The organism is Pseudoalteromonas sp. NZS100_1, from assembly GCF_015864285.1.
GTDB lineage: Bacteria > Pseudomonadota > Gammaproteobacteria > Enterobacterales > Alteromonadaceae > Pseudoalteromonas > Pseudoalteromonas arctica.
The window spans coordinates 1-57,671 of sequence record NZ_JADYXN010000025.1; the positions used below are offsets into that span (position 1 = coordinate 1).

Sequence of the window (57,671 nt, forward strand, 5' to 3'; positions counted from 1 at the left end):
GCTTAAGTTACAAGCCATCCTGGAAGGCTACGATTTAGCAAAATCTCTTGAGCCAGACTTGTGATCAAGAGACAGCTATTAGCGCCTTTTTTAGTTAGTTAAAAACTTACTTATAGTTTTCGTAAATTTTATCGAGCGGTTCTGATAAACCACTTTCTTGCACTATACGTACATGTTCACGTTTTAATTCGCGTGCACTAGTCACACCACAAGAATGAGCTATTAGCCCAGCTCCGTAATGAATGTATTTATTATAGTTAGCTACTCGTTGCGCTTTATCAGCTACATTTAAGCCGCGTTGCAAACGCTCGTTATGCGTAGTGATCCCGGTCGGACAGGTATCTTTATTACATTGCATTGCCTGAATACAGCCCAGTGCAAACATATGCCCTCGAGCCGATACAACAAAATCAGCACCGAGCGCTAACGCCCAAGCCACCTTTGAAGGAACAATTAATTTACCAGACGCGATTATTTTAATACGATCTCGCAGTCCATGTTTTTCAAGCATATTAACTACAAGCGGTAAACTTTCGCGCAGTGGTAAACCCACTGAATCCATAAGCGGTTGTGGTGCTGCGCCCGTACCACCATCAGCACTATCTATGGTAATAAAGTCAGGCGCGGACTCTATACCACGGTGGTTTATTTCAGCGAACAACGTTTCTAACCATCCGTAAGCACCAATAACGGCTTTAAACCCTGTAGGTTTACCTGTCGCGTTACGCACAGTGGCAATCATATCGAGAATATCGGCTGGGTTTTTAATTTCAGGATGACCATTGGGGCTAATAGAATCTTGCCCTTCTGGTATGCCCCTAATTTTAGCTATTTCGGCGTTAACTTTGCGCCCTGGTAACATACCGCCTTTACCTGGTTTTGCACCTTGGCTCATTTTAAGTTCAAACATTTTTACTTGTTCATGAGCCGCTATTTCTTTTAGCTTTTCGGTACTTAAATTTCCATGCTCGTCTCGTGCACCATATTTAGCTGTACCAATCTGAAACACTAAATCGGCACCACCTTCTAAGTGATAAGGACTTAACCCCCCTTCACCGGTGTTCATCCAACAACCCGCTAGTTTTGCCCCTTTTGATAAGGCTCGTACAGCTGGCTTTGAAAGCGCACCAAAACTCATACCAGACACATTGAATAACGAGTTGGTCGTGTAAGGTGTTTTACAGTATGGACCCAAAGTAACATTACTCGGGTCGAGCGCTTCTTCGTCTAAAGTAGGAAATGCACAGTTCATAAACATAACCGTACCAGTTACTTCTAAGCTTTGCGTGGAGCCAAATGCAGCCGTACGGTCAACATCTTTTGCTGCACGATAAACCCAACTTCGCTCTGCGCGGTTAAACGGCATTTCTTCTCTATCTTGAGCAAAAAAGTACTGTCTAAAAAACTCACCTTGGCGTTCAAAAAAATATCGAAAGCGACCAATAACAGGGTAATTACGTCTAATAGCATGCTTGGTTTGTGTTACATCTCGAATATAAAAAACGACAACGATTAAAACCAACAACCCTAAAACAACAATAAACATACTTGCAAATACATCAATACTAAACATTATAAAATTACTCACCCAAGGCCCCTTGATGACTGTTTTTAAAATAAAAAAGTGCTATACCACCAAAATGACATAACACTTTTATTTGTTCAAGGCTTTAACTGCCTTATATCTAATTCTGTTGTTTAGCTAACTCTGCTTTTATATATAAACGCACTTGCGTTTCAAGTACCGATAAAGGCACTGAACCATGGCGTAATATTTGATGATGAAATTCACGAATATCAAAGCTTTTTCCTAGCGCTTGCTCTGCTTCAATGCGTAAACGCTTAATAGTAAGCTCACCTATTTTGTACGAAAGCGCCTGTGCAGGCCATGTTATATAACGATCGGTTTCGGTTTTAACGTTATGCAACGAAAGCGCTGTATTTTCGCTCATAAAGTTCATGGCACGCTCGCGACTCCAGCCATACATATGCATACCTGTATCAACAACTAAACGCGCTGCTCGCCACATTTCATACGTTAAACGACCAAAACGGCTATATGGGTCTTGATAAAAGCCTGCCTCTAAACCTAAATACTCAGAGTAAAGCCCCCAACCTTCGCCAAATGCCGAGAGGTAAGCATCACGGCGATAGCTCGGCAGATTTTCAAGCTCTGCATTAAGTGATATCTGTAAATGATGACCTGGCACGGCTTCGTGCAGCGTTAATGCTTCTAAAACATACAAAGGGCGCTTATCTAAAGCGTAAGTATTTACCCAATAATACCCTGCTTCATCATCTCGATTAGAGCCTGAATATCGACCGGTTGTGTATTTAGGTGCAATACTTGCCGGTACAGGTGCTACACCATAAGGTTTGCGCGGCAAGGTATGAAATAATTTAGGCAGTTGTGCATCCATTTTTTTAGCAATATAAGATGCTTCTTTTAAAAGTTGCTCTGGTGTTGTGGCGTAAAATTGTGGATCAGTGCGTAAAAAGTGGATAAATTCGGCAAACGTGCCTTTAAAACCTACCTCTGCTATTACGTTTTCCATTTCACTACGAATTCGCTCAACTTCTTTTAAGCCAAGTTCGTGAATCTCTTTAGGTGTCATATCGGTAGTGGTGTAGTACTTAGCTCTATTTTTATAAAACGCTTCGCCATTAGGTGTATTTGATATACCAATACTTGTACGTGCACCAGGTCGATATTGCTGCGTAAAAAACGCTAAATAATCTTTATAAGATTTTATAACCTCTTCTTTTATAATATTTTTAGCTTTTTGTTGTAGTGCTTTAAATTCACTTTCACTTAAACCAGCTGTGTTAGTTAAAAATGGTTTATAAAATTCAGACGTAGTTACATCGTCAACAATGTAAGCATTAATTGAATCTTCATAACCTTCTAATACAGCTCTAGGTTGAGTAAGCCCAGTTTCAAGTCCTTTTGTCATCCAATACATGTTTTGCTCAAAAAAGCGTGGAACTTGCGCCAATCGTGCAAGATACACTTGGTAATCTTCCGGGTTTTTATATTGAGAGCTATTTATTATGTACGACAAACCAGAATGAAACCCATATTCAGAGGTGAGCGGCATATAGTGCGCATTAAATACATATTCATCGACACTGTTTTGTACTTGAGCTCGAATAATATCGAAGTTAATTTGATTTTCATCGCTTAGCTTTTCAATATTAATAGTGTCTAATTCAGCAAGTAATCGCGTTTTATTTTTATATTCTTGCGCTAAAAATTCAGGGGATAAATTTGGTAATAAATAACCTTCAACACCACCTACACTATCGTAAGGGTTAATACTTTCTCTATAATCAACAATACTTTGCGCTACTTGAGTAAATTGTTGATCTGAATTTTGCATGGTCATTTGGCATGCACTTAATGAGCACAAAACCGTGATACCAAATAAAGATTGGCGAAGGGGCTTAATTAAAAAATGATTCATTATAATGTAACTTAGCAGTGTTATTAATTTCATAAAGCTATCGTAGGGTAAATAAATAGCAAGTAAATGAGACCAACCTCATAGTAATAATCCCTACTTATACCAAGTGTATTAATACGTTACATACATTAAATGAAGTAAAAACCAGCCTAATTGATGAGAAAAACAGCGATTAAGCTGCTAAAGCAAAATTTAAGTTCCCTAACTATCGTTTTTGCTTTTAAATAGCTCGGATAATGATTACTGTATAAAAAAATAATAAAAAGCTCGGACGCATAACCGCCTCATGGAATGAGATATTTTAAAATTTGCACTTATGCGTACTTAGTTGGTATTTAAAATGATGTTCCATGATTCCATGGCTATTGCACAAGAAAAAATGACCAAAGTGTGTGTTTTTTTAGAGCGCTATACGCTCCCACCTACGCCGCTGAATTATCAAGTTATTTATGCTTATACCAGTCAAACTAATCTCAAGCTAAATAAAGCTTTAGACCGTGCTATCGCTGTTGAAGACAATATAGATAGCGTTTTAATTGAACAACTACATTCTGAGTTTTTAAATACTGGCCACAAAGCGCAAGTCAACATGATTCAAAATGTTGATGGTGTTATAAACTCACTTTCTCAAAATTCTCAAGCTACTGAAAAGCAAATAATTCGCTTTGCGGGTCAAGTGAGCGAATGCGTACATTCGCTAGATGAGAACAACATAGAACAAAGCCGTCAAGCGCTTGAAGTTCTTCATAATCAAACCGCCGAATTACTCAACCAACATAAGCAATTTAAGCAAGAACTAAGCAAAGCCAAACAACTACACGAAAAAACACAAAAGCAGCTAACTCAACTTCGTAAACAGCATATTATTGATAGCCAAACAGGGCTTTATAAGCGCCATTATTTAACGCAACAAACCCAAGTGTGGACTAATCAACAAAAATCTATTTGCGCAATAGCGATTCAAATAGACAACCTTGATCACTTTACTAAAAATTATGGTGATATTATTGGTGAAGTCATTTTGAGTAAAGTCGCTAAGCAAGTGCAAAAATATGTTTTTCAAAGTGGCTTACCTGGTCGCACAGCAAAAGATCAATTTACTGTTCTCCTCGCCGACATAGACCCAGATACAGCTAATGTTATTGCCGAAAAAGTACGAAATGGGGTCGAAAAGCTACGCTTTGTTAGTTCAAAAACAGGTATCAAGCTACCAAGTATTGGCTTATCACTAGGAATTGCTCAGCATCAACAAGAAGATGATTTTAATCAGTTAGCAAAAAAAGCATCTCATGCGGCTTTTAAAGCACGTTCATTAGGTCAAAGTAGTTACACTGCAGGGCAATAAATTACCTGATAAATCATATTCAAATTGCACCTACTGTGTACAATAAAGTACACTAACCTCTATTGTCACGATAGAGATTAATCATGAACGAAACCGAACAAAAGACCACGCATTTTGGTTATAAAACAGTAGCCGAGAACGATAAAGCTTCTATGGTTGCTGATGTATTTCACTCAGTAGCTGCAAAATACGATGTAATGAATGATTTAATGTCTTTTGGTGTGCATCGTTTATGGAAACGTCAAACTATTGCAAGCTCAGGTGTTCGTAAAGGCCATCATGTACTCGATTTAGCCGGCGGCACTGGCGACTTAACGGCAAAGTTTAGCCAATTAGTGGGCGAAACGGGTCAAGTTGTTTTGGGTGATATAAACTCATCTATGCTTAAAGTTGGTCGTGAAAAACTGCATAATCTTGGATTAGTGGGCAATATCGACTACGTACAAATGAATGCAGAAATGCTACCGTTCCCAGATAATAGCTTTGATGTGATCACTATTGCCTTTGGCTTACGTAACGTTACCGATAAAGACAAAGCATTACGCTCTATGTACCGCATTTTAAAGCCAGGTGGTCGTTTACTTGTTTTAGAGTTTTCAAAACCAGAGCATGACGTACTTAGTAAAGCTTACGATTTTTACTCATTTAACTTATTGCCAACAATGGGTAAGCTAGTTGCTAACGACAGTGAATCGTATAAGTATTTAGCTGAATCTATTCGTATGCATCCAGATCAAGACACGCTAAAAGCGATGATGGAAGATGCAGGCTTTGAGCAAACAACATATCAAAACCTCACTGGCGGTATTGTTGCGCTACACCGTGGTTTTAAATATTAAGGCTAGTAGTTATGGCGCTTGAGAAAACAACAAAAAATAATAATGATGCAATGCCATCTGAATTTTTTATGTTACCTAATTTTGTACTTTCGCTTATTGAGCGTGTACTAAATCAAGCACTTAGCCTTGACCCACAATTACCTCAAAAGCTAAGCGCAGTTAAACATCAGCGCTTAGTGGTTGAAATAAGAGACTGGCAACAAAGCATTCAACTTGTTTATAGCGCTGAGCAATTACACTTATACAGTGCTCAAAGCAATGAAAACGCAGATTGTATGATCAGCGCCGACATAGATACGCTTTTAGCGCTCAAAAACCCAGCAATGCTTACCCAATTAATTCGCCAAGATAAGCTCGACTTGCAAGGCGACTTAAATATTGCGCAAACTTATAGTAATGCGTTTTCAGACATTGATATTGATTGGCCTGAGCAGTTTTCTAAATATATTGGCGATACCCCCGCTCAGCAGTTATACCTGCACTTAAAAAAACTAAAACAAAACGGCAGTAAAACCAATACTAAAATAAGTACAATGCTTACAAGTTTATGCCAAGATGAGCTCGCAATTACTATTCATCCATTAGAGCTTGAGCAGTTTAAACAAACAAATAGAGAGCTCAAAGGGCAAGTGGCTGCCGTTGAGCAGCGCATAAATGCTTTATTAAACTCTTTTTCATCTCCGAAGCCTCTCTAAGGATTTTTTGTGTCGACTGCACGTTTATATAACATCACCAAAACGTTACTTAGCTATGGGCTAGACGAACTAATTCCAAAACATAAGATCCCTTGGTTTGGTAAAGTAGCTCGCGGCAGTTTATTTTGGCTACGTAATCAACACAAAGAAAAATCACATGGTTTACGCTTACGTTTAGCACTGCAAGAGCTTGGCCCTGTTTGGATTAAATTTGGTCAAATGCTCTCAACCCGTCGTGATTTACTTCCGCATGATATCGCTTTAGAGCTGGCGTTTTTACAAGACCAAGTGGAACCTTTTGAAGGTGAGCTAGCTCAAAAAATAATTGAAAAAGCACTCGAAATTAACGACATTAGCGAATTGTTTAGTGAGTTTTCACAAACACCATTAGCGTCAGCATCAATAGCACAAGTGCATACAGCAAAGCTGATTGATGAACACAGCATTGAGCAAGATGTCGTAATTAAAGTCATTCGACCAAATATTCACGAGCAAATTAATGCAGACTTGGCGTTAATGGAAAAACTTGCCAAAGTCCTCGCTAAGGTACACAACGAATCAAAACGTCTTCGTCCTGTCGAAGTTGTTAAGGAGTATAAAAAAACGCTTCTTGATGAGCTCGATTTAATGCGAGAAGGCGCAAATGGCATACAGCTAAAGCGTAACTTTGAAGGTTCTGAATCATTGTATATACCTGCAGTGTATAGTGATTACAGCCGCAGTAATGTACTTGTAATGGAGCGTATTTACGGTATACCCGTATCTGATAAAGATGCGCTTATGGCGCAAAACACCAATATGAAGTTATTGGCTGAGCGTGGCGTAGAGGTATTTTTTACGCAGGTGTTTAGAGACAGCTTTTTTCATGCTGATATGCACCCAGGCAATATATTTGTTTCTCGCGAGCATCCTGAAAACCCAATGTATATCGGTATTGATTGCGGTATTGTTGGTACTTTAAGTAAAGAAGACAAACGCTACTTAGCCGAAAACTTCATTGCCTTTTTTAATCGCGATTACCGCCAAGTAGCACAGTTGCATGTTGATTCTGGCTGGGTACCACACGATACCAGTATTGAAGAGTTTGAATTTGCGATTCGCACTGTATGCGAGCCTATATTTAATAAGCCCCTTGCTGAAATTTCATTTGGTCACGTGCTCGTAAATTTATTTAATACCGCACGTCGTTTTAACATGCAGGTACAACCACAGTTAGTCCTACTACAAAAAACCTTATTATACGTTGAGGGATTAGGGCGTCAGCTGTATCCGCAACTCGACTTATGGAAAACCGCAAAGCCCTTTCTAGAAGATTGGGTAAAGCAACAAGTCGGTCCATTATCTATATTGAAACAAATGTATGCTAACTTACCATTTTGGGCTGAAAAAATGCCTGAGTTACCCGATCTAATTTACCAAAATTTAAAGCGTGCACCACACGCTCATCAACCTCAAGAACAAAAGGTATCTCATAAACCTTTAATTTTAGGTTTATTTGGTAGTGCTACAATGATCATGGCAACACTTTGTTATTTACAGTACGATTTAGTAGCTGCAAGTATTGCAATAGGCTTATCTGTTATTAGCTTTATAGCAGCATGGCGCAGCGCATAAACTGAGTGCTATTTACGCTATTTGGCGTATAATTAGTATTTAAAATAGACATTTAACCATTTTATATATTGGAGAAAACCATGGGTTTTGGTGGTATTAGTATTTGGCAATTATTAATTGTTTTGGCTATCATAGTTTTGCTTTTTGGCACAAAAAAACTACGCGGTATGGGTGGTGATATTGGGGGCGCTGTTAAAGGCTTCAAAAAAGCAATGTCGGATGATCAAGCTAACGAGCAAGAAAAATCAGAGCAAATTCAACAATCAGAAAAAAGCACCGTTGGCGACTCAATCAATACTGAAAAAAACAAAGATAGCAATAAGGTTTAATTAGTATGGGGATGTGGGAACTTGTTGTTGTTTTTATTGTTGGCTTAGTGGTGCTCGGCCCTGAGCGCTTACCTGTTGCTATTAGAACAGTGAGCAAATGGGTTAAAACCGCTAAATCACTTGCCAACTCGGTAAAAGCCGAAGTAAGTGAAGAACTGCGTATTCATGAACTTCACGAAAACCTTAAAAAAGCAGAACAACAAGAACTAAAAGACTTAAGCCCTGAGCTACAAAGTTCATTAACGGAGCTACAAAAAGCGGCTGAGTCAGTTACTCACAGCTACAAAAAAACACAACCTGATACATCAAATAGCCAACAACTTGATGAAAAAAAGTGAAATTTATCTCTCACTTTGTGGTCAACTTACTACATGGTATAAAAAATAATGGTTGAGGAAGTAAAATCGGGGTTTGTATCTCATTTAATTGAGTTACGTGATCGACTGATAAAAGCGCTATTGAGCATTTTATTATTTTTTATCGCGCTGTTTTATTTTAAAGATAATATTTACGAACTTATAGCTGCACCATTAGTGGTTCATTTACCTAATGGCGCGACCATGATAGCTATAAATGTGAGTGACCCTTTTATAGTCCCTATGATGCTTACTTTTTTTGTTGCAGCTTTATTATCTACTCCATGGATACTTCATCAAATTTGGGGGTTTATAGCTCCTGGCTTGTACCAAAATGAAAAAAAAATGCTAATACCTATACTAATCTCAAGCGTTGTCTTGTTTTATGGTGGTATCGCTTTTTGTTATTTTGCAGTACTACCAATTATATTAGGTTTTTTTACAAGCACAGGTCCTGAGATGATGACTCTCGCACCCGATATCGCTAGCTATCTAGGGTTCGTATTAAAACTATTTTTTGCATTTGGTGTCGCTTTCGAAATTCCAGTAGCTATTATGCTGCTATGCTGGAGTGGCGCAACAACAACAAAAAGCTTAAAAGAAAAGCGCCCTTATATCGTGGTGGGTGTATTTGTAGTGGCAATGTTTTTAACACCGCCTGATGTTTTATCACAAACATTATTAGCATTTCCGATGCTTCTTTTGTTTGAACTAGGTTTAATTTTAGCAAAATTTTATACCGCCAAACCACAAAAAGAATCTGAGGAATAAAATGAAAAAACAACTACTCTCACTATTGGTTTTATTAAGTGCCCCAACTTTTGCTGCGCAAACTGAATTTAATACTCAGGCCCTGCAAGCATGTAGCTTTATTGAAAATGACTTTAACCGATTACTTTGCTATGACAATACAATTGCTGGTAAATCACTAACAAAGCCAACAATAACAAAAACACTCACTCCACCAACGGCTAACAATGTACCTCAAGCCGTAGCTGCTGCACCAATGCAAGCAAAGGCAAAAACTGACGATTTTGGCTTAGAGCACAAAGAATCACAGGTAGAAAAAGAGACTGAAATTAAAGCTATGGTTACTTCAGTGAAAGAAGCAGCTTATGGCGAGTTAATTATTTCGCTAGATAACGGCCAACAATGGCGTCAAATTGGCTCTGACAGCATGCGTTTAAAAGAAAACGATACAATTGTAATCAGCCGCGGTGCATTCAACTCCTTTTTACTGAAACAAGACGGTAAAAACCGCTCTATTCGCGTTAAACGTACTAAATAATGTCATATACGTTAATTGATGCTGGAGTTAACTTAACTAATCATCAATTTGATGACCAGCATTATGATGTAATTACCCGTGCAAGCGAAGCCGGTGTTACAAATATGCTTATTATAGGTTGTGATATTGCGAGTAGTCAGCAATCACTTGAACTTGCGATAAAATATCTCCAATATTCTACGGCGGGTGTCCACCCACATGATGCTAAATCGGCGACGAATGAATTAGAAGCACAATTAACTGCACTTGCAAACAATAAGCAAGTCATAGCGATTGGTGAATGCGGCCTTGATTATAACCGTGACTTTTCGCCTCGCGATGTACAGCGTAGTGTTTTTAGACGCCACCTAGCACTTGCCGAAAAATTAGATTTACCTGTTTACTTACATGAACGTGATGCAAGTGACGACATGCTAAGTATTTTAAAAGAGTTTAATATTCGCGGTGTACTCCACTGCTTTACGGGTAACTCAGCAGCTCTAAAGCAATATTTAGATTTAGGTCTGTATATTGGTATAACGGGTTGGGTATGTGATGAAAGGCGTGGTAAAGATTTACAACAACTAGTGCCTAGCATTCCTCTAGATCGATTATTAATAGAAACTGATGCACCATTTTTAATTCCACGAACAGTTAAGCCAAAACCTAAATCGCGTAAAAATGAACCCGCTCTGCTTCCTTATATCTGTCAAACGGTTGCACAACTTTATCAAATAGATGAAGAAGTTGTGGCCCACAAAACTACAGAAAACTTTTACAATGTTTTTGGTTTAAAGAGCTGCTAATGGCGTGCGCAAAAGCATTACTAAGTTTATTGATGCTTCTTTGCACTTTTTGCTCTTTCGCAAGCCCTGTAATAATAAAACATGATTTTAACTCCCAAGACATTAATAACCTGCATTACTCTTTTGAACCAACTTCGCTATTAGATGCACAACAAAGTAGCCATATACAGTGGCAAAAAAACACAGGTAAACCTCTTAACCTAGGTCTTGAGCAGCGTTCTGTATGGATGAAATTTAAAATAAAAAACACGCTTAGTTATGATACCGAACAACTGTTGTCACTAAACAACCCTCTGCTAAACGACGTTCAAGTATATCAGTTACATAACTCGCAATTAATTTCTCACACCCAAATTGGCGATGGATACCCCCTTAATAAACGTGCGATTAAGAGTGAATCTTTATTAGTTAAACTAATTAGCCCTGCAAATAGCGAAACCATTATTATTATGAGAGTGACGAATAGCTCCGGCTTGCGAGTCCCTTTAACGCTGTGGCAACCAGAAGCTTATTTGGCACATAAAGGTAAACTTAATTTACTCTATGGCTTATTGATTGGTTTTATATTTTCTTTAGGCGTGAGTTGCTTAGTTTTATATAGTTTTTCACGTAAACGTTATTTTGTTTATGCTGGTTTAATTACCCTCACATTAGGTAGCTTATTAGCCTACATTTGTGGCTTTGGCCTGAAATATATTCACCCTAATTTGCCAGTGTTACAGCAAGTTATGATCCCTATATTACTTATGCTTATTGCTTTAATGTTTTTGCCTTTACAAAAGCAAATTTGCCATCCAAAGCCCTCTTTTTTACTAACGGTTCAAAAAGTGATAGTTAATGCATTAGGTGTCTCGTTATTGTTTATTTGGCTATTTCCAACCCATATAGTGACACTATTTTGCTTAACTACTATCCCAATCGTTTTAGGCTTTTATATTGCAACTACACTTATGTGCATACGTTTATCACCTTCTAAACCTAATAAAGCGCTACTGCTCGTATTAGTTTTTTTCTTGGTGGTGATGCTTTATTTTATTGTTGCAGTAATAGGGTTATACGCCTTTGACAGAAGTACATTAGCATTTGTATTTACATGCTTTTTTAGCTGCACATTTTGTCTATGCTACAGTGTAATGAAGTTATTTATTTTGCAACGTGATGAAGAAGTAATTGCTCAGCAAACCTTGATTGCTGAAAATGCAGCTCAAGATACGCTACTTAAAGAGCGCTTAAAGTTACAAGAAAAAACACGCCAAGAACTCGAATCACAAGTCGACGAACGCACCTTTGAATTACAAGTTACACTCAGAGAACTTGAAGAAAAAAACCGCTCACTTGAGTTACTCAATACCGAAGACGCTTTAACCGGAATAAAAAACAGACGCTTTTTTGATAAAAAGCTAATAATGGAGATTCGTCGGTCTCGCCGAGAACAAACGCCGCTTAGTATTGTTATGCTTGATATAGACCGATTCAAAAGCATTAACGATACATACGGACACATAATTGGCGATCAAGTTATTAAAGCTGTATCTGACCTTATAAAAGATCATTTAAAGCGACCACTCGATGAAGTTGCTCGTTATGGCGGTGAAGAGTTTGTGGTGCTATTACCTAATACCCCCAGCGAAGGTGCACAAGACATAGCTGAAAAAATACGAGCAGCTATCTCAGCCAGTACAGTAACGGTTGCCAATAATGATATTCAATTTACAATTAGCGCTGGTGTATACACCAGCATTGCTGATGATGTTAGCAGCCCTCAAATTTTTACTGAGTGCGCCGACAAAGCACTTTATTACGCAAAGCAACATGGCCGTAATCAAGTAATCACTTTTCCATTACCACAGTAGGAGCATATTAATATGGCCCAATCAGGATTAGACCTTTTCCCGTATACTCGCATGCGCAGAATGCGCCGCAGCGACTTTTCTCGCCGCTTAATGGCCGAAAACCAACTTAGCGTAAACGATTTAATTTACCCTGTATTTGTACTAGAAGGTAAAAATCGTCGCGAAGCAATTGAATCAATGCCTGGTATTGAACGTCTATCGATAGATTTACTATTACTTGAGGCAAAAGAACTTGTTGATCTTGGCGTACCTGCCGTTGCTATTTTTCCGGTAACCCCTGCGGACAAAAAATCACTATTTGCCGAAGAAGCATATAATGACGATGGCTTAGTGCAACGCACTGTTCGCGCTTTAAAAGAAGCCTTTCCTGAGTTGGGTGTAATTACTGATGGTGCACTTGATCCATTCACGACGCACGGTCAAGACGGCATTATTGATGACACAGGCTATGTAATAAACGACGTAACCACCGAAATTTTAGTTAAACAAGCACTCTCGCATGCAGAAGCGGGCGCTGATGTAATTGCCCCTTCGGACATGATGGATGGCCGTATTGCTGCAATTCGTGAAGCACTTGAAGCTGATGGGTTTGTACATACCCGTATTATGGCCTACTCAGCTAAATATGCATCTAGCTACTATGGCCCATTTAGAGACGCAATAGGTTCTGCTGGGAACTTAAAAGGTGCCGATAAAAAAACCTACCAAATGGACCCAGCAAACTCTGATGAAGCAATACGTGAAGTCGCATTAGACTTACAAGAAGGCGCTGATATGGTCATGGTTAAGCCTGGCATGCCTTATTTAGATATTGTACGTCGTGTTAAAGACGAGTTTGGTGTACCTACTTTCGCATATCAGGTAAGTGGCGAGTATGCAATGCACAAAGCAGCTATTGATAACGGTTGGTTAAGTGAGGAAGCTACTATAATGGAGTCTTTACTTGCATTTAAGCGTGCAGGCGCTGATGGAATATTGACCTATTTTGCTAAGCAAGCCGCACAATACCTAGCTAAAAAGTAAGGTTTTTATAAAAAGGCGGCTAAACCGCCTTTTATTTACATCTGTTTACATTTTTGTATTATTTTCGTCATATTTATTCTCTAAACTGGTGTCCCATTTTGGGATTAATACACGGGAATAATAAAAAAATGTTTAAAACAAAAATAACACCACTCGCACTTGTTATAGCAAGTCTCAGTGCACCAGCATCCGCTGCTCTAATCATTTCTGAATATATTGAAGGAAGCAGTAATAATAAAGCAATTGAGCTTTATAATAACTCGTCATCTCCACTAACTCTTGATCAATACTCATTAAATTTATATGTAAATGGCAAAACTACAATTCAATCAACTCTTGATTTGTCTGGTACTTTAGCAGCTAACAGCACCTTTGTTATTGTTAATTCAAGTTCAAATGATGCACTAAAAGAAAAAGCAGATTTAGAACATGGTGTTGCTAATTTTAATGGTGATGATGCATTAGTCCTAATGCAAGGTAGTTCTGTAGTAGATAGCTTTGGACAACGCGGTGTAGATCCCGGTTCTTTTTGGTCTGAAGGCGCAGTACAAACACAAGATAAAACACTTCGTCGTAAAGACAGCATTACTGCAGGTAGAACAACACCAGATGCAGCATTTAACCCAAGTGAAGAATGGGTACAGTTTGAAAAAGATGATTTTGATGGCTTAGGTTCGCACGCAGGTAATGGTGGAACAACACCTGAACCAGAGCCTGAGCCAGAACCACTTGTTCCACTTGTTTGTGGCGCAGAAAAAGTACTAATTAACGCTATTCAAGGTGATGGCTCTGCAAGCCCGCTTGTTGATACTTTAGTAGAATTTGAGGGTATTGTAACCGCAGACTTCCAAGATGATGATCAATTAAAAGGCTTTTTTGTTAGCTCACTTGCTGCTGACATAGATGCCAACCCACTAACCTCTGAAGGTGTATTTGTTTATTTTGCAGATACTGATGTAAATGTTGGTGACCATGTGCGCGTACAAGGTACTGTTGAAGAGTATTTTGATGCAACACAAATTGGCAGCGTAAGCCAAGTAGCAGTTTGTAATACAGGTTTAGCTGTAGCAGCTACAAAAATCACTTTACCTTTAGCTGATGCAACTGATTTAGAAGCTTTTGAAGGTATGTTAGTTACATTAGAACAACCATTAGTAGTAACTAATAACTTTGGCCTTGGTCGATATGGTGAAGTTGAATTAGCAACAGAACGCTTGTATCAAGGTACCCAAGTTGCATTACCTGGAGATGCAGCTAATGCAGTTGAAACTGAAAATCTACTTAAAAAGATTTTACTAGATGATGGCTCTACAGTACAAAACTTAGACCCTACAGCCTACCCAACTCCAGGTTTATCAGCAGAAAATACATTACGTACTGGCGATACAGTTAATACGGTTACGGGGGCACTTGCTTATAGCTTTAGCCTTTACAGAATCCACCCAACTGTAGCACCTTCGTTTATTGCAACAAATGCACGTGAAAATGCGCCTGAACTTAATGCTGAAGCAGATTTACGTGTAGCTAGCTTTAACGTACTTAATTACTTTAATGGTGATGGCCAAGGCGGAGGGTTCCCTACAGCCCGAGGTGCAGATTCAGAAGCTGAATTTACTCGCCAAGAAGCTAAAATTGTAAGTGCCATTAGCGCTATCCAGGCCGATGTTGTTGGTTTAATGGAAATTGAAAATGATGGTTTTGGCGAATTTAGTGCAATTGCAAGCTTAGTAGATGCATTAAATGACGCTGATAGTGCTAACAACTATGCATTTGTTGATTTTAACGTAGATCAAATTGGTACCGATGCAATTACTACCGCACTTATCTATCGTGCTAACAAAGTAGAAGAAGTAGGTACTGCTGCTATTACGACTGAGGCTCCATTTGATTTTAGTAACCGTGCTCCAATTGCACAAAGCTTTAAATCATTAGAAACTGATGAAGTATTTACTGTTGCTGTGTCACACCTTAAATCTAAAAGCTGTGGTAGTGCTTCTGGAAACAATGCAGATTCAGGTGATGGACAAGGCTGTTGGAATGAAATACGCACAGAAGGTGCTAATGCATTCGCAAATTGGCTTGATAGCAAACCAACCGGTGTTGACGACGAAGATACTATTTTAGTCGGCGATATGAATGCTTACGCAATGGAAGATCCTATACGTGCATTTGCTGATAAAGGCTACAAAAATGTAGTTGCAGAAATTGATGGTGATACGCTTGGTTATTCTTACAGTTTTTCTGGTCGCGCAGGTAGTTTAGATCATGCAGTAGCTACCCAATCACTACTTAGCAAAATTGTCGCAGCAACAGATTGGCACATCAACGCAGATGAACCTATTTCTCTTGATTACAATGTAGAGTTTAAAAGCGAAGGTCAACAATCTAGTTTGTACTCTGAAAGTGCATACCGCGCATCAGATCACGACCCTGTAATTATTGATATTAAATCTGAAATCACTTTAACACCTGAAGAACAAACGCCAGTTATTAAAGCTGATCAAGTTTTTGCAGTCGATGAAAACAGCGCAATTGGAACAATTATCGGCACACTCGATTTTAGTGATCCAAATGCCGATGAATCACCAGTTGTTAAATTTATTACATCAGATAATGACAGCGTTTCTATTAACAATCAGGGGCAGCTAATTGTTGCTGGAGAGATTGATTACGAATTTGAAAATCGTATTACTTTAACAGTGCAAGCTCAGGATAGCGTGGGTAACTTATCTAACGTTGAAAAAGTAGCCGTGAAAGTAAATAACTTACGCTCAGATGATGATAATGATGCAGGTTCATTATTATGGTTATCACTTCTTTTAGCACCACTATCAATAGTGCGTCGATTTAAAAAGAAATAACTAAGTTAGATCTAAACATTTAAAAGCCGCTCTTGCGGCTTTTTTATTTTATACAAATGTAATTCAGACAAGCTTCATTAAACCCCCCGTAATATGTTCAGACGATCTGTGAATCTTCTAGTAATTAATCAGTAACAACTACATACATTTGAGTGAATTTTACACAACAAAACCTCAGTGAATTATGTATATAAATATTACCTATTGAAAAATATGAATTTTTATTAAGGTTTAAATTTTGCTCTAAGTTATTTAGAAGATACTTACAAAATAAAATCAATATTTACCCTGAACGTAAAAATAAGTCGTGTTTTTATAAAGGAATGAGAATGAAACAATTAACCCAAAACCTGCCTAAATGGCAAAAAAAGTCAGCACCACTACTGGGTCTACTTATTATTTTTTCGACTTGGGGCAATAGCAACCAAGCGATTGCTGCAACAGTTGATGTAGCAATCCCACAAAGTAGCTTATTTGACGTAATTAGCGCTCGCGCTAAAAAGTTAGCAAGTGAAGAATACGTGGCGCCTAAAAACATCGAGCTTGAAGCATTAAATAATATTGATTATCAAGATTACCGTTCAATTCGCTTTAAAAAGGACAAAGCGGTTTGGAAAGATGAAGGTCTTTACGAACTGCAATTATTCCATCCGGGGTTTTTATACAAAACACCTGTCACTATAAATACAGTTGATAGCGATTCTAAACGTAGTCGCTTGCCTTTTAGCACCGATTTTTATCAATACGATGGAACTGCAGCGCCACTTCAAGAAGAAATAGCTAAAAGTGTAGCGGGCACTCAATTAGGCCATGCAGGATTTCGTTTACATTACCCGTTAAATACTAATGAATATAAAGATGAAGTAATGGTATTTCAGGGGGCATCGTACTTTAGAGTAGTCGGTCCTAATCAAGTTTATGGTTTGTCTGCCCGTGGTTTAGCAATAGATACCGCTGAAAATTCAGGTGAAGAGTTCCCAGTGTTTAAAGAATTTTGGTTAGTTAAGCCAAAAGCTGAGCAAACAAGTATTACTATTTTTGCATTACTTGATAGCCCATCTATATCTGGTGCCTATAAGTTTAATGTTGATCCAACAACAAACATGCTTGTTGATGTAGATATGCAAATTTTTGCGCGTAAAGATATTAAAAAGCTCGGCGTAGCGCCACTAACAAGTATGTTTTATCACGGCGAAAACAGCACCAAATTTTTTGACGATTACCGCCCTGAAGTTCATGACTCAGATGGCTTACTAACGCAATCTGCCGATGATAAATGGGTATGGCGTCCGCTTAACAATCCTTCACAACTGAGTGTTACATCATTTTCATATAATAACCCTAAAGGTTTTGGTTTAGCACAGCGCGACCGAGATTTTAATAATTATCTAGATACCGAAGCACATTATCACAACCGCCCTAGCCTATGGATTGAACCACAAGGTGAATGGGGAAATGGCCGTGTAGAGCTTGTAGAAATACCTACTGATACAGAAACTAACGACAATATCGTAAGTTACTGGGTACCAGAAAAGCCAATGAAAGCCGGTGATTCGCTAAAGCTAAGCTACAAAATGACGACCTTTAATGCAGTTTTAACTCAGCACGAGAAAGCGAGAGTACTGCGCACAAGGATCGGTAGCGCCGCTTTACCAGGTGAAGACAACCCACCACCAAAAAGTCATCGTCAATTTACTGTTGATTTTACAGGTCCAGAAATAAATCAACTTTCTGATCAATTAAAACTCGATGCCGACATTCAACTTACAACGGGCGAAGTAACCGATGTAAACGTACAAAAACTACCTGATTCACGTGGATGGCGTGTCGCCTTTAAAATTGCACCACAGGACGATCAACCCGTTGATATGCGTTTATCGTTAAAACTACGTGATAAAGAAATTAGCGAGGTATGGAGTTATGTTTGGTACCCAAATGACATCAAGTAATAAAGGTAAGGGCACTCCAATGCCATTCAAAACACTAAGAGTATGGCTATTTGCTATTGCGGCACTTGGCACATCAGGTTACGGCATATCTATCATGTTTGAAATTTTAAACTCAAACGGTATGACATTGCTTGAGTATGCTTTACTTGTATTATTTTCAATCACCTTTGCGTGGATTGTAACGGCTTTTTGTAGTGGAACAATCGGCTTTGTATTACAGCTATTGCGAATTGACCCACTTACGCTAAAGCGTATTAAACCCATTGAGTTTAATAACGAGGCAATTAACGCCCAAAAAACCGCCGTTGTAATGCCTATTTATAACGAAGACACTCACCGTGTTATCGCGGGCTTTGAAGTAAGTCTGCAATCGTTAAAAGAAACAGGTCAACTTGCAAACTTTGATTTTTACTTATTAAGTGACACGCAAGACCCAGAAATAGCTAAAAATGAGCTAAGTGCATGGCATGCATTGTGTGAACGTTTAGGTGATACAGCAAAAAACGTTTTTTATCGTCGCCGAGAAGATAACAAACATCGTAAAGTTGGTAACCTAACCGACTTTTGTGAACGCTGGGGCAGCCAGTACGACCATATGATTGTGCTTGATGCAGACAGCGTAATGACGGGTAAATGTATGCTTGAGCTCACTACAAGTATGCTTAACAACCCACAAGCCGGTCTTATTCAAACAATTCCGATCCCTGTTCGTCAAGATACCTTTTTTGGCCGTTTTTTACAGTTTGCGTCAGTGCTATATAGCCCAATGCTCGCTACTGGCTCAGCTTTTTGGCAAACTGATAAAGCCAACTACTGGGGTCATAATGCAATCATTAGAGTTGAAGCATTTATAACGTGCTGTGGCTTGCCAACACTAAAAGGTAATGCACCTTTTGGCGGCGAAATTTTAAGTCATGACTTTGTAGAAGCTTCACTACTTCACAGTGCTGGTTGGGATGTATTGTTGCTATCAGATATTGAAGGTAGCTATGAAGAAGTACCAAGTAACATTCTAGACTACGCTGTACGCGATAGACGCTGGGTGCAAGGTAATATTCAGCACTTAGGTTTACTATCATCATCAAAATTAAAATTAATGAGTAAGCTACACTTTTTACTCGGTGCGACAGCCTATATTTCATCACTAATTTGGCTCTCAATGCTAGCGCTAAGTACTATTGATGCAGTAACGCGCGCATTAAATAGTGATGTGTACTTTAACCGTGTTTATCAATTATTCCCTACATGGCAAATAGCTAAAACCGATCTGATTGATTCACTCTTGTATTTAACTATTGTTATTTTATTAATGCCTAAACTAATGGGCATAATAGTAACCTTAATACATAGAAACAAACGCTTTGGTGGTTCATTTAAGCTCATACTAGGTTCAATCATTGAAACCGTATTCGCTATTATTGTTGCCCCATTAATGATGGTATTTCATGCTTACTTTGTACTTTGTGTGTTTTTAGGTAAAAAAGTGAAGTGGGATGCACAACCGCGCGAAGGTCGTATGGTTCCGTGGAAAGAGGCGTTTGGTTATACGTTATTCTCAACTATTGTGGCTATTGCATGGGGTTGTACGGCTTACTACTTCACGCCAGTATTCTTTTGGTGGTTATCACCTATATTGCTGGGCTTAGTATTAGGCGCTCCGATTATCCGTTATACCAGTAGCATTAAACTCGGTGTACAACTAAGAAAGTTAGGTATATTTATTTGCCCTAGTGAAGTTGATAACGACTCAACTCTAGAAGCACTTAAAATACATCTAAAAGAAATTTCGGTACCAAAGGAAGGTGCTTATCCACAAACAATACCGGCACTACCACAAGAGCAGTTGGTAACAATGCCTATCCAGTCTTTTAAGAAGCCACGCAGGCTAAAGATGAAAGCGCTAAAAGCTAAGGCTATAAAAAAGTTTAATTAGCGCGTTATAAAATACAAAAACAAAAAAGGAGCGATTAATCGCTCCTTTTTGCTATCTAAATTAAAGATCAAGCATTGCATTTATCGCTAATATTTTCAATTTTGTTAGCTAACTTATTGCAGTACATTTTAGAAATAGCTGATTGCGTTTCATCATCAAGTTGCCAGTTATAAAAATGGAACGTTTTACCATTATCTAACTCCACCTTAAAAATGGTGAAAAGAAAAAACGAACTAAATGATACGCAACTAATTTCCTCGCTATTGATATAACGCTTTGTGCATAAACGCGTATAACAAATGCCTGCTTTATAACAATGTAAAAAACGAAGATGAAGAATATTAAAAGTAGTAATAATCAGTAGAGCTGGCATTACAGTGAGAAAAACAATTTTTAGGTTCACAGAAAATATAATATGAATTAAAAATATTAAGCTGAATGCTAAAACGCATTTTGTAAATTGTAGCCACCAGTTTGGTGCTAATTTAATAGATTTCATGATTGTTACGTCTTATATAGAATTAATAGCAAACGTCTCTGCTGCGGAGACTTCCTTATCTGACTTTAGAGCTCTAGTCTAAAAGTGCTAGCATTCTACATTACGTATATAGATGCATCAATAGAAGTTCTTAAAATTCATACAGTTACATTTAATTTACAATTAACCTCTTATAAACCAACCAATTAAGTAATTGAGGTAAATAAATTGCTTTCTAGTACCTTTTTATTAATTAGTAACATAGGACTAATTAATAATAAAAAGTAGTTATAAACAACTAAAAAAATAAAACCAAATTATAGGCAATAAAAAACCCGCAACATGTGCGGGTTTTTTTAAAGAGTTAAAGAGCTAATTACTTAGCAGCTTTTTTCTCTTTTTCTGCAGCGATTACTGTATCAGCAACGTTTTGCGGACATGCAGCGTAGTGTGAGAACTCCATAGAGAACTGACCACGACCAGATGTCATTGTACGTAGTGTACCGATGTAACCGAACATTTCTGATAACGGTACGTCAGCTTTAATACGGCTGCCTGTTAAACCAGCTTCTTGGTCTTTCATCATACCACGACGACGGTTAAGGTCACCGATTACGTCACCAACGTGATCTTCTGGAGTGAACACGTCAACATTCATGATTGGCTCAAGAAGTTGTGCGCCCGCTTTAGGGATCGATTGACGGAAAGCGCCTTTAGCAGCGATTTCGAACGCGATTGCAGATGAATCCACGGCATGGAAACCACCGTCGAAAAGTTCAATTTCAACGTCAAGTACAGGGAAGCCAGCTAGAACACCAGTACCCATCATTGACTTAAAGCCTTTCTCAACTGCAGGCCAGAATTCTTTAGGTACGTTACCACCAACAACTGATGATTTAAACGTGAAACCTGAAGCAACTTCGCCTGGCTTGATGCGGTAGTCGATTTTACCGAACTGACCAGAACCACCAGATTGTTTCTTATGCGTGTAGCTATCTTCAATTTCTTTAGTGATAGTTTCACGGTAAGCAACTTGTGGTTGACCAACAATAAGGTCTACGCCGTAAGTACGCTTAAGAATATCTACTTTGATATCTAAGTGAAGCTCACCCATACCTTTAAGGATAGTCTCGCCTGAATCTTCATCAGTCTCAACTTGGAAAGATGGATCTTCTGCAACCATTTTACCGATAGCAACACCCATTTTCTCATTACCGCCTTTATCTTTAGGCTGTACAGCAATCGAGATTACTGGAGTTGGGAATACCATTGGCTCAAGTGTTACTGGGTGCTTAGGATCACATAATGTGTGACCAGTTTGCACGTTTTTCATGCCTACGATAGCAATGATGTCACCAGCTTGTGCGCTAGTTAATTCGTTACGATCATCTGCTTGCATCTCAACCATACGGCCAACACGCTCAGTTTTACCAGTAAACGAGTTAAGGATAGTGTCACCCTTGTTTAGTTTACCTGAGTAAATACGTACGAATGTTAATGCACCAAAACGGTCATCCATTATTTTGAATGCTAACGCTTTGAAAGGCTCGTCAGTAGATACTACTGCGAACTCGCCATTTTCGTTACCTTCTTCATCCATAAGAGGTTGAGGATCAACTTCTGTAGGACATGGTAAGTAATCAACAACAGCGTCAAGAATAAGCTGCATACCTTTGTTCTTAAACGCAGAACCACAGTATGTTGGGAAGAAAGCAAGGTCACGAGTACCTTTACGGATACAACGTTTGATGTCTTCTAAAGAAGGTGCTTCACCTTCCATGTAAGCTTCAAGTAGTGCATCGTCTTGCTCAAGGGCAGTTTCAACAAGCATTTCATAATACTCGTCAGTTTTATCTACCATGTCTGCAGGAACGTCTGTGATTTCGTAGTTTTCAGGAAGACCAGTGTCATCCCAAACGTATGCTTTTTTAGTTAAAACATCTACAACACCAACAAACTCATCTTCAATACCAATTGGTAAAGTCATGATTAGTGGAGTTGCGCCAAGTACTTTACGTACTTGCTCAGTTACACGGTAAAAATCAGCACCCATACGGTCTAATTTATTTACGAAGATAATACGTGCAACTTCTGAATCATTAGCATAACGCCAGTTAGTTTCTGATTGTGGTTCAACACCACCAGAACCACAGAACACACCGATGCCGCCATCTAGTACTTTAAGTGAACGGTAAACTTCAACTGTGAAGTCAACGTGTCCAGGAGTATCGATAACGTTAAAGCGGTGATCTTTCCAGAAACAGCTTACAGCCGCAGACTGAATAGTAATACCGCGCTCAGCTTCTTGTTCCATGAAGTCAGTAGTAGATTCACCATCATGAACCTCACCAGTTTTATGGATTTGACCAGTAAGCTTTAGGATACGCTCAGTAGTCGTGGTCTTACCCGCATCAACGTGCGCGAAAATACCAATGTTTCTGTACTTCGATAAATCTGCCATTAATTTTGCTCTTAATAAAGTCGATAAATTATTCCGCAGGAGTATAACATCACTTAAAGCGAACATCACCATACAAGCCGCTTAAAATGCAATCAATTCAACATATTTTTTTTATCGTCAGTATCTATTAAATATCAAACATAACAAAAAAAACGTAAGGCATTGAAATATATGGAATTTAACATTTAAGCCTTAGGTACAAAAAGTTACTTCGCTATTTTATAGCAACGTTCAGGGCGGCCAATACTGCCATAACTTTGATCCGCTGTTAACTTACTGATTCAAGCAAATACTCCGAGTAACGGCGTGCTGTAGAGCGACTAACACCGACCAAGTCACCCATTTGCTGAGCGGTAAATGCGGTGGTTGCGTGCTTTATAAAAGCATAGTGTATTTTGCAAAGTAAAATGTGTGCCGAGCAATAAGACAAATAGCAAAGCTATTTTTAGAGATAATTAAATACCTTTATGCTTTCATTGTATTTATAACCTATGCATATAAATAATAAGCTAAATTGAGCTGAACTTATTCATTATCATAATTATAGATATAAATATGTGGATGGATTCAATTAACATCTCATTGTCAAAAAAGCCTAAATTTGGTACATTATTCCTTCAATAGTATTTATAAAAACAACTATAAGACCCTACAATGAAATGGAACTTCCTTCGACTCAGCTCTTGGCTAATTGCACTTACCTTATTAATTTCCTCTCATAGTATTTTTGCGCAGCAATATAAAATAGATAAACCAGCTAATTGGGTTAATACACATATTATTGAGCAACCCAAGCATTCCGACATAACCAAGGTACGTGACGGCACACTTTATTTGTTACTCGATAACCAATCCTATATACCGAGCAGACAAAAACAGCAACGCTATACGCGTTTGGTTATGAAAGCTTTAAATCAAAGTGGTGTTGATTATATAAGCCAGCTTAATCTTGATTTTGATCCAAGTTATGAGTCGCTAACACTAAACAGCTTAACGATTATTAGAAATAATGAGCGTATTGATAAGCTTGGCAGCGCGAGAATGACGGTTATACAAGGTGAATCTGAGTTAGCTGATCGTATTTATAATGGTAGCTTATCACTCAACATTATTATTGATGATATGCGCAGTGGCGACATACTTGATTACAGCTACACAGTGGCAGGTAGCAACCCTATATATGCTAATAAATTTAGTACAAGACGCACGCTAAACTGGTCGGTACCCGTAGTGCAACAAAATATGCGTGTACTTTGGGGTAAACAAACGCCTTTACATATTAATACAATAAACGGCACAGCAGATATTCAAGAAACGCTTAACAAATATGGCAAAGATTATTCTATAACTCTTTTTGAAGAACCCTTACTCGAGCAGAATTCTCAAACCCCAACGTGGTACGACCCATATACACAAGTTTACTTTTCTGAGTTTGACGATTGGGGTCAGGTAGTTAACTGGGCATATCCACTTTATCAATCAGCCATAGAAACCCCAAACAGCATTTTGGATGTAGCTGAAGAAATAAAAGCAAAACACACAAAAACATCAGACAAAATTGCAGCAGCACTGCGCTTTAGCCAAGACGAAGTTCGATATTTAGGGCTTGAAATGGGCACTAACTCGCATCAACCAACGTCAGCTTCAGAAACGCTTTCGCTACGATATGGCGATTGCAAAGATAAAACAGTACTGCTTATCTCGTTATTAAAAGCGATGGATATAGAGGCCTTCCCTGCGCTAGTTGATACAGAGGAAACCAAACGTTTAAAAGAACTTCCACCTTCTGCAAGTGTATTTAATCACGTAATTGTTACGCTTAAACAAAACGGAAAACGCTACTGGCTCGATCCTACGGTTAGCTACCAACGAGGTACTCTCGAATATTTAGCACAGCCTAATTATGGCTATGCCCTAATTATTGATAAAGGTGAAACCACTTTAACTTCAATGGCGCAAAAACCTGTACATACAAATGTATCTGTAGAAGATAACTTTTTTATTGCTGAAAAAGTATCTGAGCCATCACGTTTTGAAACCCAGTACACTTATGCTGAATTTGAAGCTATTAACCGAAGAAGCAATATAGCCAGCAGTGGTCTAAATAGCGTTGCTAAATCTTACTTCGAGTATTACCAAGGCTTTTTAAAGGATCTATCAATCAATGAAGCAATGACTATTAGTGAACAAGAACAAAAGGGTAAACTAATAACCAAAGAATCGTATTTAATTAGTGAATTTTGGGAAAAAACAGACGAAGGCTACGAAGCTAGTTTTTACGCGAATGAAATACAAAATAGCGTTTACGAACCAAAGCAGGTAAATCGCACCGACCCACTCTACTTTGGCTACCCCAATATAATTAACACCACAATAAAACTACATTTTGCAGAAAAAGGTTGGGGATTTGATAGCGATCAACAAGAAATTGATAACGACTACTTCAACCTAAAAACAACTACTGAATTTAATGATAATGTTTTAACACTGAGTTATGACTATTACGCAAAACAAGATCATATTAAAGCCGCTCAAATAGATGATTATTTAGCACAGCGTAAAAAGTTAATATCAGCAACCCATTACCCTATTCTAAAATACGCGGAAACGACCGAAACGCCTCAAACAACAGCTGATGTGCTAGATAGCTTTGGTTATAGCTGGCTTAAGTATGTGTTGGCTGGCTATATTTTAGTACTCATATTCTTTTTCGCCGATTGGCGATTAGAGTCAGCAAAAAAAGTGAAATTTGAAGATAGTCCATTTTATGCAGTATCTGTAAGTAAGTTTATTATTTACAGTATTTTAAGTTTAGGCATATTTGTTAATTATTGGAGTTATCGTAACTTTAAAGCCATTAAAGAACGCGACAACTCAAGTATTATGCCTATTGCTCGAGGTATATTTGCGTTTTTATGGTATTACCCTTTGTATCTCGCACTTGCAGAGCACAGCCAACAACAGTTAAACAAAAATAGAGTAATGCCTAACTGGACTGCCTTAACACTCTGGCTAATGGTACTCGCCAGCGCCTTTGCTTATCGAATGGACGAATACGCAACCATAGTGATTTGTATAATGCCATTTTTATGGTTGCCTCTAGTTAGCTACATTGAACAAACCGATACAAGTAAAGAAGCCCTACATTACAACTCGTACTGGCGAATTAGACAGTATTTAATCTCGCTTGCGTTTGCACCTCTATTATTTTTAGGCGTACTTCAAGAAGTAAATATTTTACCCAATGCCGCAATTATAAAAGGCGATAGTTTATGGTCTTACCAAGTACACTTTTTAAAACGTAATCGCCTAACACCTGAAAACGAAGAAATACTTTATTTTTATAGCGATGCAGTATTTGATTACCGAGAAGACGGTAACGGAATAACCGAGAACTATATTTTTAGTTACTACAAAAACGATGACGGCAGGCTTGAATCGGATCTTAGTCACTTTAAAGACATAGAAAAAATAGAAACCACCTATGGTAAAACCAAACTTGATAACACAAGCATTAAAGTAATAAAAACTGACGGTAGTGATTTCTTGCTCATTGTAGGGCGTCTAAACAAGCAGGATAAAGTACTAGTGGAGCAGATTAATTTACGTATAACAGTAAATAAAGTGCGTTAGTGGCTTAAAATATCCAATTAAGTACGAATATTTTTAGCTACTAATTAAAGGCTGTTGATCTTTGGGGGCTAAGACTTTACAAGAGACTATTTGATTTTATATCAAAGCAGTCGCTGTCTTGGAAGGCGATAAAATCATTCCTAGCTTGAATTTATTTTAACTTTGAAAGGTCAATACTTTTATAATAAAAATTCATATCAAATTATTTAATAAGTATTAAAAATCTATTCTTAATTGCTTAACCAAGATAAGCATTTTTATGAAATGGCAGTGCTAACTAGCCGATTTATATATGAATAAAAAACAAGCACCACAATAATAAGAATTATTTGCATTTAGGTGTTGACAGACAGTTAGATCTAACTGATAATCAATATCAACAAGACGGATTGCATACCACTTGTTAAGGAATGAATTGATTTGTTTCTCGACCCTGAAACAACGTGTGGCGCACGTAAACAGCTATGGTTACTTGTTATGAACCGCAACGCCCCTTGATGTTGATGATGAGTAACCGCCCTACTATTTTACTTGCTACATTGCTCATATCGGTGACGGTAGATATGAAACTAAAAAAGCCCTTACGGGCTTTTTTTATGTCTGTAATTTAGTAAAACTAAATCACTTTAATTAAATAACCTGAACTCAGGTTAAATATTAACGACGGTTTTTACGAGCTCGCGCTCGGCGTTGAAGCTTTTCTTCTTCTTTAGCTTGTTTTTTAGCTTCTGCAGCGGCACGCAAACCAGCAACCATTACTTCTTCTTCCTCACGCATTTGCGGAGTTTCCATAGTAATACGGCCAATAATACCGTCGCGTAATTCGTTGATTAGTATTTCAGACATTTTGTACGTGTCTATTTGGTTGCCACCACGAATACAACCACGTTTTTTACCCGCCATCTCAACAAACTCCCAATCACTTTCAGGAAGTTCGGCAATCTTATAACGCGCTTTTAAAAGCTCTGGGTATGCACGTAATAAATATTCAGCGGTATAGCTAGCTACTTCTTCATACTCAAGCGCCGTATCACGAATGGCACCGGTAGCGCCTAAGCGATAACCAGAGTTTTCATTTTCTACTTTTGGCCAAAGCATACCTGGCGTATCGTAAAGCATAATACCGTCTTCAAGCTTAATGCGTTGCTGCGCTTTAGTTACCGCAGGTTCATTACCTGTTTTTGCAACTATACGCCCAGCTAGTACATTAATTAACGTAGATTTACCCACGTTAGGAATACCCATTATCATGGCTTTAATTTGCTTATCGGCACCCACTTTATGCGGCACTAACTTTTTACAAAGTTCGTTAATACGATGCACTTCAGCCGCTTTATCATGTCCAAAAGAAATAGCTTTAACGCCATTTTCTTGCTCAAAATAATCTTTCCAGATTTGAGTCATTTTAGGATCAGCTAAATCAGCTTTGTTCATAATTTTGATGACCGGCTTACCTTCACGCAAGGTTGCCACCATCGGGTTTTCACTACTGTAGGGAATGCGCGCATCAAGCACTTCAATGATCACATCCATTTGTGGCATTATTTCTTTAATTTCATTGCGGGCTTTATTCATATGCCCAGGGAACCACTGGATAGCCATTTTTAACTCCTAACGTATAATTAACCGCTATTTTAACTGGCAATTCATTTAATTGCGCTATACTGACGCAAATTTTTTCAGATTAGTTGTTATGGCTCTTAAATCCACCATTATGAAAGTGCAGTTATCGCTTAGCGATATGGACCGCCACGTTTATCAAGATTTTAATTTAACCTTGGCTCAACACCCATCAGAAACCGATCAGCGGTTGATGATTCGCTTACTCGCTTTTGCGCTAAATAGCTGTGATGGTTTAGAATTTACTAAAGGGCTAAGTGCTGATGATGAACCTGAACTTTGGCATGTAAGCTATAGTGAAGAGATAGAGCTGTGGGTTGAGCTTGGCTTACCAGATGAAAAACGCCTTAAAAAAGCCTGTAATAAATCTAAAAAAGTGGTGCTATATACTTACGGTGAAAACAATCAAGCAATTTGGTGGCAAAAACACCAACCTAAATTGTATGAATTTAAAAATCTAAGTATTTTTAGCCTTGATTATGCAGCAACACAAGCACTTGCTGCTTTAGTTGATCGTGGAATTAAGCTCGCCATTACCATTCAAGATGGTGAAGTATGGGTAAATACCGATACAACCAATATTGAAATAAAACCACAGCAATTAATGTAACTAAGATAGATTATACCAATTGCATTAAATTAGTTATCTATTATAGCGACAAGGAAATAAGTCGATAGCAAGGCGAAAATTATGACATATAGTTGTTCTATATAAATAATTTTTAACGCAGGTAGCGGGTTATTTAATACGCTAGAATGATCATGTTTTTAATAAAATTGGTATCAGGGAGCATATGAAAGTTAAACACGTTATTGTTTTACATGGCTTGTATATGTCTGGCTTTGTTATGCGCCCACTTTGTTCGCGCCTTAAAGAGTCGGGGATGACGGTATTAAACATTACCTATAATACACTTGACCCTAATCGAGATACTATTTTTGCTCAAATTGATGAGTGTATTTCTAACGAACCTGCAGCGCTTGTATGCCACTCTATGGGCGGGCTAATTGCTCGCGCTTACCTAGAGGCAAACTCTCCTGCTAGCCAGAATATTACGAAGGTAATTACCCTAGGTACGCCACATAAAGGCAGCCATATAGCGCAAAAAATGAAGCAAAAAGGGTTTGAATCATTTTTAAAAAATAGTGTTGAGTTTTTGCTTACTAAAAATGGTAACTGGCCTTTTAAAGCTAAGCTTTACAGTATTGCGGGCGATTTACCTATTGGGCTTATGCCTTTAATAGTTAAGGGTAGCCAGTCAGATGGCACCGTATTACTAGATGAAACCAAACTTAAAGGTATGGCAGAACACAAAGTGTTTCATTTAAGCCATACCAGTATGATTTACTCGCGCCAAGTACTCGACTACATTTTAAAATGCCTAAGTGAGGGCGATTAGTCCTCTGCATTGGCTGCTATTTTATAGCTAATTAAAAATACTACTCCCAATATAAGCGGAATGGGTGCTGCAATGTAGCCAAAAAAATCTGAGTTCGCAAAGCTCGCACCCGCTAAGTGGGCTACTAACCCTAATACAAATGCGATGACTGCAATACCGACCACTATTAACTCTGCTTTATTTTGTTTTGCTGTTTTTGCATGCATGTTATCTCTCCTAATTATTTCGATAACTTTATTATGCGCCGTTAGGGTGGATGATTTTTGACCTGCATCAATAAAAAAATAGCTAAGTTATTACCTTGAATAAAGTTTGTTTTAGATCATGATTTATATACTTTTGAGGTTTATTTACTTTTGAGGGGTAGTATTTTTATTAATCAGACCCACTTCTATTAATAGTCTAAAGTGAATATAGGTATCAAAAACAGCTAATAGGTTAAAACTATTAACTAGATACATTTAAACGATTTTACTAATTTATCGAAATTAGTAATACTTATTACAAGTTCACAAACAAACGGTTATTCAGGAGCAAGTTATGTCACATGTAAACGCAATTGGTCTAAACAGCGCAAAAAGCGAAGACATCATAAAGTCACTCAATACATTATTGAGTAGCTACCAGATTCAATACATGAACGCGCGTGGTTTTCACTGGAATATTAAAGGCCGTAACTTTTTTGAACTACACGTTAAGTTTGAAGAGATTTATAACTTACTACTTCTTAAAGTAGATGAAGTTGCAGAACGTATTTTAACGTTAGATGGCGCACCACTACATGCATTTTCTGATTACCTTGAAGTAAGTAAAATTAAAGAAGCTAAAGGTATTAGTGATGGTGTTACAGCCGTAGAGAATCTACTTGCTGGTTACAGTACATTAATTCACATGCAGCGTGATATTTTAACCCAAGCTGGTGATGCAGATGATGAAGGTACAGCCTCACTAATGAGCGATTACATCTCAGAGCAAGAAAAATTGGTTTGGATGCTAAAGGCTTACTTAGATTAAACCAGCAAAAAAAAGCCCTCAATGAAGAGGGCCACAAATAGGGATAAATCGTTAAATAATCAAGCGATTCGGTTACTATATTAGTCTCCCCCCAATACTAAACAACGCCCCTGTTACCAGTGGCGTTGTTTTTGGTTTAAGTGGGCACAATGCTCATATACCGCTATAAGTAGCACATTAGTTTCATATCATTGAATAAACGTAATATAGCCTACGGCAATACTCTTATTCAATTTTAGCCTTTTCCAGCATAGTAGCTTCGTGAGTCAGAATATTATCGGGATTTTCGCCACATATTTTATCCAAAAAAAGTCTATTTACTCTGAATAGAAGAAGCCATAACAAATACTAATTTATGGCTTATTTTCTTCTAAATTTATAGTAAAAATTAATTTTGGCTACACTATTAGATATTCTGTTATGGCCTAGATAAAGGAATTTAATTAAAAGGTAGAGTCGTAGCATGCGGTTATTTAGATGGGTAATTTTTGGTGCAATCAATTAATAGTCTGACTTAATAAAATAATCATTTTTGAATGACAGCTTGTATAGATAGGGGCGAGTTAATCGCCCCTAGCAAAATAATCAAAAACAGGGGAGATTTGACGTTATGCACCTTTCCTTGCTTAAGATGCACAACGTAAATCTAGCTAATTATTTTAGTGAGCTATGCTCACTAAAATTAAAAGTTAATACTAAAATTAGCAAAAAAACGTCGACCGACAGCATCATAAATAGCTTCATTACCACCACTAGCAGAAATATATGCTGGAGGTAACTTATCAGTTACATTGCGAAGGCCAAAATCTACACGTGCATTATCAAGTACGTTATAACTTGCTGAAATGTCATGCGTTATAATAGAGCCGACGTAACCAGGCTGTAAATCCTCTTCAATATCACCGTCTGGTGATAAATCAAAGCGCGCTGAGCGGTCTGTATAACGAGTAGTCCAGTTAAGTGTAAGGTCGTTGTACTTGTATACAGCAGAAAAACGAGCCTGCCATTCTGGGTCTCCAACTTCCCCGTCTTCAACATTTACTGTATCTGGAAGATTTTGGAATTCAAAAACATCAAGCTCAAGCAGGTGATTTACAAATAAGTTAAACTTCAAATCACCTTCTAATGAATAATCAGTAAGGCTCATATCATAATCAAAATCAGCTTCAATACCTCTTGTTGTTATTGATGCTGCATTTAAATACCCAGAACGAACTAGTGCAATATCATTAGTACCTGAATCACGATCAACTTGCGAACAGAACGCAGCATCTGGCCCACCTGCAGCATCAACACAGTTATCAATCACGCTTTGCGCTGCGATAAAAGAAATTGCGTCTTCAATTTCAATATCATAGTAATCAACTGTTAATGAAAAGTTTTCAAAAAAGCTTGGTGTCCAAACAATTCCTGCTGTTAATGACGTTGACGTTTCAGATTCTAAATTAGGGTTACCACCACTAATAAGATCTACACTTACGTTATCGTTAGCTTGAAAACCTGAATCTATATTTAGTGCTGCGCAGTTAGCTACACGATTTGGATTATCGTTAATGCGATCAGCATCACAAGGGTCTGCTATATTAGCAAAGCCTGGTGATTGTGGATCAAATGCTTCAGTAATATTCGGTGCACGAACAGCTTGGCCATAGGTACCACGTATACGAACATCATCAATAGGGCGATACAATAAACCAACTTTCCACGCATCAGCGTTACCTGCATGAGAATAATCAGCTGTTCTGTAAGCTGCATCAAGAGTTAACTCTTTTGCAAATGCTACATCAGTTAATAGAGGTAAGTTGATTTCAATAAATGCTTCGGTTACATCAAACTCACCGTATGCATCAGGTGTAGCCGCGTTTGATAAGAATCCAGCTTTTGTAAACTCATCAGTAATGCTTTCTGAAGTTTCTTCTCTGTATTCAAAACCGGTAGCCAAACCAATTGCGCCGCCCTGAAGCTCAAAAAACTCACCTGTATCAAACGTTATACTGCCGCCAATAAATTCTTGGGTAATTGTATCTGTACGAGTAACATCTGCTGATACATAATCTTTAGCAGCTGCTGAGGCTTGATCAAAGCCAAATGCATTGTATGGAGTACAAGCGCCACCATTTACACTAGCAGGATCACTATAACCTTCACCTTGTAAGCTAGGTACCTGACTTCGACATGCAGCTTCACCTGTAGCAGGATCAATCACGGCATCAAGTGCAGCAACCAAATTATCTGGAATTAAATCATTAAGCGTTTTTCGGCGATTATCTGTTTGGCCGTAAACATAATAAAAATCATAATCAACGTCCGTCTCACTTAAAGTGAAGTTCCCTTTAAGCCCAGTTACAACACGAAATAACTCACGTTTATTATCTGCGCTCCGGTTTCCTAGCTCACCAAAAAATTTAGACATTTCAACGCTAGTAGTACCTTCACTAAGCAGCTGCTGGCGAAGGTTGCTATCTAAATATGGATTATCTTCAACATCAATGAAAATACCACCGAATTCAAAAGATGGCTGAAATTGCTGCTCAACTTCAGTGCGCACAAATTTAAAGTCACTATAAAATGTATGATTATCTGTAAGGTTATAATTTAATGTAGAACCAAGTGTTAACTTTTCAAGCTCTGGTAATACATTTTCATAATCTTGTGTATTAGCACAAAATTCACAACCATCAGGGAAATTACCAAAAGCAAAGCTACCGCTTGCTTCCCGTGCTGGCATTAACTCAGCTCTACCACCATTATTAAAAGTATAGATACTTCCACTATCGCCAAATGGATTAATTACACCATTTTCACTTATTCTTTCAGAAAGCACATTAGGCACTGTTAAACGATCTGGAATACCATCATTTTCACCAGTATTTAATGGGTTATCTACTGTGCCATAAGCATTTGTTTGCCGTAAATCATTGGCTAAAACCTGGCGTACTCTGTCTTGGCCTGCGAAGAATGTTATATTACCTTTACCACCAGCAATATCTGTCCCAGCTACAACACTAAAGCTATGGTTTTCAGTACCTACACCCTCTGTTGAATTACCAACTGATGCATTAAATTGTAAACCATCAAAATTATCTTTCAAAATAACATTAATAACACCCGATACAGCATCAGAGCCATAAATAGCAGATGCACCACCTGTGATAATTTCAATTCTTTCTATCAGTGCTGAAGGTATCGTATTTAAATCGACTTGTGATGAACCTGGTGCACCCGCTACATGGCGCTTACCATTTACTAGAACAAGTGTTCTTGCGGCCCCTAAACGTCTTAAATCAGCAGAGCTAACGCCTGCTGCCGCATTACTGTCATTATTGCCAACTAATGTATCTGTTGCGCCTATCGACGGTAACTCAGCCAAGATACTGCCCAAATCAGGGGTGCCGCCTTTTGCGATATCTTCGGCTGTAATTGTTACAATAGGTGCTGGTTGAGAAAGCTTCGCTTTGCTGATACGAGAACCTGTAACTTGTACACGTTCTATTTTAGTAATTTCGTCATCTTCTGCAGCAACACCTTGAAATGAAAAGCTTGCAAGTATCGCGCTGCTTAGCGCAACTGTTAACGACGATTTTTTAAATAATCGCGCGCTACCTTTGTTAGTTAATGTCATATAATTCCCCTGAATTGTTATTTTTGTAACTAAATAGTTACTTCGCGGATTACAGTAAGGGGATTTATTTAAACCCTCTACGGGCATTATTTATTAGGCGTAATCTTTGGTATGAATAGCTAGTTTGATGGGATGAATTAGTACGTCACAATTATTTTATAAATATATTGTACTTTTCATAACAGTTTTTCCGCTAAGCACGGTCTTTATTATTATATACAGCAAGAGATATAAAATAATGGTCGCTTCTTTTCATGCATTAACTTTTGTTAGTAACACTAAGTTTGCAACATTTTTAACAAAGCGCGTGCAAGAGCACCGACACTTTGAATCTCAATCTTTTATTCAGGCAAACAGGTTAGATCAGATAGATACAGATCAATACAACGTACTGTTTTACGAACTAACTAATCTGGCTGACCCTATGCAAATAGTGCATTTAACGGAGCTCGCTAAAAAGCTTAAGTTAGTCATTATTGCCCAGTCGGGTCATTTTGCGAGTTTTGCTTTTGAAGTTGGCGCTGTTGATTTTTTAATAGTAGATTCAACTGCACCACGTATTGATAAATGCTTTGATAAACTGATTCACCTTTGCCCGATTGCAAGCGCGGCCGAGCGTAAATATCAACAAAGCACACAAACCGAAAAACCATCATCACATATCGTAGTTAAAGATGTAGGTAAGGTAAGGCTAATTGATATAAAAGATATTATTTGGATTAATGGTGCTGGCAATTATGTAGAGCTACATTTTACACAAGGTAGTACACCGGTATTACACCGCGAAACCATGAAAAATATTGAACAGCAGCTAGAGCCAGAAGGGTTTATTCGTATTCATCGCTCAACGCTGGTAAGAAAACAAGCTATCTGCGAACTGATGCCTACTGACAGTGGCGATTATAAAGTCAGACTTAAAAACGATATGTGCTTAAACCTTTCAAGGCGCTATAAAGGGTGTTTAGAGAGTATTATAAGCCCTCTTCAGTAGCGGTTTATAATACTCATATTAATTACCAGTTCTGTTTTATATAACTATCACTTGGATGCACTAATAAATAGCTTTCAGTATCTTTATAAAAATTAACTTCTACATCGCTATTTTTCCATACTTTTTCAAACATGTTTTTAGCTATGATATTAATGTTTATATAGTCAACTCGTTGATAGCCACGTTCTTTTACACCCGCAAAATAGGCCTCTAACGAATCAAGACTATCTAAAGTTAACAGTTCAAACTCTTTTAAGTTAACAATCACAAACTTAATTGTATTTTCAGGGTGAGTGCTCAATTCTTGAATAACACCATTAGTTAATGATGTTATACCTTCATTGTTAAAGCTCCCCTTCAATTTTAAATACATATGAGGGGGCTGTGAACAAATCTGAAATTCGCCATGTGCTCCAAACATAAATTACCTTATATATATCAACTTCTATATATAGAGTAATACAATTTTCCGATTTTGCAGTTAATTTAACAGCGCAATAAAAAAGGCCATTTCGAGGGCTTTTTCTTCTAAGCTTTTAAAACGACCTGATGCACCGCCATGACCTGCATCCATATCGGTTTTAAATACTAAAATATTACTGTCTGTTTTAAGTTCACGCATTTTTGCAACCCACTTCATAGGCTCCCAATACTGCACTTGTGAGTCATGAAGACCAGTAGTAACGAGTATGTTCGGGTAGTTTTGTGCGCTAATATTGTCATAAGGCGAGTAAGCTTCTATCACATCATAAAATTGAGGCTCATTTGGATTACCCCATTCATCGTATTCATTTGTTGTGAGTGGAATACTTTCATCAAGCATTGTGGTTAATACGTCTAAAAATGGTACATGACAGCCAACACCGCAATATAACTCTGGTGCCTGGTTTACAACCGCCCCCATTAATAGGCCACCGGCACTGCCGCCTGAGGCAAACACCTTATTGCTATCACAATAACCTTGATCAACAAGCGCTTTTGTCACATCAATAAAGTCACTAAAGCTATTTTGTTTATGCTCTTTTTTACCTTGCTCATACCATTCGCGGCCTAGCATTTCAGAGCCCCGAACATGCGCAATAACATAAACAAAGCCACGATCGAGTAAGCTCAGTGACGAACTAGAAAAGCTAGGATCAATCGTATAACCATAGGCGCCATAGCCGTATTGAAATAACGGATTTGTGCCATCTTTTTTAAAGCTGTCTTTTCGATAAACAACAGATACAGGTACTTTAACTCCGTCGCGAGCAGTTACCATTAATCGCTCTGACTGATAGTCATCGGCATTAAAACTACCTAGTACTTTTTGCTGTTTAAGCAGTGTTTTTTCGCCAGTTGCTAAATCAACATCATATAAAGAGCCTGGTGTTGTTAAACTTGAGTAATAAATACGCGCAGTCCGTGTGTCTGGCTCTGGGTTCATTGCTATTGCAGCATAATAACAAGGATCGGCAAACTCAAGTGCCATACGATTCCCTTGCCTATTAACAACTACGAATCGAGCTTGCCCTTGCTCGCGTTCACTCAATACTAAAAAGTCATTAAATAACTCTACACCTTCAAGCAGTACATTTTCTCTGTGAGCTGTATGCTCAAACCATTGTGTTTTATCAGCAATCGTTTCGTTTGTTGCTGTCATTAATCTAAAGTTTTTAGCTTGCCAGTTAGTCACAATATAAAATGTGTCACCTAGCTTATCTACGTCAAACTCGTGGCCATCTTCACGCGGCATTAATGCTTTAAATTCGTCAGTGGGCTTATTAGCATCAAGCACCCATGTATCGTTGGTCTCTGTCGATGCTAAATCAATAATAATTAAGCCTTCGTCGCGGCTTTTACCAAGCCCCATAAAAAAGCTGCTGTCTTGCTCTTCGTAAACCATTACATCTTGGCTTTGCTCGCTACCAAGCTCATGCCTAAATACTTGGTATCCTAATAACGTTTTTAAATCTTTTTTTACATAAAAAACTGTTTTGTTATCGTTCGCCCAAACAACTTGTCCTTCTGTATTTTCAAGTACGTCGGGTAGCATTTCATCTGCCGCTAAGCTTTTAAAGCGAACATTATAAATACGACGGCCTTCAGTATCTTCAGAGTAAGCCATAAGCTGCTCGCATGGGCTTAGTGCGACTTCTCCTAGCTCAAAAAACTCAAATCCCTCAGCTAATATATTCACATCGAGTAAAAGCTCTTTATTATCAGCCTTTATGCTCGTGCTTCTATAATGGCGAGAGTACTCATCATCACCACGAACTTCTGAGTGATACCAGTATTTCCCGTCTTTAACGGGTACCGAGTTATCGTCTTTTACAATGCGTGCTTTTAACTCTTCAAAAAGTGTATTTTGGAGTGGCTTCATTGCAGCTAACTGTTCATCGCAATATGCATTTTCAGCATGTAAATGTGCAAGTACTTGCTCATCCTGACGATCGTCATCACGCATCCAATAGTAATTATCAGTGCGTATTTTATTATGAGTACTTAATGTATGGGCTTGCTGTTTAGCAATCGGGAAATTAGGTAATAAACTTAAAGAGTAGTCAGGACGAGACACAACAAAACCAATTAAAAAAATAATGTGATTTGCAGTTTATCATAAAAATAAAAAAGCCCATCCAATAGTTGGATGGGCTAAAACGGTAAACGCTTCATTACTAAAACAGCTATACCTTTGGGAAGATAATTCACTTAAGCCTTATATTTGCTGCCAAGCCATAGCCCAACTTTGTCCAACACCGGGCTCGAACATAAACTTTTTATCGTCACTCGCGCGGCAAAACTCATTAAATGGCCAAGGCTTACATTGATAAACATGCCCTGTTTTTGGCTGCAATACCTTTGTACCCGCATTATAGTTTTCACAATTTTCAGGGTACACGTAATCATAAGTATCAAGGTTATTAACAACACGCTCATCGCATTTTGCAATACAATGAAAATCGACATGCGCTTTACATATCCCACTGCTTTGCAAAGCAAAAATTTCATTGTTTCTATAGGCAACAATTAAACCTTGTTCGGTCATTTTACCTGCGCTAACAAGGGGTACATGCACGTTAATATGCTCGGCAACTAAACGTGGCCATGCGTGAGGTTCACCTTGTTCAAGCGAGGTGATTTTGTAATCAAATGATAAACTAACTAGCTCTCCTTGCATGTCATAAAAGGTTACACTCACCACATCGCCAATAAACAATTGGGTATGATGATTTAAGCAACCTATTGTTGACCACTTTCCACAGGCCAACGACGTATGCATAAACACGGCAACACCTTAAGAGTTACAAAATCTTATCCATACACTATGGATACACAAAAAATACACTGAGGGCAAGTGATACATAACAACACGTTATGCAGTAGTCCCGCTACCATAGCTTTATAAAAAGCCTTAGACCGGAAACTTTGCGCCCTAATCTTTCGATTAGTTTGCCAGCAATGCGGCGATTATAATTCGGCCCCGCATAACAATCAAACAAAAGAATGTAACCAAAAACAAAAACCAACCCTTTAAGGTTGGTTTAATGTATTTTTAACTAAATAAATAAGTTAAAGGTTCTTTTGCCCACGTAAATATCAGCAACACCAATAAAGATATAAATATTAGCCACGCAGGCCAAGACGCTTTTGTTACTTTAGCCTCAGAGTCATCCGCTTTTAACTCTTTTGAGCCTGTGATCATCGCCTTAACTAGTGGCTTACCTTTTATTCTATAAACAATAATAGCTAATACATGTAAACCAATAGCATAAAGTAAAATGTCAAAATTCAGCTCATGTAGCCAATTTGCAAAATCAATCGTATTGCTAGACACATATTGAGCAAGCGGGCCGTCAGTTAAAATGCCATCACTACTCATTAACCCGGTAATAAGCTGCGTAATTATAATTATAAAAAATACCATTACCATACAACTGCCAGGTGCTGAATGACCTAGCGAGTCGCTTGGTGTCTTTAGTGCCTTTAAAATAGCACGAGGAGAGTGCAGCAACCCACTTAATCTCGCGGTTTTACTTCCGATAATGCCCCATATTAAACGCGTTACGATGAGTGCTAAAGTAAAGAACCCAGCAACAAAATGAAGCTCAATCATGCCCTCTTCAATACTAAAATAAAGCACCGCAATACTTACAACCAAAAACCAATGAAAGCATCTAATAAACCCATCCCACACTTTTAACGTCGTCATTGCGCCTATCCTTAAAAAAACAGTATTATCTAATTCGTTAACTACTTTAACATCATAATATTAAGGTATCCTTATGAGCCATTCTACAAGCCGTGCGAGTAAATATCATGCAACCAGTTAAAAAAGCTATTTTAAAAGGCTTTTTAGATATGCTACCACTGTGTTTAGCTGTTGTTCCTTGGGGCATTTTATGTGGTTCTTTAGCGATTCAAAATGGTTTTAGCGCCTTTGAAACCCAAGCAATGTCGTTATTAGTATTTGCAGGCTCCGCACAGCTTGTTGCAATTGAACTTATGGCGGGCAACACACCATTGCTAACAATTTTATTCACAACATTTATTATTAGCTCTCGGCACTTTTTATACGGTTTAGCTGTGCGTCATAAGGTCATTGATCAACCTATGCGTTGGCGCTTACCAGTAAGTTTTGTATTAACCGATGAGCTATTTGCATTTTCTCACCATAGAAAAGCATACAGAACAAAAACACGTTTAATATACGCATTGAGCGCTGGTTTTAGCTTTTATATTGCATGGAATATTTGGACGTTAATTGGCATTGTAGCAGGCACAATGCTACCCGACTTAACTAATTTAGGGCTCGACTTTGCTATTGCTGCCACGTTTATAGCTTTGGTTATTCCGGGCATTAAAAATTTGGCCTCACTCGTTACGGTAATTGTAGCAGGCATTGGCGCAACGCTTTTAAAAAGCACAGGATTTGAGTTATGGCTTGTTTGCTCAGCGCTGCTGGCAATGGCCGCAGGTTACAGCACAGCAAGACTAACCACTAAAAAGGAAGTAACGCCATGATGACGACTATTTTACTCATGGCGTGCATTACATTTTTTACGCGTTATTTGTTTTTACACCGTGCTTTACCGTTTAAAGTAGGCCCTAAAATGCAGCAATTTTTAAGCTTTAGCGCACCTGCAGTGCTTACAGCAATTTGGGTGCCTATCGTGTTTTTGAATGAAGATGGCATTAACTTAAACTGGCAAAACCCTTATTTAAGCGCAGCAATAGTCGCCATTATTGTTGCCTACAAAACACATAATATTTATTACACTACGCTTGCCGGTATGGGGCTATTTCTAATTTTAAATTAGTGCGATCTTTATACTTTATGAAATACTGCACTCAGGTTAAAATGCGGCTAACAACAATAAAAAAGACGCCAATATGCACGAATTTCATCAATTAAGCGCAACAAGCTTACAGGGTCAACCGATCAACTTTAATGATTTTGAAGGGAAGGTTGTGCTTATTGTTAATACCGCAAGTAAATGTGGATTTACCTACCAATACGAGTCACTGCAAGCTTTGCACAATAAGTATGCCAGCCAAGGTTTAATTATTCTGGGATTTCCGTGCAATCAATTTGGTCAACAAGAACCCGGAGACGCAACACAAATAGAGCAAGGGTGCTTAATTAATTTTGGTGTGAGCTTTTTAATGGCGGCCAAAGTAGATGTAAACGGTGAGCATGCACATCCTGTATTTCGTCACTTGAAATCAGCTTTACCTGGTTTTTTAACACGTAAAATAAAGTGGAATTTTACTAAATTTTTAATTGCCGCAGATGGTACACCAATTAAACGTTATGCACCTTTTACTAAACCCGAAAAGCTAGAACTTACAATTCAAAAAGTATTAGCACAGGCTAAAAGTACGCTTTGAAAAGTAATAAAGAGGCGCAAGGCCTCTTTATTGCCAATACTATTGAAACTTAAACATACGCATAACTGCACATTTAAACTCTCAATATTAATTGGTATTTTATTTATACTAGTGAAATTTAATCGGTGTAATCGCTTAAATCGTCTTCGCCTAGATTTTTACGCAAGCGTTTTTGCTCAAGGTAGTCTTCCAACTTCTTTTTAACCTTTTGCTTGTTCTTATCGTGTTGATTACGTCCGAGCATTTCGTACTCGTCTTCAACAAAATCGTCATCTAGCGCATCGTAACTAAATGTCTTACCCACAACCCACTCCATAAAGTGTTTGAGACCAACCAAGGATTTTATTATCGCAATAGCCGGTAAAATTAAAAATGTTTAATGCCAAAGTGCTCTGCAAATTAACATCAAAATAAAGCCACGCGACTACTGTAAATAGTCTTCATGTCAGTAATGTGAATAAATAGCGCTAAATTTGAATTGAGGAAAGTGAGAGTTTTTTATCGTATCGATAAATAAAATTTATTAATTTTTATTAGTTAGCCAATTTGACTAAAAAATAGCTATTTATTAATTATTTTGACTTGCTAAAAAATAAAGAAAAACACTTAATCAATTGTTTTTTATAAAAAAATAAAACTGGCATCAAACTTGTTATTAATTAATCGTCATCAACAAAAAGTAGAGAACAAACATGAAAAAATTACTATTAGTTAGCGCATTAATTTGTACGCCAGCCGCTATGGCTCATAACGACAACGATTCTGCAATTTCATTTAGTAACGATGAATGTAACGTCGAATTTAAAAACGATGTACGTATTAAACCAAACGAATTAGAAATTTTTACAGCCAATAATAAAACTATGCAATTTAATACCCATGGTGACTTAACCGTAAATGGCGAGCTTGTAGCGCTTAATAGCTCACAACGCGAAGCACTGAATAAGTACTCTGACAGCTTACGCACTCAATTACCTGAAGTAGCTAATATAGCGTTAGAGGGTGTTAAAATTGCCGGTGTGGCATTAGAAGAAGTAGGCAATGCATTTAATATTGACGGTCTTGATAATATGTCTGAGCTTATGGACGACATTAAAATTGAGGTAGAAAATACATTTTACCAGCAAGGTACATTTGTAATGGGCCAACAAAGTTTTAATCAATTTGGCGAAAACTTTGAACAACAATTTGAGCAGCAGATAGAAACAGCGGTTGAATCAGCAGTAATGCAATCAATGGGCAGTATTTTAGTGGCTTTAGGTTCTGAGTTACTTGGTTCAGGCGGCGATATGGATGCCTTTGAACAACGCATGGAAAATATGGGTGCACAAATAGAAGAAAAAGTAGAGCTACATGCAAGCGCACTTGAAGAGAGAGCTAACTCTTTATGTGAAAACTTTGCTGATATTGCAAAACAAGAAGAGCAATTAGTAATGCAAGTGCCAGAGCTTAAAGGTTACCAGTTATTTAGCTTTAAACACAATTAGTACAGCAAACGTTATTTAACATCCCTTTGGCAGCACTTAAGTTTACTTAAATGCTGCTTTTTTGTGTTTCCCAAACTTACTTTTTAGCTAATAAAGTGAGCTTACCCAGAGTAATAATTGCTTGCTCTATCTGCTCGCTCCACGGCACACCATAACTTAACCTTACGCAGCTTTTATACTTATTAGAGGCTGAAAAAATAAGCCCAGGGGTAATACTAATACCAACCTCAAGAGCAAGTAAAAATAATTTTTGGCTATCGTATTCGCCTCCCAAATCTAGCCACATTACACAGCCTCCTTTTGGATCGCTTATACGTGTATTTTTTGGCATAGCTTGTTGTAAACACCATCGCATACGCTCTTTGTTATCGCGCAGGCGCTGCCTGAGTACCTTTAAGTTACGGTCGTACTCGCCGCTGGCAATAAATTCTGATAACGCCCATTGGTTTATTAACGAAGCGGAGCAACTTAGTGCTCGTTTATATCGCCGCGCTTGTGTTGCAAATTTACCGGCAACGACCCAACCCACACGATAGCTAGGCGCTGCGGTTTTAGAAAAAGATGAGCAACTGATCACTAATCCTTTTTTAGAGTACGCTAAAGCAGGTGTGCCTCGTTTTGCCGTAAAATATAAATCGCCGTATACGTCATCTTCAATAAGCACTACGTCGTGGCTTTCGAGTAACTCCACCAGCTGCTGCCTGTTTGTATCTGGCATAAAGCTGCCTACAGGGTTGCTAATTGCTGTCGAGAATAAACACGCTTTTATGTCATGCTCATTCAAAGCGCGCTCCAAATCACTTAACCAAATGCCATTATCTGGGCACAGTGGTATTTCGAGCGCTTTAAGCCCTAAGCTTTCTATTAGCTCTATAATCCCGTGATAACAAGGTGTCTCAATAGCCACTACATCGCCTGGCTTTGTTACACACTTAAGCGCAATAGCCATGGCCTCTTGCGCACCATTGGTGATCACAAGCTCGTCCATATCAATGCCAATACCAAAATCTAAATAGCGATGCACTAATTGCTTTTTCAGCGGTACAAACCCATCTGTTGGGCCATAGTTTATGGCTTTACTGCCCGCAATTGTCATTACGCGGCGCATGTTTCTGGCGAGTGCTTTATCGGTAGGTGCTGCGGCAATTGGGTTAGCTATACCAAAAGGGACTACGTTCGCTTGATGAATCGCGCTGTACACCTGCTCTATTAAGGCTTGTTTATTTACCACAACAGGTTCGCGACTTAATTTAACTCGCTTAGGTAAATTATGCGCCATGCTAACGACTTTTAAAAAATATCCTGATTTTTCACGCGCCTCTACCAACCCTTGATCTTCAAGTGACTGGTAAGCCTGTTTTACAGTGGGGATACTTATGCTTAAGTTATCTGCCATTTTACGCAGTGATGGAAGTTTTTCGCCGGGGAGTAAAACTTGTTGAGCGCTCATATCTCTAATCAACTGAATAACTTGCTGATATAAAAACTCATGCCCTTGGCTATTTTTTTGTCTTATCATCACACACCAAATCTGTATAGGTTACATTTTTACTTTTCTGTATATGGTAAGTATACAGATAGATCTTAAAATAGCCATTCAACCGGGCTTTGGAGACTAACCATGAAAAGTGCAGCGCTATACATTACAACCGTTTTAATTTGGGGCTCAACTTGGTTAGCCATAGAGTTTCAGTTAGGTGATATTGCGGTAGAGTTATCGTTATTTTATCGCTTTGCTATTGCAGCGCTTTTAATGTGGTTATATGTAGCGTACAAAAAACCCGACATGCGATTTAAGTTACTGGATCATGGCTTTTTTGTTTTATTAGCCATTTGTAATTTTGGATTAAATTATTTAATGCTTTACTGGGCACAAAATCACCTTACCTCAGCCATGACCTCTATTGCCTTTTCAATGCTGCTGGTTATGAACATAGTCAATACTCGGTTATTTTTTGGTAAGCCAATCTCAAAACGAATTTATACAGGTGCTGTACTCGCTGTATTAGGTATTACGTGTCTGTTTTGGCCACAGTTACAGCAGTTCGACTTGAGTAATGGTGCATTGGTCGGGTTACTACTTGCCCTTGGTGGCACCTTTGTGGCTTCATTAGGAAATATGGTAAGCGTTCGTAATTCTCGTAAACAAATTGGTGTATTGCAAGGCAATGCATGGGGCATGTTATACAGCGCTATAGGCTTGGCTTTATATGTATTAATGAACGATGTGCAATTTAGTTTAAACGCTCCACCAAGTTACTGGCTATCACTACTTTATCTATCAATATTTGGCACTGTAATCGCTTTTGGTTGCTACTTTGCTCTACTTAGAAATATAGGCCCTGAAAAAGCCAGCTACGTTATTGTTTTATTCCCACTAGTGGCAGTAACACTGAGTAGCTTTTTTGAAGGCTTTGAATGGCACGCAAATACCTTTGCAGGATTTAGCCTAGTGCTATTAGGTAACGCCATTGTGCTTACCCCAACAAAACGAATTAACGCCTTTTTAGCTAATAGAGCAATGGCTAAAAGTGGCTCCGTCCCCAGTTAGACGCGTTATTAACGCAACTAACGTAAAAGCGCCTACCCTACTGTAGGCGCTTTTTTATTGGCATATGAAAAAGTAAAGCCTGCCCATGTACACTAATAACGGCAGGAGTTTTATCTACCAGTTCACCATCTGCTTCAATCAATAACCCTTCAGTTTTTATGGAAGCTGTATTTAAGCGACTGTAGTTAAGGTTTTTTATATGCTGATGGCGCTTAAAAAACAACTTCATAAAGCTTATTACGTTATAAAAAAGCCCACCCGATCGCATTTGATAACACTCAAGCAGCCCATCAGTTAAATCTGCTTTTGGCGCTATTTCTAGACCACCACCAAAGTACTTATGATTAGCAAATACGGTAATTAAATTTTTATACTGCCTAACATCGTTATTAAACGTACCTTGTAACTGCTGAGCTTGATAATAAAATAGCTCCTTAATGCTCGTCCAACTGTAATCAAAAGATGAAAAACTAGCTTTAGCATTAATCGCTTTAACTACATGAGCATCAAACCCTACCCCTGCAATATTAATAAAATAGCGACTATTAATTTTTCCTACATCAATTGCTGTCGGTGTATTAAATAATGCCTTTCGCCAATCATCTTCTTTGCAACTAAACCCTCTCGAGAAATCATTACCTGTACCGCAAGGCAATAATGCTAACGTACAGCTACTCCCTATTAACGCATTAACCGCCAAGCTCAATGTACCGTCTCCGCCAAGTACAACTACTTTGGTAAATTTACTGAGTAGCAACCTTATTTGAGCGCAGTCATTGTTAAAGTTTCCTGTTGTAGTAAACATACAATAAGAAAAACTGCGTTTTTTACAGATGCTTTTAAGCCACATTAGTGATTTTTCATTCTGTTTTTTTGTACTTGGTTTAATAATTATTAGTAGTGACAAGCTTTTGTTTCCAACAATGTATTTGAGAACGAATAAAAAAGAGTTTAATTGAGTTTTTTTAATCTGAATAACTAGTCAAAAAAGGTTGTGTAAAATGCATATAAATAAATAAAAACACACACAAATACCAGTATTGGTGAGAGTAACGCCGATTTTATTTTAACTATTTATGCAAAAACCATAATAAAAAACACTGAACCGCACGTTAATAAAATAAATAAGGATTAGTTTAACTAATCCGTCAGGCTCAATTTTTATCGTTGTCTTTTTAATCAAACAACGTGCAAAATGCACGCGATTTCAACATATACAACCCGGAGCAAAATAATGAAACCAATTAACACATTAAATCAAACAGCAGCAGCTCAAGTAGCAGTTAAACCAACTAACCGTAAAGCAAGAATGTTAGCTAGACTTAACACTATTGGTAAAAGACTAGCACTTAGCGGCGCAGCTCAATATAAATAATCACCCAACCATGATTATTTTTCGGTGCAGCGAACACTCAACCACTAAATGAAGTCACTTATTTAGCTCCCCCTTGTTTGCTGCAACCTATTTATTTTATTAAAAATTGCCTTAATTTCCCCTTATTTACAAAAAAAACCTCATTTACGTACGTTTTTTAGGCAAACAGTCATTTTGCTATTTACACAGCGGTATCACCTAAGTATTATTCTGCGTCACGGAGAGATGGCAGAGTGGTCGAATGCACCGGTCTTGAAAACCGGCATGGGTTTATAGCCCATCTAGGGTTCAAATCCCTATCTCTCCACCATATTTTAATTGGTGGTTTTTTTTACTTCCATCAATACAAACGGTTATGCGTTGGAGAGGTGTCCGAGTGGCCGAAGGAGCTCCCCTGCTAAGGGAGTATAGAGTTTGTAGCTCTATCGAGGGTTCGAATCCCTCCCTCTCCACCATACTTAATTTAAACCACTTAGTTGTGGTTTTTTTGTGCCTAAATTTTAACACCAGTACAAAATAGGGAGGGTGAGAACCCTCGACTGGGTTCGACAAAATGTCTGGAACATTTTGGGCCGCTGCAAGCGTCGCGCAGCGATTGATTACATGGATGTAAGTAAGTCTATCCCTCCCTCTCCACCATACTTAATTTAAACCACTTGATTGTGGTTTTTTTGTGCCTAAAATTTAACACCAATACTAAATTGGGAGGGTGAGAACCCTCGACAGGGTTCGACAAAATGTCTGGAACATTTTGGGCCGCTGCAAGCGTCGCGCAGCGATTGATTACATGCAAGCAAGCAAGTCTATCCCTCCCTCTGGACCATACTTAATTTAAACCACTTAATTGTGGTTTTTTTGTGCCTAAAATTTATAAAAACTAAACAAATTGTGCCTAGTAATAACTTAGGGCATTATTAACACAACTTTAGCCACTTTTAGGTTTAGCTATGATCCGGTTCATATTGCTATCAGTTTGCGCGGCAGCACCATTTTTTACCTTGGCACAAAGTACAACAGTGTATAAGTGTGTAATTAAGGGCGTTCCTACCTTTAGCCAAACGCCTTGCGCTAAAGATGCACAAGTTATTACTCTTAAAGATATAAACGTAATTGAAGCATACAAAAGCTCTACGCCCGGTAAAGGTATTACCGACACCTCTGTGGATGACTACTTAGAAGTTCAACAAATAGAACGAGAAATAAAGCGTCTTGAGCTATCTATTGCACAAAGCCAAAAAGAATACGCAGCTAAAAAACAGCAGATAGATTACATGACTCAAGATAAAGCCAATCGTTTAGGCGCTTCGTCTATTGCTGATGCTATCGCAACTAAAACAAATTCGTTAAAGCAAGCTTACGACGCATCAATTAATCAAACGCAGCAAAAAATAGAGTCATTAAAACAAAGAAAGCAGCAGCTTAGCCAAAACCCTTAAGCGCTCGTTTTACTATCGAGATAAACTGCGCAACGTCTTCTTGAGTATTATAAATATGTGGCGATACTCGTATCCCAAATTTACGGGCATCTACACTGACTTTCGCTTTATTAAGCTCTGTAAGTACATGGTCTTGCTGCTTGTTAAAAAACAAAATAACTGTCCCGCTGCATTTATCACTACTCATAGGTGATGCAACATATTTGCCTAGTTGCTCATGAATAAGCGTAAGCATAGCTAAATTATGATCCCTTACCTTGTGAGCAGTTAGCTCTGCAAAGTAAGCAATGCTATTTGCGGCAATAATATAAGGTGCTACAGAGGGAGTACCACCCCAAAACTTGAGCGCACTGGCGTTATATTCAAAATGGTTAATATCGAACTCAAATGGATTTTGATGCGAGAACCACCCCACATCTTTAGGCTCGCAATACTCTATTTGATTTTTGTTAACCCATAAATAAGCTGCACCTGGGCCACCACATAACCATTTAACGCTCGAGCCAATCATAAAGTCAGCATCGAGTATGCTTAAATCAAGCGGTATAACACCCGCTGACTGAGCAACATCAACTATTGATAAACTATTGGTTAATTTACTTATAGCTACAATATCGTACACAGGCGCCTGTACACCTGTATTTGAATACACATGGCTTATAAAAACTAAATCGATATCACAAGTTATATAACGCTGCCAAACACTAATATCACTTAAATCTTCGTGCTCAGGTATAAACATAATTTGTGCGCACTCTGGTAATGCTTTTTGCATTGCAAAACCCATGCTCGGAAAATCACTTTGTGCCATTAGCACTTTACAATTTTTTTGCTGTAGCCGTGGATGCGACATAAGCAACTTTGTTAAGCCACTTGATAAATTAACCTGAGGACAAAACTGCGAACTAGGCGCATTAAATAACTTACCAAGCGCGGTAGTAAATTGCTCAACTGCGGGCAGCCATTGTTGCCAAGGTTCTTTATTTGAGCTCTCCCATGGTAAAAAATAATGCTGATCTAAATATTGCTGTGTATTTTTAAGAGGACGCCCTACCGAGTGGTTTAATAAATAACAGCCATCGGCCATACAAAAATCATTTTTAAGCATGCTATTTAACCCATTCTTTAAGTGTATTTAGATCGTCAAAACGTGTTTTTATATCGTCGCGTTTGGCACTGGCTCGCCTATCTCTTAATTTTTCGAGCGAATCAAGTAACACATTAAGCGGCGGACCACTTGCTGTTACCTTGCTCATATGCTGCTGTTGCATATTTTTTGAGGGCTGAGCAATAAACTTTTCAACCAGTTGATTATGATGACCGACTGCGGTGTCGCCATGTAATTTACACACTTGAATAAATAACGTTGCGTGGCTTTTAAACCAATCTGTATTTTTATATGGTTTGGCTTGTAAAAAGTCATCCATAAAGCTTTGCATACGCATGGCTTCTCGTAGGATTTGTTGATCCTCTGGCATCATATATAAAAACTTATCCACCAGCATTTGCGAGTAACTAGGCTCGTTTGCACTACACAGTCCTAACAGCATATCAATCACGTTAATACCTGCAAAGTCACCAGCATTTGCACCTCTGTAAACCTCTTTACCTACACGGTACGGTTTATAATAAGGGCGAACGCAGTTAAAAAATCGATCTGTATCGAGCTCAGAATAAAGTGCATTGTTTGACTCAATTACATCTATAAGCGCTTGTTTAGCTACTTCTAATAACTCACCACATAAAGGATGCGAAATCCCCAGTGGTAATATTTTTAATAATGCATCACTTGCCCGTTTGTAGGCCAAAATGCCTTGAGTGTTATAATCAAGAAACAGCTTTTCATCAGGTAAATTGGTAAATCGTTTATAAATACCGTTAAGTGCTTTGTTATGAGTAGTTAAGTGGGCGGTAGCAAAACGAGGGGTTACGCCAATCGATGCGCCAATATGCATAGCAAGCGCTGAAGCATCTATTAGTGGAGAGCTGGTTTCTCTGCTTGGTTCGGTAATTTCATGGCGCCTACACGCTGCCATAAATAATCCTACGTTACCGAGTAAGTCAAAAGCGCTATCAAAGCCTTGATCTGTGTTTCCCTCGGCTAATAAATTACTAATTAATACGTTGCCTTCTTTTTCTAATTGTTGCTTTAAGGCCTCGCCTATTCCTTCTACATTTGCTTTATCGGTTTGCTGCCAATAAAGCTGCTCTAATTCACTATTTAAAGTGACAAACTCTGTTCGTATCCAGTGATCGAAAATAGCAGTATGTGTGTTCATTGGTGTGCTCTATTATTTTTATAGTTAAATGCTAACAGAGTTCAATGAGGGTAAAACGTCAAAAAAATTAGTAAAAACTGTAATACTTAGCAATAATCACTACAAATATAAAAATAATTAATAAAAGCCGACAACTATGTTAGATAAAAAAGATCAGCAATTACTCATTGCACTGCAAAGCCAAGCTCGTATGTCGGTTTCAGATTTGGCCAGCAGTATTAACCTATCGGATACACCTTGCCTAAGGCGTATAAAAAAGTTAGAGCAAGAAAACATTATTACCGGCTACCACGCCGCCATAAATCCTAAAGCACTTAACCTTAATGTGTTGGTATATGCGTTTGTGCGATTAAGCCAAAACTCGGTAAGTGCTGCAGAGCAATTTGAGCAACATGTAGAAAAATTACCACATGTATTAGAGTGTTGTGTAATATCAGGAAGCTATGATTATTTATTAAAAATCATTGCACATGATCTTGAGAGCTACGAAACATTTGTAAAACATCAGCTAGGTAGTTTAAGTTGTATTGCAAATATAGAATCAACAGTCGTGTTAAAGCAGTCATTTAGCAAAAAACAGTTACCATTATAAAAATAACCAAAATAACTTACTGTTAGCTATACTGATATTTCAAAACGATAATAATAATTGCTTGGACCTTATGTGAAAAATTTTAACTCTAAAAATCATTCCATTATTTTTTACATCATGTTTGCTTTAGCATATTTTTTAGTCGGCATAGCACTCACTAAACTTGCTTTTAACTCGCAAATAATTCCAATTTGGTTACCTGCCGGCATAGCTCTAGTCGGTTGTTATATTTGGTGGTGGCGCTTTATCCCGCCTTTATTTGTAGCTGCAATTGCATTTAACCTTAATATTTTTGACAGTTCAGCTCATGAGCTAGTCTTGGTCGGCAACTCATTCAACGAGGCAATGTATATCGCCTTTGGTGTTGTTATACAGGCAATGGTCGGCGCAGCTCTTTTAAAGTATTGGCTTGGTCACCCGCTGCGCTTTAAAAAGCGCAAGAATATAATTTACTTTATTTTAGTCATAGCCATATTGGTCAGCTTAATTTCAGCTAACTTTGGCGTATTCGCACTGAGTCAATTTAACTCGATTTACAGTATTGATAATCATTGGAATAATGTTATTTACTGGTGGCTTGGCGATACATTAGGGGTATTAATTGCAACTCCATTTTTACTTTCTTTATTACCACAAAAGTCTAATCAACATACTATATCGGCATTTCCGACAATTGCAGTATGCTCAGTTTTATTTTTATCAGTCGCGGTAACAACACAATTATACGATCAGGAAAATCGTATAAGCACTATTAAAATTGCCGAACGTGAAGTCCACGTTATAGAAAACAGCCTTTATAGATATACAAATCGCAGTATTATTGCAGTGCAGAGCTTAGCAAGTCAGGTTCAATCATCTCCCATGCTGAGCCAGCAAGATTTTTATTCTTATGCTAGTCAGTTACTAACTCAATACGAGTTTATTAACGCTTTATCGTGGAATGCAAAAATACCTCAAGATCAACGCGAAGTCTTTGCTCAAGAAATATCAAATATTTACCATTTAGATATTGATATAGTTGGCGAACCTCTTGAAATTAACGATCCCCTTGTTATAGTAAAATACATAGCTCCTTTTAATGGTAATCAAAAAGCTATTGGCTTTAATGTATTTTCAAACCCTGATCGAAAAAACTCTCAGCTTAACCCCGCTATAAAGTACATGCCAGTCGGAACTAAAATAATTCAGTTGGTGCAAACCAAACAACCTAAACCAGCCTATTTATTATTTGCCCCTGTGTACTCCCAATATAACGATGAAAAAACAATTAAAGGCTATGCCACTGGTATATTTTTAGTGCGTAGTATTATTGAGCAGGCCATTTCTAAAGAACAGTCTGATATGTTTTCGATTGGTATATACGAAGATACAAACACACCGCCGTTTTATAGTAATTACTCTCAAGATGTTCAGCAAGCCAAAAGCAGCCGTTTAATGTCGTTTGACGTGGACTTTGCAGGGCAAAAATGGATTGTAAAACTAGCCCTTAAAGAAAGCTTTTTAACACAACATAATAGTCAACTAACTCTATTATTGCTCATACTTCAAGTTGCCGTATGTTCTTTAATTTTAATGGTTTTACTGCTGTTTAATCAGCAACAGATTGCACTTACACGTCAAGTTGCAGAGCGTACACACTCACTCGCACAAGCAAAGCAGCAGTCTGATTTAGCTAATCAGGCTAAAAGCCAATTTTTAGCGAATATGAGCCACGAAATACGTACACCATTAAACGCCGTTATTGGTTTTTCTTCACTTGCTCGAGAAACAGACAGTGCAAGTACACTCATTGGCTATTTAGATAAAATAAACTCATCATCTAAAAGTTTATTAAACTTAATTAATGACATTCTTGATATATCAAAAATAGAATCCCAAAAGTTAGTTATTGAATCTATTCCATTCGACCTAGGTGCCTTAATAACACGCATAGACAATATGTTTGAACAAAGCGCAGTTAACAAAGGTATTAACTGGCAAGTTAACTCAAAGCTACCTTTAAATACCTGGTTTATTGGTGATCCTATGCGAATTGAGCAGGTATTACTTAATTTATGTAGTAACGCGATTAAATTTACAAGCCAAGGCAGCGTTACTTTAAACATAGAAACAGAGTTTACTGCAGCCAATAAAGTACAGCTTGTTATAAACGTTAGTGATACCGGAATAGGTATAAAACCAAGCCAGCATAAAAAATTATTTAACGCATTTACCCAAGCTGATAGCTCTACCTCAAGGCAGTTTGGCGGTACAGGGCTTGGCTTAACAATAGCAAAAGAGCTAAGCCAATTAATGGGGGGAGAAATAGCCCTTAAAAGTGAAATAGATAAAGGCTCTACTTTTACATTTTCAATGCGATTAGAAACAACAGAGCCTAAAAAAGAACATGTTATTACATTTGATAATACTAATATTACTTCGCTAGACATTTTGGTCGCAGAGGATAACCCAGTAAATCAAATGGTTATTAAAGCGATGCTTGGCTCGTTAGGGATTGTGCCGTATATGGTAGAAAACGGTGAGTTGGCGGTCGATATAGTGAAAAAGCAGCATTTTGATTTAGTCCTTATGGATTGCCAAATGCCTATAATGGATGGCTATAGAGCAACGGCCCTGATCCGCCAGTTTAAAACCGAACAAGAACTCCCTATTATTGCTTTAACTGCCGACGTAATGCCAGAGGATAAAGCACATGCACAAGCAGTTGGATTTAATCAACATCTTGCAAAACCGCTTGAACTCATTAAGCTAACCGAGTGTCTTGTCCAATATGCAGAAGTTAATGAACAATAGTGGTTTAATTTTAAGAATAGTTTTAAGAGTATTTTTAAGAGTAGCTTTTGGTTTTGTTTTAAGTGTTTTTTCTCATACAGCTGTCGCTCAAAACTGTATATCGCAGGCGAGCGACTTTAAATTTATAACAAAAAGTAAGCAACAAGGCTTATTACGCTTTGAAAATGAGCACAACCACCAGCGCTTTAATTACCACGCCATTTTACCATTTAACGATTACTTAGATTTTGCATATAAAAATATAAATAAAGCCAATCCACGTGCAAATATGCCATGCCCTGTTATTACACAAACGTATCAGCAATTAGTAATACAGGGTAAGCGAAAACCTGACCCTACTATTGCAGATATTATTGCCCCTTTTGAGCTTACGCATCCAAACAGCAATAAAGTTGCGCTATTAATCCACGGACTAACTGACTCCCCCTTTACGTATCACGATTTAGCACAAGTGTATTATCAGCAAGGCTATACTGTGCGTACTATTTTATTACCAGGACATGGAAGCGCCGCAAGTGCTTTACTCAATGTAGACGTTAGCCAATGGCAACAAGCAATAAAATACGGTATTGAACGCTCGGTGCAAGACTTTGATGAGGTGATACTCGCAGGTTACTCTACCGGTGCAGCGTTACTTATTGATTACGCAACCAAACACACTGTATCCCCTAAAATTAAAGCGCTTATGCTTTATTCGCCAGGCTCCGAGCCACATAATAAGTACGGCTGGATAGCAAAGTGGATTGATGCCATACCCTTTGTTAATTGGATTGATAAAGACGCCGATGTAGACTTTGCTAAGTATGAGTCATTTCCTTTAAATGCAGCTGCCGCTTCGTACGATGCAATGTCACTTGCAAGCATAAGTAGCTTGAACAAACGCCCTGCACTTAAATTACCTATTTTTAGTGTACTTAGCGATATTGATACAACAATAGATACGCGTGCCACGCTAAAGTTATTGAGTGCATTACACAAAGGTAATTCAATCAAATATAAACCGCTCGATACTTTAGTACTTTATGGAAGCACTGATATTTTACCGCCAGACTTTGCTAGTGACTACACAGTAAATAATCCGCAATGCACAACACCTCAATGTAAAAAGGTTCATGGTATATCGCATATTGCTGTTGTTAACTCACCGCAAAATCCACATTATGGAATTAACGCAACTTATCGCAATTGTGGCAGCTTTATTAACGACGAGTCCCTATATAAAACATGTAAAACAACTAAAAACCCACAACTAGGAGAGCGTACAAGCGCCAACTTAAAACACTATCCGGCTTTACAGCGCTTAACTTATAATCCTCATTTTACCGAGCTTAAAATGCAAATTAGTACGTTTATTAAAAACGTAGAACAGCTTAGAACAACTACAAGGTAAGTAGTCATGGGAACGTTTTCGCACCAATGGTTTAGCAGTATTAATGAGATTGATCAGGCGCAGTGGCAACGTTTATTTGGTGATGAACCATTTACTCAACATGCTTTTTTATATGCCCTTGAACAAAGCCAATGCGTAACACAAAAAAGCGGTTGGCAGCCCCATCACCTCGCTATTTTTGAAAATGATACGCTCGTTGCACTTGCACCCGGGTATTTAAAAAGTCATTCATACGGCGAGTATGTATTTGACTGGGCCTGGGCTGAGGCATACGAAAAACACGGTTTAGAATATTATCCCAAATGGCTATCTGGCATTCCCTTTAGCCCTATTGAAGGCAAGCGCATTGCTATCGAGCACGCTAATCCAAATGCGGTATATCAATACATTACAGAGCAACTTAGCTTACACAGTGCTCACCAAGGATGGTCGGGATGGCATGTTAACTTTTGCGATCAAGCCCAAGCCACCTCATTAACTGAGCAACACGCCATGTTAAGAGTGGGTGTGCAATTTCAGTGGTTTAATAAAGGTTATGAATCCTTTGACGACTTTTTGCAGATGCTTAGCTCACGAAAACGTAAGTCACTTAAAAAAGAGCGAGCTAAAATAGCGCAACAGAACATTGATATTGAATGGCTGCAAGGAACGCAAATTACGCCCGAGATAATGCAATTGTTTTGTGAGTTTTATCAGCGTACCTACTTAAAGCGCTCTGGTCATTTGGGCTATTTAAATATGGAGTTTTTTACGCTTTTACATGCCTTAATGGCTAACAGTCTCGTTATTATGCTGGCCAAAAGAGACGATAACGTGATTGCTGCAACACTTAGTTTAGTAAGTAAAAATACGCTTTATGGGCGCTACTGGGGAGCAAGTGAGGAAGTAGATTCGCTGCACTTTGAATTGTGTTATTACCAAGGTATTGAGTTTGCAATAAAGCATAAACTCAACTGTTTTCATTCGGGTGCACAAGGTGAGCACAAAATAGCACGCGGATTTGAACCCGTACTTACCTACTCTGCTCACCATATTGTTGATGGCGACTTTAGTAATGCAATAAGCGACTACTTAAAGCGTGAACGCGGCCATATTGATATATATAAAGAGCAATGTAGCTCATTACTGCCGTTTAAAAACGAGTAACTGATTATTTGCAGGCATGGCTGTATCGCTAATAAGCGTAAGCCCTGCTTGCTTAGCTAGTTGTTCAACGGCTTCAAAATCTCTTATTCCACTTAACGGATCGCGCTCTGTTAAAAAGGCACTAAAGTCATCATTACTTGGGCTGGTAAATTCACCTTGGTATTTGAATGGCCCATAAATACACAACATACCGTCGCTATTTAAGTGGCGTTTAACACCGTCAAAAAAACGCTCAACTAATTGCCAACTTACAATATGAAATGTGTTTGCAGTATAAATAGCGTCAACCTTATCTACTGGCCACTCATTATTTAAATCAAGCTCAAGTGGTGCATGCAAATTAGTTAAATTAGCTTCGCGGTGCCATAAGTTAATCCCTTCGTGGTTTATAGCACGATCACTTGTATGCCATTGTAAATGTGGTAATTGCTCTGCAAAAAAAACACTATGCTGGCCGGTTCCTGATCCGACTTCGAGTACTGTTTTAGTATTTATTAATACAACTTTTAATTGCTCTAAAATAGGGGTTTTATTGTTTTCACAGGCTTGTGAAAATGGCTTTGTCATTACTGTGCACCAAAATTGTAGATTAATGCACAACAGTAAAGCAAATTTAGCTTATTTTGTCGTGATGAAAAAAAAGATAATTTTTAAACACTATAACTATCATATGGTTGAGCTAATTTATTATGATTGGTACGTAATATGCTTTTATATAACTAACCCACTAAAGGGTTTAACTTATATTAAATTTCAAAGGATAAAATTATGCATATACCCCCTTATACCGCTGTAGACGCAGCTATTGCTATAACCGAAAAAACCACCGACGATCATAGTTACGCCGTTGATATGAGAGCAACAGTAATCGATTTACTTTCGCACCCTAAACATAATCAACAGGCGATGACCAAACATGAAACAGATCAGATATTTATTCTTGGCTACAATTAAAACTCAAATTAGTATCGCAAATAATTTTTATAATAACTGTTTACACTGAAACCGATTAAATGTAATGATAACTATTATCGTTAACTTAAGTCGGTTTTTTTATGTCTTCAAATTATGCCCAGCATCGTTACCATCAAGAACTCTCTTGCCATTGCTTAAGACCTGGCCTGCATGCACCCATGCTCGTTGCCGATTACATAGAAACCGCCCTTAACGTCGCCAAAAAATTTGAGCAACAACGTAA

The 57,671-nt window shown here is 38.1% G+C and carries 48 protein-coding genes, 2 tRNA genes, 1 pseudogene and 1 riboswitch (1 of these 52 running past the window's edge); of the genes and pseudogenes, 34 read left to right on the plus strand and 17 right to left on the minus strand.

Annotation, left to right across the window (positions count from 1 at the left end; all coding sequences use genetic code 11):
* Positions 1–106: 106 nt before the first annotated feature.
* Together I6F66_RS15340 and I6F66_RS15345 are read right to left on the minus strand one after the other, a co-directional pair.
* The gene (locus tag I6F66_RS15340) at positions 107–1,573 is read right to left on the minus strand and encodes an FMN-binding glutamate synthase family protein (RefSeq protein WP_007579865.1); all 1,467 of its coding nucleotides are present in this window, start codon (positions 1,571–1,573) and stop codon (positions 107–109) included.
* Positions 1,574–1,685: 112 nt separating this feature from the next.
* Positions 1,686–3,464 carry a DUF885 family protein gene (locus I6F66_RS15345; protein WP_197119994.1) on the minus strand — a complete coding sequence of 593 codons (1,779 nt, stop codon included), beginning with the start codon at positions 3,462–3,464 and terminating at the stop codon, positions 1,686–1,688.
* Between the two features lie 358 nt (positions 3,465–3,822).
* Here I6F66_RS15345 and I6F66_RS15350 point away from each other — a divergent pair, with 358 nt between their 5' ends.
* The 14 genes from I6F66_RS15350 to mdoH all read left to right on the plus strand — a co-directional run bounded on the left by I6F66_RS15350 (position 3,823) and on the right by mdoH (position 20,334).
* Complete coding sequence (locus I6F66_RS15350) at positions 3,823–4,809, plus strand: GGDEF domain-containing protein (protein WP_007579862.1); 987 nt, start codon at positions 3,823–3,825, stop codon at positions 4,807–4,809.
* 83 nt (positions 4,810–4,892) lie between these two features.
* Positions 4,893–5,648 (plus strand): bifunctional demethylmenaquinone methyltransferase/2-methoxy-6-polyprenyl-1,4-benzoquinol methylase UbiE, encoded by a 756-nt coding sequence (gene ubiE / locus I6F66_RS15355; protein ID WP_024589468.1) that lies wholly within the window; start codon positions 4,893–4,895, stop codon positions 5,646–5,648.
* 11 nt (positions 5,649–5,659) lie between these two features.
* On the plus strand, positions 5,660–6,343 hold the full coding sequence (locus I6F66_RS15360) for an SCP2 domain-containing protein (protein WP_165740319.1): 684 nt from the start codon (positions 5,660–5,662) through the stop codon (positions 6,341–6,343).
* A gap of 9 nt (positions 6,344–6,352) precedes the next feature.
* On the plus strand, positions 6,353–7,957 hold the full coding sequence (ubiB, locus tag I6F66_RS15365; protein WP_165740317.1) for a ubiquinone biosynthesis regulatory protein kinase UbiB: 1,605 nt from the start codon (positions 6,353–6,355) through the stop codon (positions 7,955–7,957).
* Positions 7,958–8,037: 80 nt separating this feature from the next.
* Positions 8,038–8,286, plus strand: coding sequence for a Sec-independent protein translocase subunit TatA (gene tatA, locus I6F66_RS15370; RefSeq protein ID WP_165740315.1), 249 nt, complete (start codon positions 8,038–8,040; stop codon positions 8,284–8,286).
* 5 nt (positions 8,287–8,291) lie between these two features.
* Positions 8,292–8,624: a Sec-independent protein translocase protein TatB gene (tatB, locus tag I6F66_RS15375; RefSeq protein WP_024609389.1), complete on the plus strand. Its 333-nt coding sequence runs from the start codon at positions 8,292–8,294 to the stop codon at positions 8,622–8,624.
* 48 nt (positions 8,625–8,672) lie between these two features.
* Positions 8,673–9,413: a twin-arginine translocase subunit TatC gene (gene tatC, locus I6F66_RS15380; protein WP_024593819.1), complete on the plus strand. Its 741-nt coding sequence runs from the start codon at positions 8,673–8,675 to the stop codon at positions 9,411–9,413.
* A gap of 1 nt (position 9,414) precedes the next feature.
* Positions 9,415–9,930: a hypothetical protein gene (locus I6F66_RS15385; protein ID WP_024593820.1), complete on the plus strand. Its 516-nt coding sequence runs from the start codon at positions 9,415–9,417 to the stop codon at positions 9,928–9,930.
* Positions 9,930–10,715 (plus strand): TatD family hydrolase, encoded by a 786-nt coding sequence (locus I6F66_RS15390; protein ID WP_197119991.1) that lies wholly within the window; start codon positions 9,930–9,932, stop codon positions 10,713–10,715. Before I6F66_RS15385 ends, I6F66_RS15390 begins: the two co-directional genes overlap by 1 nt.
* Positions 10,715–12,568, plus strand: coding sequence for a diguanylate cyclase (locus tag I6F66_RS15395; protein ID WP_165740309.1), 1,854 nt, complete (start codon positions 10,715–10,717; stop codon positions 12,566–12,568). Before I6F66_RS15390 ends, I6F66_RS15395 begins: the two co-directional genes overlap by 1 nt.
* Positions 12,569–12,580: 12 nt before the next feature.
* Positions 12,581–13,591, plus strand: coding sequence for a porphobilinogen synthase (gene hemB, locus I6F66_RS15400; protein WP_024609387.1), 1,011 nt, complete (start codon positions 12,581–12,583; stop codon positions 13,589–13,591).
* 128 nt (positions 13,592–13,719) lie between these two features.
* Positions 13,720–16,452 carry an ExeM/NucH family extracellular endonuclease gene (locus I6F66_RS15405; protein WP_197119990.1) on the plus strand — a complete coding sequence of 911 codons (2,733 nt, stop codon included), beginning with the start codon at positions 13,720–13,722 and terminating at the stop codon, positions 16,450–16,452.
* Between the two features lie 329 nt (positions 16,453–16,781).
* Positions 16,782–18,401 (plus strand): glucan biosynthesis protein, encoded by a 1,620-nt coding sequence (locus I6F66_RS15410; protein WP_197119989.1) that lies wholly within the window; start codon positions 16,782–16,784, stop codon positions 18,399–18,401.
* Positions 18,373–20,334: a glucans biosynthesis glucosyltransferase MdoH gene (gene mdoH, locus I6F66_RS15415; protein ID WP_197119988.1), complete on the plus strand. Its 1,962-nt coding sequence runs from the start codon at positions 18,373–18,375 to the stop codon at positions 20,332–20,334. Before I6F66_RS15410 ends, mdoH begins: the two co-directional genes overlap by 29 nt.
* Before the next feature lie 854 nt (positions 20,335–21,188).
* Here the strand turns inward: mdoH and fusA are convergent.
* Together fusA and I6F66_RS22595 are read right to left on the minus strand one after the other, a co-directional pair.
* Positions 21,189–23,273 (minus strand): elongation factor G, encoded by a 2,085-nt coding sequence (gene fusA, locus I6F66_RS15420; protein WP_024593825.1) that lies wholly within the window; start codon positions 23,271–23,273, stop codon positions 21,189–21,191.
* 206 nt (positions 23,274–23,479) lie between these two features.
* Positions 23,480–23,631 (minus strand): annotated as a pseudogene (locus tag I6F66_RS22595) (two-component system response regulator); the annotation flags it as partial.
* A 296-nt stretch (positions 23,632–23,927) separates the two neighbouring features.
* Here I6F66_RS22595 and I6F66_RS15425 point away from each other — a divergent pair.
* A complete protein-coding gene (locus I6F66_RS15425) occupies positions 23,928–26,906 on the plus strand; it encodes a DUF3857 domain-containing transglutaminase family protein (protein WP_197209463.1) in 2,979 nt (992 codons plus the stop codon).
* A 657-nt stretch (positions 26,907–27,563) separates the two neighbouring features.
* Here I6F66_RS15425 and ylqF read toward each other — a convergent pair.
* Positions 27,564–28,508 carry a ribosome biogenesis GTPase YlqF gene (ylqF, locus tag I6F66_RS15430; protein WP_010554855.1) on the minus strand — a complete coding sequence of 315 codons (945 nt, stop codon included), beginning with the start codon at positions 28,506–28,508 and terminating at the stop codon, positions 27,564–27,566.
* A gap of 91 nt (positions 28,509–28,599) precedes the next feature.
* Between ylqF and I6F66_RS15435 the strand changes: the two genes are divergently transcribed.
* A complete protein-coding gene (locus I6F66_RS15435) occupies positions 28,600–29,136 on the plus strand; it encodes a YaeQ family protein (protein ID WP_165729128.1) in 537 nt (178 codons plus the stop codon).
* 184 nt (positions 29,137–29,320) lie between these two features.
* A complete protein-coding gene (locus tag I6F66_RS15440; RefSeq protein WP_197209464.1) occupies positions 29,321–29,926 on the plus strand; it encodes an alpha/beta fold hydrolase in 606 nt (201 codons plus the stop codon).
* Here I6F66_RS15440 and I6F66_RS15445 read toward each other — a convergent pair.
* A complete protein-coding gene (locus I6F66_RS15445) occupies positions 29,923–30,132 on the minus strand; it encodes a hypothetical protein (protein ID WP_166421115.1) in 210 nt (69 codons plus the stop codon). The two genes, I6F66_RS15440 and I6F66_RS15445, sit on opposite strands and share 4 nt — an antisense overlap.
* A gap of 334 nt (positions 30,133–30,466) precedes the next feature.
* Between I6F66_RS15445 and I6F66_RS15450 the strand changes: the two genes are divergently transcribed.
* On the plus strand, positions 30,467–30,940 hold the full coding sequence (locus I6F66_RS15450) for a Dps family protein (RefSeq protein ID WP_165726624.1): 474 nt from the start codon (positions 30,467–30,469) through the stop codon (positions 30,938–30,940).
* A gap of 682 nt (positions 30,941–31,622) precedes the next feature.
* Here the strand turns inward: I6F66_RS15450 and I6F66_RS15455 are convergent.
* Positions 31,623–34,562: a TonB-dependent receptor gene (locus I6F66_RS15455; RefSeq protein ID WP_165729129.1), complete on the minus strand. Its 2,940-nt coding sequence runs from the start codon at positions 34,560–34,562 to the stop codon at positions 31,623–31,625.
* A gap of 238 nt (positions 34,563–34,800) precedes the next feature.
* On the opposite strand from I6F66_RS15455, the gene I6F66_RS15460 reads away from it, so the two are divergent.
* Positions 34,801–35,553, plus strand: a complete 753-nt coding sequence (locus I6F66_RS15460; protein ID WP_165741075.1) for a LytTR family DNA-binding domain-containing protein — start codon at positions 34,801–34,803, stop codon at positions 35,551–35,553.
* Positions 35,554–35,575: 22 nt separating this feature from the next.
* Here I6F66_RS15460 and I6F66_RS15465 read toward each other — a convergent pair whose 3' ends face one another.
* The 4 genes from I6F66_RS15465 to I6F66_RS15480 form a co-directional block, all read right to left on the minus strand.
* Positions 35,576–35,974: a hypothetical protein gene (locus tag I6F66_RS15465; protein ID WP_007579808.1), complete on the minus strand. Its 399-nt coding sequence runs from the start codon at positions 35,972–35,974 to the stop codon at positions 35,576–35,578.
* Between the two features lie 60 nt (positions 35,975–36,034).
* Positions 36,035–38,110, minus strand: coding sequence for a S9 family peptidase (locus I6F66_RS15470; RefSeq protein WP_197209465.1), 2,076 nt, complete (start codon positions 38,108–38,110; stop codon positions 36,035–36,037).
* Between the two features lie 141 nt (positions 38,111–38,251).
* Positions 38,252–38,815, minus strand: a complete 564-nt coding sequence (locus tag I6F66_RS15475) for a chitin-binding protein (RefSeq protein ID WP_197119983.1) — start codon at positions 38,813–38,815, stop codon at positions 38,252–38,254.
* A 96-nt stretch (positions 38,816–38,911) separates the two neighbouring features.
* A riboswitch (cyclic di-GMP riboswitch) is annotated at positions 38,912–39,000 on the minus strand.
* An 88-nt stretch (positions 39,001–39,088) separates the two neighbouring features.
* Entirely contained in the window at positions 39,089–39,745 is a 657-nt protein-coding gene (locus tag I6F66_RS15480; RefSeq protein ID WP_197142144.1) for a cytochrome b/b6 domain-containing protein, read from the minus strand.
* Between the two features lie 107 nt (positions 39,746–39,852).
* Between I6F66_RS15480 and I6F66_RS15485 the strand changes: the two genes are divergently transcribed.
* The 3 genes from I6F66_RS15485 to I6F66_RS15495 all read left to right on the plus strand — a co-directional run bounded on the left by I6F66_RS15485 (position 39,853) and on the right by I6F66_RS15495 (position 41,424).
* Positions 39,853–40,557, plus strand: coding sequence for an AzlC family ABC transporter permease (locus I6F66_RS15485; RefSeq protein WP_197209466.1), 705 nt, complete (start codon positions 39,853–39,855; stop codon positions 40,555–40,557).
* Positions 40,554–40,853 (plus strand): AzlD domain-containing protein, encoded by a 300-nt coding sequence (locus I6F66_RS15490; RefSeq protein ID WP_004335020.1) that lies wholly within the window; start codon positions 40,554–40,556, stop codon positions 40,851–40,853. The genes I6F66_RS15485 and I6F66_RS15490 overlap by 4 nt, the downstream gene beginning before the upstream one ends.
* 73 nt (positions 40,854–40,926) lie before the next feature.
* Positions 40,927–41,424 (plus strand): glutathione peroxidase, encoded by a 498-nt coding sequence (locus I6F66_RS15495; RefSeq protein WP_197209467.1) that lies wholly within the window; start codon positions 40,927–40,929, stop codon positions 41,422–41,424.
* A 118-nt stretch (positions 41,425–41,542) separates the two neighbouring features.
* Here the strand turns inward: I6F66_RS15495 and I6F66_RS15500 are convergent, their stop codons facing one another.
* Entirely contained in the window at positions 41,543–41,728 is a 186-nt protein-coding gene (locus I6F66_RS15500; RefSeq protein ID WP_007579801.1) for a PA3496 family putative envelope integrity protein, read from the minus strand.
* A gap of 388 nt (positions 41,729–42,116) precedes the next feature.
* Here I6F66_RS15500 and I6F66_RS15505 point away from each other — a divergent pair, with 388 nt between their 5' ends.
* Positions 42,117–42,911, plus strand: a complete 795-nt coding sequence (locus tag I6F66_RS15505; protein ID WP_007579800.1) for a YggN family protein — start codon at positions 42,117–42,119, stop codon at positions 42,909–42,911.
* Between the two features lie 76 nt (positions 42,912–42,987).
* Here I6F66_RS15505 and I6F66_RS15510 read toward each other — a convergent pair whose 3' ends face one another.
* Positions 42,988–44,430, minus strand: a complete 1,443-nt coding sequence (locus I6F66_RS15510; RefSeq protein ID WP_007579799.1) for a PLP-dependent aminotransferase family protein — start codon at positions 44,428–44,430, stop codon at positions 42,988–42,990.
* A 102-nt stretch (positions 44,431–44,532) separates the two neighbouring features.
* Between I6F66_RS15510 and I6F66_RS15515 the strand changes: the two genes are divergently transcribed.
* Positions 44,533–45,462 carry a DMT family transporter gene (locus tag I6F66_RS15515; protein WP_007579798.1) on the plus strand — a complete coding sequence of 310 codons (930 nt, stop codon included), beginning with the start codon at positions 44,533–44,535 and terminating at the stop codon, positions 45,460–45,462.
* 37 nt (positions 45,463–45,499) lie between these two features.
* Here the strand turns inward: I6F66_RS15515 and I6F66_RS15520 are convergent, their stop codons facing one another.
* Entirely contained in the window at positions 45,500–46,369 is an 870-nt protein-coding gene (locus I6F66_RS15520) for a diacylglycerol kinase family protein (protein ID WP_024593834.1), read from the minus strand.
* Between the two features lie 327 nt (positions 46,370–46,696).
* Between I6F66_RS15520 and I6F66_RS15525 the strand changes: the two genes are divergently transcribed.
* The 4 genes from I6F66_RS15525 (at position 46,697) to I6F66_RS15540 (ending at position 48,273) form a co-directional block, all read left to right on the plus strand.
* Entirely contained in the window at positions 46,697–46,837 is a 141-nt protein-coding gene (locus I6F66_RS15525) for a hypothetical protein (protein ID WP_010554841.1), read from the plus strand.
* A gap of 219 nt (positions 46,838–47,056) precedes the next feature.
* Positions 47,057–47,147: transfer RNA gene (locus tag I6F66_RS15530), tRNA-Ser, on the plus strand.
* Positions 47,148–47,199: 52 nt separating this feature from the next.
* Positions 47,200–47,292 (plus strand) — tRNA-Ser (locus I6F66_RS15535).
* Positions 47,293–47,784: 492 nt separating this feature from the next.
* Entirely contained in the window at positions 47,785–48,273 is a 489-nt protein-coding gene (locus I6F66_RS15540; RefSeq protein ID WP_007579794.1) for a DUF4124 domain-containing protein, read from the plus strand.
* Here I6F66_RS15540 and I6F66_RS15545 read toward each other — a convergent pair.
* The gene (locus I6F66_RS15545; RefSeq protein ID WP_197209468.1) at positions 48,257–49,381 is read right to left on the minus strand and encodes an aminotransferase class V-fold PLP-dependent enzyme; all 1,125 of its coding nucleotides are present in this window, start codon (positions 49,379–49,381) and stop codon (positions 48,257–48,259) included. The two genes, I6F66_RS15540 and I6F66_RS15545, sit on opposite strands and share 17 nt — an antisense overlap.
* 1 nt (position 49,382) lies before the next feature.
* A complete protein-coding gene (locus tag I6F66_RS15550; protein WP_024592221.1) occupies positions 49,383–50,552 on the minus strand; it encodes a monodechloroaminopyrrolnitrin synthase PrnB family protein in 1,170 nt (389 codons plus the stop codon).
* Between the two features lie 136 nt (positions 50,553–50,688).
* On the opposite strand from I6F66_RS15550, the gene I6F66_RS15555 reads away from it, so the two are divergent.
* The 4 genes from I6F66_RS15555 (at position 50,689) to I6F66_RS15570 (ending at position 56,473) form a co-directional block, all read left to right on the plus strand.
* A complete protein-coding gene (locus I6F66_RS15555) occupies positions 50,689–51,144 on the plus strand; it encodes an Lrp/AsnC family transcriptional regulator (RefSeq protein ID WP_007579788.1) in 456 nt (151 codons plus the stop codon).
* A 72-nt stretch (positions 51,145–51,216) separates the two neighbouring features.
* Positions 51,217–53,937 carry an ATP-binding protein gene (locus I6F66_RS15560; RefSeq protein ID WP_197209469.1) on the plus strand — a complete coding sequence of 907 codons (2,721 nt, stop codon included), beginning with the start codon at positions 51,217–51,219 and terminating at the stop codon, positions 53,935–53,937.
* A complete protein-coding gene (locus tag I6F66_RS15565) occupies positions 53,927–55,327 on the plus strand; it encodes a carboxylesterase (protein ID WP_197209470.1) in 1,401 nt (466 codons plus the stop codon). The genes I6F66_RS15560 and I6F66_RS15565 overlap by 11 nt, the downstream gene beginning before the upstream one ends.
* Before the next feature lie 6 nt (positions 55,328–55,333).
* Positions 55,334–56,473 (plus strand): GNAT family N-acetyltransferase, encoded by a 1,140-nt coding sequence (locus tag I6F66_RS15570; RefSeq protein ID WP_197142160.1) that lies wholly within the window; start codon positions 55,334–55,336, stop codon positions 56,471–56,473.
* Here the strand turns inward: I6F66_RS15570 and I6F66_RS15575 are convergent.
* Entirely contained in the window at positions 56,450–57,040 is a 591-nt protein-coding gene (locus tag I6F66_RS15575; RefSeq protein ID WP_197142162.1) for a DUF938 domain-containing protein, read from the minus strand. The two genes, I6F66_RS15570 and I6F66_RS15575, sit on opposite strands and share 24 nt — an antisense overlap.
* Positions 57,041–57,241: 201 nt before the next feature.
* Here I6F66_RS15575 and I6F66_RS15580 point away from each other — a divergent pair, with 201 nt between their 5' ends.
* Both I6F66_RS15580 and I6F66_RS15585 read left to right on the plus strand, forming a co-directional pair.
* Entirely contained in the window at positions 57,242–57,427 is a 186-nt protein-coding gene (locus tag I6F66_RS15580; RefSeq protein ID WP_010554833.1) for a hypothetical protein, read from the plus strand.
* Between the two features lie 101 nt (positions 57,428–57,528).
* A protein-coding gene (locus I6F66_RS15585) for a hypothetical protein (RefSeq protein WP_231609258.1) crosses the window boundary here: on the plus strand, positions 57,529–57,671 show its beginning. The gene runs 223 nt beyond the window's last position; 143 of the gene's 366 nt are visible here — the first part of the coding sequence; its start codon is at positions 57,529–57,531; its stop codon lies beyond the right edge, outside the window.

Bases quoted from the DNA above. Each gene is read 5' to 3' on its own strand.
- I6F66_RS15340 (WP_007579865.1), bottom strand. From the start codon at position 1,573: ATGTTTAGTATTGATGTATTTGCAAGTATGTTTATTGTTGTTTTAGGG.
- I6F66_RS15345 (WP_197119994.1), bottom strand. From the start codon at position 3,464: ATGAATCATTTTTTAATTAAGCCCCTTCGCCAATCTTTATTTGGTATC.
- I6F66_RS15350 (WP_007579862.1), top strand. From the start codon at position 3,823: ATGGCTATTGCACAAGAAAAAATGACCAAAGTGTGTGTTTTTTTAGAG.
- ubiE (WP_024589468.1), top strand. From the start codon at position 4,893: ATGAACGAAACCGAACAAAAGACCACGCATTTTGGTTATAAAACAGTA.
- I6F66_RS15360 (WP_165740319.1), top strand. From the start codon at position 5,660: ATGGCGCTTGAGAAAACAACAAAAAATAATAATGATGCAATGCCATCT.
- tatA (WP_165740315.1), top strand. From the start codon at position 8,038: ATGGGTTTTGGTGGTATTAGTATTTGGCAATTATTAATTGTTTTGGCT.
- tatB (WP_024609389.1), top strand. From the start codon at position 8,292: ATGGGGATGTGGGAACTTGTTGTTGTTTTTATTGTTGGCTTAGTGGTG.
- tatC (WP_024593819.1), top strand. From the start codon at position 8,673: ATGGTTGAGGAAGTAAAATCGGGGTTTGTATCTCATTTAATTGAGTTA.
- I6F66_RS15385 (WP_024593820.1), top strand. From the start codon at position 9,415: ATGAAAAAACAACTACTCTCACTATTGGTTTTATTAAGTGCCCCAACT.
- I6F66_RS15390 (WP_197119991.1), top strand. From the start codon at position 9,930: ATGTCATATACGTTAATTGATGCTGGAGTTAACTTAACTAATCATCAA.
- I6F66_RS15395 (WP_165740309.1), top strand. From the start codon at position 10,715: ATGGCGTGCGCAAAAGCATTACTAAGTTTATTGATGCTTCTTTGCACT.
- hemB (WP_024609387.1), top strand. From the start codon at position 12,581: ATGGCCCAATCAGGATTAGACCTTTTCCCGTATACTCGCATGCGCAGA.
- I6F66_RS15405 (WP_197119990.1), top strand. From the start codon at position 13,720: ATGTTTAAAACAAAAATAACACCACTCGCACTTGTTATAGCAAGTCTC.
- I6F66_RS15410 (WP_197119989.1), top strand. From the start codon at position 16,782: ATGAAACAATTAACCCAAAACCTGCCTAAATGGCAAAAAAAGTCAGCA.
- mdoH (WP_197119988.1), top strand. From the start codon at position 18,373: ATGTTTGGTACCCAAATGACATCAAGTAATAAAGGTAAGGGCACTCCA.
- fusA (WP_024593825.1), bottom strand. From the start codon at position 23,273: ATGGCAGATTTATCGAAGTACAGAAACATTGGTATTTTCGCGCACGTT.
- I6F66_RS15425 (WP_197209463.1), top strand. From the start codon at position 23,928: ATGAAATGGAACTTCCTTCGACTCAGCTCTTGGCTAATTGCACTTACC.
- ylqF (WP_010554855.1), bottom strand. From the start codon at position 28,508: ATGGCTATCCAGTGGTTCCCTGGGCATATGAATAAAGCCCGCAATGAA.
- I6F66_RS15435 (WP_165729128.1), top strand. From the start codon at position 28,600: ATGGCTCTTAAATCCACCATTATGAAAGTGCAGTTATCGCTTAGCGAT.
- I6F66_RS15440 (WP_197209464.1), top strand. From the start codon at position 29,321: ATGAAAGTTAAACACGTTATTGTTTTACATGGCTTGTATATGTCTGGC.
- I6F66_RS15445 (WP_166421115.1), bottom strand. From the start codon at position 30,132: ATGCATGCAAAAACAGCAAAACAAAATAAAGCAGAGTTAATAGTGGTC.
- I6F66_RS15450 (WP_165726624.1), top strand. From the start codon at position 30,467: ATGTCACATGTAAACGCAATTGGTCTAAACAGCGCAAAAAGCGAAGAC.
- I6F66_RS15455 (WP_165729129.1), bottom strand. From the start codon at position 34,562: ATGACATTAACTAACAAAGGTAGCGCGCGATTATTTAAAAAATCGTCG.
- I6F66_RS15460 (WP_165741075.1), top strand. From the start codon at position 34,801: ATGGTCGCTTCTTTTCATGCATTAACTTTTGTTAGTAACACTAAGTTT.
- I6F66_RS15465 (WP_007579808.1), bottom strand. From the start codon at position 35,974: ATGTTTGGAGCACATGGCGAATTTCAGATTTGTTCACAGCCCCCTCAT.
- I6F66_RS15475 (WP_197119983.1), bottom strand. From the start codon at position 38,815: ATGCATACGTCGTTGGCCTGTGGAAAGTGGTCAACAATAGGTTGCTTA.
- I6F66_RS15480 (WP_197142144.1), bottom strand. From the start codon at position 39,745: ATGACGACGTTAAAAGTGTGGGATGGGTTTATTAGATGCTTTCATTGG.
- I6F66_RS15485 (WP_197209466.1), top strand. From the start codon at position 39,853: ATGCAACCAGTTAAAAAAGCTATTTTAAAAGGCTTTTTAGATATGCTA.
- I6F66_RS15490 (WP_004335020.1), top strand. From the start codon at position 40,554: ATGATGACGACTATTTTACTCATGGCGTGCATTACATTTTTTACGCGT.
- I6F66_RS15495 (WP_197209467.1), top strand. From the start codon at position 40,927: ATGCACGAATTTCATCAATTAAGCGCAACAAGCTTACAGGGTCAACCG.
- I6F66_RS15505 (WP_007579800.1), top strand. From the start codon at position 42,117: ATGAAAAAATTACTATTAGTTAGCGCATTAATTTGTACGCCAGCCGCT.
- I6F66_RS15510 (WP_007579799.1), bottom strand. From the start codon at position 44,430: ATGATAAGACAAAAAAATAGCCAAGGGCATGAGTTTTTATATCAGCAA.
- I6F66_RS15515 (WP_007579798.1), top strand. From the start codon at position 44,533: ATGAAAAGTGCAGCGCTATACATTACAACCGTTTTAATTTGGGGCTCA.
- I6F66_RS15525 (WP_010554841.1), top strand. From the start codon at position 46,697: ATGAAACCAATTAACACATTAAATCAAACAGCAGCAGCTCAAGTAGCA.
- I6F66_RS15540 (WP_007579794.1), top strand. From the start codon at position 47,785: ATGATCCGGTTCATATTGCTATCAGTTTGCGCGGCAGCACCATTTTTT.
- I6F66_RS15545 (WP_197209468.1), bottom strand. From the start codon at position 49,381: ATGCTTAAAAATGATTTTTGTATGGCCGATGGCTGTTATTTATTAAAC.
- I6F66_RS15550 (WP_024592221.1), bottom strand. From the start codon at position 50,552: ATGAACACACATACTGCTATTTTCGATCACTGGATACGAACAGAGTTT.
- I6F66_RS15555 (WP_007579788.1), top strand. From the start codon at position 50,689: ATGTTAGATAAAAAAGATCAGCAATTACTCATTGCACTGCAAAGCCAA.
- I6F66_RS15565 (WP_197209470.1), top strand. From the start codon at position 53,927: ATGAACAATAGTGGTTTAATTTTAAGAATAGTTTTAAGAGTATTTTTA.
- I6F66_RS15570 (WP_197142160.1), top strand. From the start codon at position 55,334: ATGGGAACGTTTTCGCACCAATGGTTTAGCAGTATTAATGAGATTGAT.
- I6F66_RS15575 (WP_197142162.1), bottom strand. From the start codon at position 57,040: ATGACAAAGCCATTTTCACAAGCCTGTGAAAACAATAAAACCCCTATT.
- I6F66_RS15580 (WP_010554833.1), top strand. From the start codon at position 57,242: ATGCATATACCCCCTTATACCGCTGTAGACGCAGCTATTGCTATAACC.